Source organism: Arthrobacter sp. AG367, assembly GCF_007828995.1.
Taxonomy (GTDB): Bacteria; Actinomycetota; Actinomycetes; order Actinomycetales; family Micrococcaceae; genus Arthrobacter.
The window spans coordinates 1-57,116 of sequence record NZ_VIVE01000012.1 but is presented as its reverse complement, the minus strand read 5'-3'; the positions used below and the strand labels follow the sequence as shown (position 1 = coordinate 57,116).

54 protein-coding genes and 2 pseudogenes (1 of these 56 running past the window's edge) are annotated in these 57,116 nt (G+C 66.5%); 32 read left to right on the top strand and 24 right to left on the bottom strand.

Annotation, left to right across the window (positions count from 1 at the left end; genetic code table 11):
- From FB478_RS19920 to FB478_RS19910, 3 genes are all read left to right on the top strand, one after another.
- Positions 1-616 carry the 3' portion of an IclR family transcriptional regulator gene (locus FB478_RS19920; RefSeq protein WP_018770351.1) on the top strand. The gene continues 182 nt to the left of window position 1, outside the view, so only the last 616 of its 798 coding nucleotides appear in the window; the start codon falls outside the window, past its left edge; it ends in the stop codon at positions 614-616.
- 156 nt (positions 617-772) lie between these two features.
- Positions 773-2,122, top strand: a complete 1,350-nt coding sequence (locus FB478_RS19915; protein WP_144601409.1) for an MFS transporter — start codon at positions 773-775, stop codon at positions 2,120-2,122.
- A gap of 141 nt (positions 2,123-2,263) precedes the next feature.
- Entirely contained in the window at positions 2,264-2,899 is a 636-nt protein-coding gene (locus tag FB478_RS19910) for a PAS and ANTAR domain-containing protein (RefSeq protein ID WP_056389517.1), read from the top strand.
- A gap of 33 nt (positions 2,900-2,932) precedes the next feature.
- Here FB478_RS19910 and FB478_RS19905 read toward each other — a convergent pair whose 3' ends face one another.
- The gene (locus FB478_RS19905) at positions 2,933-3,337 is read right to left on the bottom strand and encodes a YgjV family protein (protein WP_056389521.1); all 405 of its coding nucleotides are present in this window, start codon (positions 3,335-3,337) and stop codon (positions 2,933-2,935) included.
- Between the two features lie 225 nt (positions 3,338-3,562).
- On the opposite strand from FB478_RS19905, the gene FB478_RS19900 reads away from it, so the two are divergent.
- From FB478_RS19900 to FB478_RS19885, 4 genes are all read left to right on the top strand, one after another.
- A complete protein-coding gene (locus FB478_RS19900) occupies positions 3,563-4,012 on the top strand; it encodes a helix-turn-helix transcriptional regulator (RefSeq protein ID WP_056389522.1) in 450 nt (149 codons plus the stop codon).
- Entirely contained in the window at positions 4,009-4,428 is a 420-nt protein-coding gene (locus FB478_RS19895; RefSeq protein WP_018770356.1) for a VOC family protein, read from the top strand. The genes FB478_RS19900 and FB478_RS19895 overlap by 4 nt, the downstream gene beginning before the upstream one ends.
- A 92-nt stretch (positions 4,429-4,520) precedes the next feature.
- The gene (locus FB478_RS19890) at positions 4,521-6,920 is read left to right on the top strand and encodes an excinuclease ABC subunit UvrA (RefSeq protein WP_395858366.1); all 2,400 of its coding nucleotides are present in this window, start codon (positions 4,521-4,523) and stop codon (positions 6,918-6,920) included.
- Positions 6,921-6,941: 21 nt separating this feature from the next.
- Positions 6,942-7,514, top strand: a complete 573-nt coding sequence (locus FB478_RS19885; RefSeq protein ID WP_056389528.1) for an MOSC domain-containing protein — start codon at positions 6,942-6,944, stop codon at positions 7,512-7,514.
- A gap of 30 nt (positions 7,515-7,544) precedes the next feature.
- On the opposite strand, the gene FB478_RS19880 is transcribed toward FB478_RS19885, so the two are convergent.
- The 8 genes and pseudogenes from FB478_RS19880 to FB478_RS19845 form a co-directional block, all read right to left on the bottom strand.
- Complete coding sequence (locus FB478_RS19880; protein ID WP_056389532.1) at positions 7,545-8,528, bottom strand: cyclase family protein; 984 nt, start codon at positions 8,526-8,528, stop codon at positions 7,545-7,547.
- Positions 8,525-8,779: a hypothetical protein gene (locus tag FB478_RS19875; RefSeq protein WP_018770360.1), complete on the bottom strand. Its 255-nt coding sequence runs from the start codon at positions 8,777-8,779 to the stop codon at positions 8,525-8,527. Before FB478_RS19875 ends, FB478_RS19880 begins: the two co-directional genes overlap by 4 nt.
- A 10-nt stretch (positions 8,780-8,789) precedes the next feature.
- Positions 8,790-10,126: pseudogene (locus FB478_RS19870) on the bottom strand (TRAP transporter large permease subunit).
- Between the two features lie 78 nt (positions 10,127-10,204).
- Positions 10,205-10,984, bottom strand: a complete 780-nt coding sequence (locus tag FB478_RS19865; protein WP_056389539.1) for an NAD(P)-dependent oxidoreductase — start codon at positions 10,982-10,984, stop codon at positions 10,205-10,207.
- 35 nt (positions 10,985-11,019) lie between these two features.
- Positions 11,020-11,649, bottom strand: a complete 630-nt coding sequence (locus FB478_RS19860) for a methyltransferase (protein ID WP_056389544.1) — start codon at positions 11,647-11,649, stop codon at positions 11,020-11,022.
- A 30-nt stretch (positions 11,650-11,679) separates the two neighbouring features.
- Entirely contained in the window at positions 11,680-12,687 is a 1,008-nt protein-coding gene (locus FB478_RS19855) for a tripartite tricarboxylate transporter substrate binding protein (RefSeq protein WP_056389547.1), read from the bottom strand.
- A gap of 61 nt (positions 12,688-12,748) precedes the next feature.
- Positions 12,749-14,251 carry a tripartite tricarboxylate transporter permease gene (locus tag FB478_RS19850; protein ID WP_018770365.1) on the bottom strand — a complete coding sequence of 501 codons (1,503 nt, stop codon included), beginning with the start codon at positions 14,249-14,251 and terminating at the stop codon, positions 12,749-12,751.
- A 2-nt stretch (positions 14,252-14,253) separates the two neighbouring features.
- Positions 14,254-14,757: a tripartite tricarboxylate transporter TctB family protein gene (locus FB478_RS19845; protein ID WP_056389554.1), complete on the bottom strand. Its 504-nt coding sequence runs from the start codon at positions 14,755-14,757 to the stop codon at positions 14,254-14,256.
- A gap of 120 nt (positions 14,758-14,877) precedes the next feature.
- Between FB478_RS19845 and FB478_RS19840 the strand changes: the two genes are divergently transcribed.
- On the top strand, positions 14,878-15,675 hold the full coding sequence (locus FB478_RS19840; protein ID WP_377204593.1) for an IclR family transcriptional regulator: 798 nt from the start codon (positions 14,878-14,880) through the stop codon (positions 15,673-15,675).
- A gap of 157 nt (positions 15,676-15,832) precedes the next feature.
- Here FB478_RS19840 and FB478_RS19835 read toward each other — a convergent pair whose 3' ends face one another.
- The 4 genes from FB478_RS19835 to FB478_RS19820 form a co-directional block, all read right to left on the bottom strand.
- Positions 15,833-17,005, bottom strand: a complete 1,173-nt coding sequence (locus tag FB478_RS19835; protein ID WP_056389561.1) for an MFS transporter — start codon at positions 17,003-17,005, stop codon at positions 15,833-15,835.
- Positions 17,002-17,667, bottom strand: a complete 666-nt coding sequence (locus tag FB478_RS19830; protein WP_056389564.1) for a GntR family transcriptional regulator — start codon at positions 17,665-17,667, stop codon at positions 17,002-17,004. The genes FB478_RS19835 and FB478_RS19830 overlap by 4 nt, the downstream gene beginning before the upstream one ends.
- Positions 17,668-17,807: 140 nt before the next feature.
- On the bottom strand, positions 17,808-19,184 hold the full coding sequence (locus FB478_RS19825) for an MFS transporter (protein WP_056389566.1): 1,377 nt from the start codon (positions 19,182-19,184) through the stop codon (positions 17,808-17,810).
- Between the two features lie 207 nt (positions 19,185-19,391).
- Positions 19,392-20,264 (bottom strand): NAD(P)-dependent oxidoreductase, encoded by an 873-nt coding sequence (locus FB478_RS19820; RefSeq protein WP_056389569.1) that lies wholly within the window; start codon positions 20,262-20,264, stop codon positions 19,392-19,394.
- 204 nt (positions 20,265-20,468) lie between these two features.
- On the opposite strand from FB478_RS19820, the gene FB478_RS19815 reads away from it, so the two are divergent.
- Positions 20,469-21,527, top strand: a complete 1,059-nt coding sequence (locus FB478_RS19815) for a TerC family protein (RefSeq protein WP_056389572.1) — start codon at positions 20,469-20,471, stop codon at positions 21,525-21,527.
- Positions 21,528-21,615: 88 nt separating this feature from the next.
- Here the strand turns inward: FB478_RS19815 and FB478_RS19810 are convergent, their stop codons facing one another.
- Positions 21,616-21,819: a hypothetical protein gene (locus tag FB478_RS19810; protein WP_018770374.1), complete on the bottom strand. Its 204-nt coding sequence runs from the start codon at positions 21,817-21,819 to the stop codon at positions 21,616-21,618.
- 384 nt (positions 21,820-22,203) lie between these two features.
- Between FB478_RS19810 and FB478_RS19805 the strand changes: the two genes are divergently transcribed.
- Together FB478_RS19805 and FB478_RS19800 are read left to right on the top strand one after the other, a co-directional pair.
- A complete protein-coding gene (locus tag FB478_RS19805; RefSeq protein WP_377204594.1) occupies positions 22,204-23,472 on the top strand; it encodes a glycosyltransferase family 87 protein in 1,269 nt (422 codons plus the stop codon).
- Between the two features lie 28 nt (positions 23,473-23,500).
- On the top strand, positions 23,501-24,757 hold the full coding sequence (locus FB478_RS19800; RefSeq protein ID WP_056389578.1) for a glycosyltransferase 87 family protein: 1,257 nt from the start codon (positions 23,501-23,503) through the stop codon (positions 24,755-24,757).
- On the opposite strand, the gene mptB is transcribed toward FB478_RS19800, so the two are convergent.
- Positions 24,754-26,373 carry a polyprenol phosphomannose-dependent alpha 1,6 mannosyltransferase MptB gene (gene mptB / locus FB478_RS19795; protein WP_144601407.1) on the bottom strand — a complete coding sequence of 540 codons (1,620 nt, stop codon included), beginning with the start codon at positions 26,371-26,373 and terminating at the stop codon, positions 24,754-24,756. The two genes, FB478_RS19800 and mptB, sit on opposite strands and share 4 nt — an antisense overlap.
- 337 nt (positions 26,374-26,710) lie before the next feature.
- Between mptB and FB478_RS19790 the strand changes: the two genes are divergently transcribed.
- Positions 26,711-28,210 carry a SulP family inorganic anion transporter gene (locus tag FB478_RS19790; RefSeq protein WP_056389664.1) on the top strand — a complete coding sequence of 500 codons (1,500 nt, stop codon included), beginning with the start codon at positions 26,711-26,713 and terminating at the stop codon, positions 28,208-28,210.
- A gap of 84 nt (positions 28,211-28,294) precedes the next feature.
- On the opposite strand, the gene FB478_RS19785 is transcribed toward FB478_RS19790, so the two are convergent.
- The 5 genes from FB478_RS19785 to FB478_RS19765 form a co-directional block, all read right to left on the bottom strand.
- The gene (locus FB478_RS19785; RefSeq protein ID WP_018770379.1) at positions 28,295-29,416 is read right to left on the bottom strand and encodes an FAD-binding oxidoreductase; all 1,122 of its coding nucleotides are present in this window, start codon (positions 29,414-29,416) and stop codon (positions 28,295-28,297) included.
- Between the two features lie 80 nt (positions 29,417-29,496).
- Positions 29,497-30,540, bottom strand: coding sequence for a Gfo/Idh/MocA family oxidoreductase (locus FB478_RS19780; protein ID WP_056389585.1), 1,044 nt, complete (start codon positions 30,538-30,540; stop codon positions 29,497-29,499).
- A complete protein-coding gene (locus FB478_RS19775; protein WP_018770381.1) occupies positions 30,540-31,322 on the bottom strand; it encodes an amino acid ABC transporter ATP-binding protein in 783 nt (260 codons plus the stop codon). The genes FB478_RS19780 and FB478_RS19775 overlap by 1 nt, the downstream gene beginning before the upstream one ends.
- Entirely contained in the window at positions 31,319-32,107 is a 789-nt protein-coding gene (locus tag FB478_RS19770; RefSeq protein ID WP_018770382.1) for an amino acid ABC transporter permease, read from the bottom strand. Before FB478_RS19770 ends, FB478_RS19775 begins: the two co-directional genes overlap by 4 nt.
- A gap of 109 nt (positions 32,108-32,216) precedes the next feature.
- Entirely contained in the window at positions 32,217-33,074 is an 858-nt protein-coding gene (locus FB478_RS19765) for an ABC transporter substrate-binding protein (RefSeq protein WP_018770383.1), read from the bottom strand.
- 173 nt (positions 33,075-33,247) lie between these two features.
- Between FB478_RS19765 and FB478_RS19760 the strand changes: the two genes are divergently transcribed.
- Positions 33,248-34,354 (top strand): LacI family DNA-binding transcriptional regulator, encoded by a 1,107-nt coding sequence (locus tag FB478_RS19760; protein WP_018770384.1) that lies wholly within the window; start codon positions 33,248-33,250, stop codon positions 34,352-34,354.
- A 136-nt stretch (positions 34,355-34,490) separates the two neighbouring features.
- A pseudogene (locus FB478_RS19750) lies at positions 34,491-34,704 on the top strand (phosphogluconate dehydrogenase C-terminal domain-containing protein); the annotation flags it as partial.
- Positions 34,705-34,780: 76 nt separating this feature from the next.
- Here the strand turns inward: FB478_RS19750 and FB478_RS19745 are convergent.
- On the bottom strand, positions 34,781-35,968 hold the full coding sequence (locus tag FB478_RS19745) for a mandelate racemase/muconate lactonizing enzyme family protein (RefSeq protein ID WP_056389595.1): 1,188 nt from the start codon (positions 35,966-35,968) through the stop codon (positions 34,781-34,783).
- Positions 35,969-35,977: 9 nt separating this feature from the next.
- A complete protein-coding gene (locus FB478_RS19740) occupies positions 35,978-37,021 on the bottom strand; it encodes a LacI family DNA-binding transcriptional regulator (RefSeq protein ID WP_144601406.1) in 1,044 nt (347 codons plus the stop codon).
- Between the two features lie 235 nt (positions 37,022-37,256).
- Between FB478_RS19740 and FB478_RS19735 the strand changes: the two genes are divergently transcribed.
- The 7 genes from FB478_RS19735 to FB478_RS19705 are packed head-to-tail and all read left to right on the top strand — an operon-like array spanning position 37,257 to position 44,518.
- On the top strand, positions 37,257-38,585 hold the full coding sequence (locus tag FB478_RS19735; protein WP_134164832.1) for an extracellular solute-binding protein: 1,329 nt from the start codon (positions 37,257-37,259) through the stop codon (positions 38,583-38,585).
- Positions 38,582-39,517: a carbohydrate ABC transporter permease gene (locus tag FB478_RS19730; protein WP_018770390.1), complete on the top strand. Its 936-nt coding sequence runs from the start codon at positions 38,582-38,584 to the stop codon at positions 39,515-39,517. Before FB478_RS19735 ends, FB478_RS19730 begins: the two co-directional genes overlap by 4 nt.
- Position 39,518: 1 nt before the next feature.
- Positions 39,519-40,424: a carbohydrate ABC transporter permease gene (locus FB478_RS19725; protein WP_056389602.1), complete on the top strand. Its 906-nt coding sequence runs from the start codon at positions 39,519-39,521 to the stop codon at positions 40,422-40,424.
- Between the two features lie 13 nt (positions 40,425-40,437).
- Positions 40,438-41,628: a Gfo/Idh/MocA family protein gene (locus FB478_RS19720; RefSeq protein WP_134164833.1), complete on the top strand. Its 1,191-nt coding sequence runs from the start codon at positions 40,438-40,440 to the stop codon at positions 41,626-41,628.
- A gap of 35 nt (positions 41,629-41,663) precedes the next feature.
- A complete protein-coding gene (locus tag FB478_RS19715) occupies positions 41,664-42,668 on the top strand; it encodes a sugar phosphate isomerase/epimerase (protein WP_144601405.1) in 1,005 nt (334 codons plus the stop codon).
- A 51-nt stretch (positions 42,669-42,719) separates the two neighbouring features.
- Positions 42,720-43,418, top strand: coding sequence for a ThuA domain-containing protein (locus tag FB478_RS19710; RefSeq protein WP_144601404.1), 699 nt, complete (start codon positions 42,720-42,722; stop codon positions 43,416-43,418).
- Complete coding sequence (locus FB478_RS19705) at positions 43,403-44,518, top strand: Gfo/Idh/MocA family protein (protein ID WP_144601403.1); 1,116 nt, start codon at positions 43,403-43,405, stop codon at positions 44,516-44,518. Before FB478_RS19710 ends, FB478_RS19705 begins: the two co-directional genes overlap by 16 nt.
- Before the next feature lie 38 nt (positions 44,519-44,556).
- Here FB478_RS19705 and FB478_RS19700 read toward each other — a convergent pair whose 3' ends face one another.
- Entirely contained in the window at positions 44,557-45,708 is a 1,152-nt protein-coding gene (locus tag FB478_RS19700; RefSeq protein WP_144601402.1) for a diguanylate cyclase, read from the bottom strand.
- Between the two features lie 147 nt (positions 45,709-45,855).
- Between FB478_RS19700 and FB478_RS19695 the strand changes: the two genes are divergently transcribed.
- The 9 genes from FB478_RS19695 to FB478_RS19655 all read left to right on the top strand — a co-directional run bounded on the left by FB478_RS19695 (position 45,856) and on the right by FB478_RS19655 (position 55,141).
- Positions 45,856-46,092, top strand: a complete 237-nt coding sequence (locus tag FB478_RS19695; RefSeq protein WP_056389612.1) for a zinc-ribbon domain-containing protein — start codon at positions 45,856-45,858, stop codon at positions 46,090-46,092.
- Between the two features lie 263 nt (positions 46,093-46,355).
- Positions 46,356-47,537, top strand: coding sequence for a ribosome small subunit-dependent GTPase A (gene rsgA, locus FB478_RS19690; RefSeq protein WP_144601401.1), 1,182 nt, complete (start codon positions 46,356-46,358; stop codon positions 47,535-47,537).
- Positions 47,538-47,581: 44 nt separating this feature from the next.
- The gene (locus tag FB478_RS19685) at positions 47,582-48,292 is read left to right on the top strand and encodes an alpha/beta fold hydrolase (protein WP_056389617.1); all 711 of its coding nucleotides are present in this window, start codon (positions 47,582-47,584) and stop codon (positions 48,290-48,292) included.
- A 47-nt stretch (positions 48,293-48,339) separates the two neighbouring features.
- On the top strand, positions 48,340-49,443 hold the full coding sequence (locus FB478_RS19680) for an agmatine/peptidylarginine deiminase (protein WP_144601400.1): 1,104 nt from the start codon (positions 48,340-48,342) through the stop codon (positions 49,441-49,443).
- Entirely contained in the window at positions 49,440-51,236 is a 1,797-nt protein-coding gene (locus FB478_RS19675) for an amidase (RefSeq protein ID WP_186447847.1), read from the top strand. Before FB478_RS19680 ends, FB478_RS19675 begins: the two co-directional genes overlap by 4 nt.
- Positions 51,237-51,419: 183 nt before the next feature.
- Positions 51,420-52,328, top strand: coding sequence for a pentapeptide repeat-containing protein (locus tag FB478_RS19670; protein WP_144601399.1), 909 nt, complete (start codon positions 51,420-51,422; stop codon positions 52,326-52,328).
- A 59-nt stretch (positions 52,329-52,387) separates the two neighbouring features.
- Positions 52,388-53,638, top strand: a complete 1,251-nt coding sequence (locus FB478_RS19665) for a D-arabinono-1,4-lactone oxidase (RefSeq protein WP_144601422.1) — start codon at positions 52,388-52,390, stop codon at positions 53,636-53,638.
- Positions 53,639-53,660: 22 nt separating this feature from the next.
- The gene (locus FB478_RS19660; RefSeq protein ID WP_018770404.1) at positions 53,661-54,005 is read left to right on the top strand and encodes a hypothetical protein; all 345 of its coding nucleotides are present in this window, start codon (positions 53,661-53,663) and stop codon (positions 54,003-54,005) included.
- Positions 54,006-54,451: 446 nt separating this feature from the next.
- Positions 54,452-55,141, top strand: coding sequence for a Vms1/Ankzf1 family peptidyl-tRNA hydrolase (locus tag FB478_RS19655; RefSeq protein WP_261377473.1), 690 nt, complete (start codon positions 54,452-54,454; stop codon positions 55,139-55,141).
- Positions 55,142-55,260: 119 nt separating this feature from the next.
- Here the strand turns inward: FB478_RS19655 and FB478_RS19650 are convergent, their stop codons facing one another.
- A complete protein-coding gene (locus FB478_RS19650) occupies positions 55,261-55,800 on the bottom strand; it encodes a MarR family winged helix-turn-helix transcriptional regulator (protein ID WP_018770406.1) in 540 nt (179 codons plus the stop codon).
- Positions 55,801-56,074: 274 nt separating this feature from the next.
- On the opposite strand from FB478_RS19650, the gene FB478_RS19645 reads away from it, so the two are divergent.
- The gene (locus FB478_RS19645) at positions 56,075-56,971 is read left to right on the top strand and encodes a hypothetical protein (protein ID WP_186447849.1); all 897 of its coding nucleotides are present in this window, start codon (positions 56,075-56,077) and stop codon (positions 56,969-56,971) included.
- Positions 56,971-57,116: phage holin family protein (locus FB478_RS21435; RefSeq protein ID WP_186447846.1), on the top strand; the 146-nt coding region annotated here is incomplete at its 3' end. The genes FB478_RS19645 and FB478_RS21435, both read left to right, overlap by 1 nt.

Genomic DNA, 57,116 nt, shown 5'->3' with positions numbered 1-57,116 from the left:
GGCCCTGGAGGAGGCGCGCCTGATCAGCAGGCAGGGCTCGGAGTTCACCCTTGGCCGCAAGCTGGTGGAACTGGGTGCCGCCTACCTGGGCCGCATGGACGAAGTCCAGGAGTTTTACCGTTACTGCGAACAGGCCTCCGTCCTTTCCCGCGAGACGGTCCGGATCGCCATGTTGGACGGAACAAACGTCATTTACCTTGCCCGGTACGAGGGCCACCCGGCCGTGCGGCTCACCTCCAATATCGGCGACAAGATGCCCGTATCCCTCTGCGCAGTGGGGAAGGCGCTGATCGCCCGGCTGAATGTGCACGACATCGAGGAGATGTTCCCCGATGACGCAGAACTGCCCGTCCTCACGCCAAAGTCCTTACGGACAGGGGCGGAGCTGAAGGCGCAGCTGCGGGAAATCCGCGAGCAGGGCTTTGCCTTCGAGGACGAAGAATCCACCACCGGCGTGGTCTGCCTGGCCGTTGCCGTTCCCACGCGGGGCGCGCACGGCCCCAGCCTGGGCCTGTCCGTCACGGCCCTCAAAGCCACCTACACGCCGGAACAGGGTTCCCAGATAGTCAAGGAGCTGCAGGAACTGGCCCACTCGCTGGGCAACCCGATGGGCTGAACGCCAAGCGGCGGCCTTCTGCGACATATAACAGCCAGAGACTATTGCCAGTTGTTCAACTTGCTGTATCGTGTTCAGCATAGTGATCGACGCAATGGGCGTTGTCGCTATCCCACCAGGCCAACGGGGGCCTGGAGTGCGTTAGAGGGAGTTCTCGTGACAACTCGTACTAAATCACCGCAGGCCACCGCGGACGGCGCCGTCGTCGATCCGGACCAGCTGCGAAGGGCAACTCTTGCCAGCTCCGTGGGCTCCGCCCTGGAGTACTACGACTTCTACATCTACGGCCTTGCCTCGGCCCTGATCTTCGGCCCGCTCTTCTTCGCACCACTGGGTGAGAGCGGAGCAGTCATCGCCTCCTTCGCCACCTACGGCGTCGGCTTCGCCGCCCGGCCCTTCGGCGGCGTGGTGTTCGGCTACATTGGTGACCGCTTTGGCCGGAAGATGGTGCTGATCCTGACCATCGGCCTGATGGGCCTGTCCAGCTGCGCCATCGGCCTCCTGCCCACCTTTGAACAGGCCGGAATGCTCGGTGCGGTACTCCTGGTGGCCCTGCGTATCCTGCAGGGCCTTGGCGCCGGCGCCGAGCAGGCAGGCGCCACGACCCTTATTTCGGAGGTGGCTCCGCGCCGCCGTCGTGGTTTCTTCGCCTCCCTGCCGTTCGTCGGCATCCAGCTGGGCACCCTCCTGGGCGCCGGGACATTTGCCCTGATGGCGCTGGCGGACAAGGCAGTCCTGCAGGCCTGGCTGTGGCGCGTACCGTTCCTGGCAAGCGTCGTCCTGATTGCGATTGCCGTCTTCATCAGGCTTCGGCTCAAAGAGACGCCGGTCTTCCAGGAACTCGAGAAGCACAAGGCCGTGGCCAAAAACCCTGTGGGCCAGATCTGGAAGCATTCCAAGAAAAACGTGCTCATAGGTATCGGCCTGCGGATGGGGGAAAACGGCAACTCGTCCATCTATTCCGCGCTCCTGGTGTCCTTCATCAGCATGCCTGCAGGTGTCTTCGCCGGCGACAAGTTCATCGGCCCCACGGGCCTGTTGATTGCCGCGGGCTTCGCCGCGGTAATGGTTGTGGCCTTCGGCGCCCTGTCCGACCGTTTCGGCCGGGTTCCCGTCTACCGCTACGGCGCACTCTTCCAGGCCGTTATCGCCTTGCCGGCCTTTTACCTGGTCACACTGGGCAATGTCACCCTGGTGTGGGTGGTCATGGTGATGGGCATCGCCCTCGGCGTGCAGGCCATGCTGGGCCCGCAGTGCGCCCTGCTGCCGGAGCTCTTCGGCTCCCAGCACCGCTTCACCGGCGTGGCCCTCAGCCGCGAACTGTCCGCCGTACTTGCCGGCGGCTTCGCCCCGATGATCGGCGTGGCACTGCTGGCAGTGACCAACCACTCCTGGCTGGTCCCGGCGGTCTACTCGCTGGTCCTGGCGGCAATCTCGTTCGCCACCACGTTCTTCACCCCGGAAACGAATGGCCGCGACCTGGTGCTCGTAGAGGACGCCAGGTAACAACCGCCCCGTCCCGCCCACGCACCCCGGATCCCGCACTCATGCGTGCGGGATCCGCGGGGTGGGGGCCGCTGCTATATTCTGTTGCTTTCACGTCCAGGCCGGGGGTAGCCGGGACACAGCACGTCGAATGGCCCTTCAGTGACTTCCAGCAGCAGTTTTCCAGGACTTGGATCCGTCGATATCCCGAATGATGTCTTTCTCGACTGTCCCACCGGACTGGTCGAGTACTACTTCGCGGACGGCATCTTCCGCTGGTCGGACGGGTTGTACCGGATCTACGGGTATGAGCGCGGCGAGGTTGTCCCCTCCATGGACATGGCCATGGCCCACATCGAGCCGGGAGACCGGCCCCGGGTCCAGGCGTATTGGGACCACGTCTCATCCGCTGGCGGCCCATCATCGATCTACGTTTCCATCCGGGACCGCAAGGACCGTCAACACAAACTGCTCTACTCGGCGGACTACATCCTGGACGGGGACACCCCTGTTGGCGTCTGGGGCGTGGTGGTGGACCTCACCACATCGATTCATACCGACCGGCACCAACTGGCTACCGAGGCGGTCGCCGCCTCAGCCCGCAGCCGGGCAGTCATTGAGCAGGCCAAAGGCATCCTCATGGGGCGCACCGGTGTCACCGCCGACGAGGCCTACGACCTCCTGAGCCAGTTAAGCCAGGATACGAACCGCAAGGTACACGCGATCGCCCAGGAAATCGTGGAACGGGCAACCGGGCGGGCCGGAAATCTGACAAACCAGCCACACCCTTTGCTGTAACCGCCGCCCCCACGCGCGGGCCGCCGTCGAACCCTACAACGCCAGGCGCGGCCCGTCCGCTCCAACCGGGGCGGAACCCCCAACAGGCCTGGAAGCCACAACGGGCATGGAACCGGTCAAGGCCTCAACAACCGCCATCTGGCCGGTGGTGTCGGGGACACCGGGATACTGAACCTGCGCCGGCTCGACGGCAGCAGCTGGGTTTTCGGAACGCATGCGGACCAGCGCAACGGCAGAGATCAGGAACCACGCCACATTGGTAACAACGGACGGCCATGCCCCGTGCAGCGTCCCGTTGATGATGAAGGCAACAGATCCGAACAGGTTGGCCATCTGGAAACCCTTGCCTGCCTTCAGCCAGCCCATGGAAACCGCAAGGTAAGCACTGAGAATCGCAACAGCGCCTGCCCAGCCGGCAATTTCCCACAGCAGTTCCATGGTGTCCTTCCAAAGTGGTGCCTGCGCAGTATCCGGGCAGGGCTGAAGATGGTGATTCAGGGTTTGGTTTCGCCAGCTCTGCGTTGCCTCGAGCCCTGTTCGGGCGAGGACCTCATGCGCTGGCAGCGGCACAATCATACCCCGCTGCCGAGGGTCACTTTGACGCCGAATCCCCCACCGCCCGAAGGGTGGACAAGACCCCTCCCGCGTAGCACGATCAGAGCTGTGACCATCAGTCCCGCTTCCGATCCCTACCTCCGCGAACTCACCCAGTTGAGGCGCGTCAAGGACCGCATGGACCGGGAGTACGCCCAGCCGCTCGACGTCGAATCCCTCGCCAGGGACGTCCATATGTCCGCGGGCCATTTCAGCCGGCGGTTCAAACTCGCCTACGGCGAATCCCCCTACAGCTACCTCATGACCCGCCGCATCGAACGGGCCATGGCGTTGCTCCGGATGGGTGACCTCAGCGTCACCGACGTGTGTTTCGCCGTCGGCTGTTCCTCGCTGGGAACCTTCAGCACCCGCTTCAGCGAACTGGTGGGGATGCCGCCCAGCATCTACAAGCAGGAGGCGCAAAGCGCGACGGCGGGCATCCCCGCCTGCGTGGCGAAGCAGGTCACCAGACCGGTCAGGAATCGAGAAGCGTCCGCCCCCGAGCCGTTACTAGCATGACTGCCATGGACATCAACATTTCCTCAACCTTCCTTCCCGCTACCGATCCGGACGCCTCGCTGGCGTTCTACCGCGACGCCCTGGGCTTCGAAATCCGCAACGACGTGGGCAAGGGCACCATGCGCTGGATCACCGTTGGCCCCGCAGGCCAAAAGGACGTCTCCATCGTCCTGCACCCGCCGGCCGTAGACCCCGGCATCACCGACGACGAGCGCCGCACCATCACGGAGATGATGGCCAAAGGCACCTACGCCACCATCGTCCTGTCCTCCCCGGACGTGGATGCCGCGTTCGCCAAAGTGGAGGCGACCGGGGCGGACGTCGTCCAGGAGCCCATCGACCAGCCGTACGGCATACGCGACTGCGCATTCCGCGACCCCGCCGGAAACACGGTCCGGATCAACCAGCAGGCCTAGGCATATAACCAGTCACGTATATAACGGACGACGCCGACGGGAGGCTGCCAGCGCAGCCTCCCTCCGCGCCGCTCCAGGAGAAGGGGGACATTTTGAGCACGGACATCACCACCGATGAGGGCATGGCCACGAAAGCCGGGACCCATATCGCCGACACCCACGACCTGATCCGCGTCCAGGGGGCGCGGGAGAACAACCTCAAGGACATCAGCCTTGAGCTGCCCAAGCGGCGGCTCACGGCATTCACCGGTGTGTCCGGCTCAGGCAAAAGCTCCCTGGTTTTCGCCACCATCGCCGCCGAATCGCAGCGCATGATCAACGAGACCTATAGCGCGTTCGTACAGGGCTTCATGCCCAACCTGGCCCGCCCCGACGTGGACCGGCTGGAGGGATTGACCACCGCCATCATCGTGGACCAGGAACGGATGGGCGCCAACCCGCGCTCCACCGTGGGCACCGCCACCGACGCCAACGCCATGCTGCGCATCCTGTTCAGCCGTTTGGGCAAACCCTACGTCGGCCCGCCCACCGCGTTCTCCTTCAACGTTCCCACCCGCAAGGCCAGCGGCATCATGAGCACCGAAAAGGGCGGCCGGGTGGAAAAGAACGTGGTCCGCCAGGTCACCTACCTGGGCGGCATGTGCCCCCGCTGTGAGGGCATGGGCAACATCAGCGACATTGACCGGACCGCCCTCTACGACGAGTCGAAGTCCCTCGCCGAAGGCGCGCTCACCGTCCCCGGCTACTCCATGGACGGCTGGTACGGGCGCCTGTTCGAAGGCATGGGCCTGCCCATGGACAAGCCCATCGCCACGTTCACCAAGAAGCAGCTGGAGACGATGCTTTACGCCGAGCCCACCAAGATCAAGGTGGAGGGCGTCAACCTCACGTTCGAGGGCATCATCCCCAAAATCCAAAAGTCCATGCTCTCCAAGGACGTGGAGGCCATGCAGCCGCACGTGAAGAGGTTCGTGGAACGCGCGGTCACGTTCGCCACCTGCCCCGACTGCGGGGGGACGCGGCTCACGCCGGAGGTGCTCAACGCACGGATCAACGGCAAGAACATCGCGGACCTCTGCACCATGCAGATCAGCGACCTGGCGCAGTGGATCCGCGACCTGGACGAGCCCTCCGTCCGTCCCCTGCTCATCGGGCTGCGGGACCTCCTCGATTCCTTCGCCGAAATCGGCCTGGGCTACCTCTCCTTGGACCGCCCGGCCGGCACCCTCTCCGGCGGCGAGGCGCAGCGGACCAAGATGATCCGCCACCTGGGTTCCTCCCTCACCGATGTCACCTACGTCTTCGACGAGCCCAGCATCGGCCTGCACCCGCACGACATCGAGCGGATGAACACCCTCCTGCTGCAGCTTCGGGACAAAGGCAACACCGTCCTGGTGGTGGAGCACAAGCCGGAGATGATCGCCATCGCCGACCACGTCGTCGACCTCGGCCCCAAGGCCGGCACCGGCGGCGGCGAGATTGTCTACGAGGGCGACGTCGACGGGCTGCGTTCCAGCGGCACCATCACCGGGCGCCACCTGGACGACCGGGCCCGGCTGAAGGATTCGTTCCGCGAACGCAGCGGGGCACTCGAAGTCCGCGGGGCCTCGACGAACAACCTGCGCAGCGTGGACGTGGACGTCCCGCTGGGAGTGCTGTGCGTGGTGACGGGCGTGGCCGGGTCCGGGAAGAGCTCGCTGATCCACGGCTCACTGGCCAGGCGCGAGGGCGTGATCGTGATCGACCAGGGCGCCATCAAGGGATCCCGGCGCAGCAACCCGGCCACCTACACCGGGCTGCTGGAGCCCGTCCGCAAGGCGTTCGCCAAGGCCAACGGCGTGAAGCCGGCGCTGTTCAGCTCCAACTCCGAGGGCGCCTGCCCCACCTGTAACGGCGCGGGCGTGATCTTCACCGAGCTGGGCGTCATGGCCACGGTCGAGTCCACCTGCGAGGACTGCGAGGGGCGCCGCTTCCAGCCCGCCGTCCTCGAATACACGCTGGGCGGGCAGAACATTGCCGACGTGCTGGACATGTCCGTGGACGCGGCCCTTGCCTATTTTGCCGGGGGCGAGGCAAAGACCTCGGCCGCCCACAAAGTCCTCGAACGCCTGGCGGACGTCGGCCTGGGCTACATCACCCTCGGCCAGCCGCTGACCACCCTGTCCGGCGGCGAGCGCCAGCGGCTCAAGCTGGCCACGCAGATGGCGGAGACGGGTGACACCTACATCCTGGACGAGCCAACGGTGGGCCTGCACCTGGCCGACGTCGAACAGCTCCTGGGCCTGCTGGACCGGCTGGTGGATTCCGGCAAGTCGGTTATCGTCATCGAGCACCACCAGGCCGTGATGGCGCATGCTGACTGGATCATCGACATCGGTCCGGGCGCAGGGCACGACGGCGGCAGGATCGTCTTCGAGGGCACGCCGGCCGAGCTGGTGGCCGGGCGGGGGACGCTCACCGGGCAGCACCTGGCCACGTACGTGGGTGGCTGAACGCTGGCCTACGCTGGGCCTATGCCCGAAACCTACCGCTATGACGTCGAGATCCTGCACCTGCTGGTGTCGCCCGCGCACGCCTATTTCGGACGCGCCCGGGACGGCGCGGCGGACGTTCCCACCACTGATGCGCAGACGGCAGAGGTGGTGGCCGGCAAGGGCATCGTGGGCGACAGGTTCTTCGGGAAGGCCGCCCACATGGACGCCGCGGTGACCCTGTTCGCCGTCGAATCCCTTGAGGCCATCGCCGCGGAGCTTGGCGCCGGGCCGTTCAATCCCCTGCTGACCCGGCGGAACGTGGTGCTCCGCGGCGCTCAGCTGGCCCCCCTGCTGGGGCAGGACTTTGCGCTGGAGTCCGGCGGCTCGGCTGTTTCGTTCCATGGCGGCCGGCACGCCCAACCGTGCGCGTGGATGAACGGGATGCTGGCACCGGGGGCGCACCCGGCCATGCGGGGCCGCGGCGGCATCCGCTGCCGTGCCCTGTCCAGCGGATTGCTGCACCGGGGCCCGGCCGTGCTGGTCAGCCCGGTGCCGCTGGACCCGGCCCAGGCGGGCCGGGCGAGCCTGCTGCGGCCGTCACGGCTTCCCTAGGAGGGCGTCCGGCGGCTCCCCTTCCTCACGTCACGTGATGGCGGTGGCGTTGGCCGGGGAGCCCGTGCCCCCGGTGATGTTCAGCGGCTTAATGGTGATGAAGGCGTCCCATCTGCCGGTGCTGCGCATATGCCGGGCGAGCGGTCCCAGCTTCCATAGTTCCCCGAGTGGCAGGCCGAGTTTGGCCAGGAGCTGCTGGTGCATCATGCCGTTGTCGTTGGCGGCCGAATGCCGGTAGGGGCTGTCCGGGACCGCGGGCAGGCACTCGAGGGCGAAGTTGTCGGCGGCGAGGACGGCAAAGCGGTTATCCCACGCCCAGGCGGTAAACTCCCGGGACTGCGCCATGCCTGAGGCCTTCCGGCTTTGGCGGATGCGCTGCTTGTCCTCCGCGGACAGACCCAGAAACCATTCGCACCAGCCTGTATGGAGCATGAGGATATCCCCGGGCTGGGTGCTGAGGGACCGGGCCTTCAAGGCGGACTCCACCAGGTCCAGGGTGAGTGGTTCCCCGCCCGCGTGGTCGATGGGCTCCCCTGCTTCGTCCCGGTGACCCTCGAGGTCCACCAGCACGCCCCTGCCGGTAATCGGGTTTTCCGCCCATTCCTGGATGCCGAGGTCCGGGGTGCCCTCGGTGATCCGGTCATCCGGGGTGCCGTTGTAGAAACCGACATCATCGGCCCGGCGGTGCCTGAGCCCGTCAATCTGGGTTGACCCCTGAAGGTAGTACCCGTCCAGGTAGTCGTCCCGGTGCGCCGGGTGCGAGGAGTAGATGGTGTGCCGCGGGGCGCCGCGCTTGAGGGACATCCCGGGATCGAAGGCGTCAGCCGGGTAGTCCAGGCCGAACACCGTTCCGGTGCGGATGCACTGCCGGGCATCCAGCACACCTTGGGGTGTAATGAACGACGGCGTCCCGCGGCTCTGGTGCGGAAAGAGGCCCCAGGAGGTGCCGGCCAGGCGGCCCTCCCTTTGCAGCAGACCTTCAAAATCCGGATATATTCCTTCAGCGGCATTCACCGTGCACCGGCCTTCTGGTGCTGCTCCTGGGGCTGGCGGCGCTTGTAGCTGAGCAGGAACCCGGCAACGGCGCAGACGGATGCAGCGATGCAGATGGGTGTCTTGATGGCGTCATTGAGCAGGGTGAGCCACTGGGCCTGCCCCGCAACCAGGCCAATGGCCTGGCCGAGGACGAACAGGATGCCCCCGCCCAGGAGTGCGGCGAGCGTCAGGACGAAGACGACTTCGATGGCCCTTCGGATGGTGTTCATGGAATGTTTCCTAGATTGGCAGGATGCCGAGGATGATCAGGACGCCGATGCCCAGCAGCGGCAGGGCGTAATGGGTCAGCAGGCGGGCAAAGGTCTTGAGCGGGTCCACGTCAGCGATGCCGCAGGCCACGTACAGCGGGGCGCCGCCGGGCGGGACCGCCGCTTCGCAGGACGAGAACACCAGCACGGCCACGGCCGCGGTGGTGGCCGGAACCCCGGCGGCCACCAGGATGGCCACTCCCACCGTCCCCACGGCGGCCATGGTGGCGGTGGCGGACAGCGGGGCCGCCACCGCGATGACGATCAGGCCGATGAGGATGGCCAGCAGCCACAGCGGCAGGTTCATCCCGTTCAGGAGCGAGGTCATCTGCTTGGGCAGGCCGGTGGCAGCCAGGGCGTTGGCGCCGGCGAAGGCGAACACCACGGTGACGCCCACGATTCCAAAGCGCGGAGCGGATTCCCGGAGCAGCGCCCACCAGCCGCGCCCGTCGCGGGGCAGCGTTTGAATGCCCAGCAGGAGACCGGTGATGATGAGGACCACCGGGATCCAGACGATGACGATGACCGACTTGGTAACGTCCCCGCCCGTCCACTCCGACAGGCTCTTGGCGATGGCGCCGGTGGTGATGACCAGCGGGACGGCCACCACGACGAACAGCAGCAGGGTGGCCCAGCCGCGGCCGAACGCCGAGCGGACGGACAGGCGGTGCGCGGCGTCCAGCGGGGTCATCCCGCTCTTGCGGACCAGCAGCCAAGTGACCACCAGCCGGTGCAGGAAGCACCACAGTCCGCCGAACAGCAGGGGCAGGACCAGTGCGTTGATGTCCAGCAGCGGTCCCACGGTGGCGGAACCGACCAGGACGAACATCGAGGCGCTGAACGGGAATGTGATGCCCATGCCGGCGTTCCCCGCCACCAGCGTGGCTGCTGACGGTTTGTCCAGCCTGGACTTCTCCATCCAGGGAATGGTCACCGAGCCCACCGTGGCGGCGATGGCCGCCTGGTTGTGGACCACGCCGCCGAGGCCTGCGGAGGCACCGTGGAGACCCAGGCCGGCCCGCCCTTGACCCCGCCGATCAGGGAGTTCAGCAGGTCGATCAGCCGGTCCAGCACGCCGGCCTTGTCCAGCAGGTAGCCCATGAAGACGAACGCCATGGTGGCGTACACGATCTCGTCGGTGATGGCAGAGTACAGGGCGTCCCAGCCGATTGCCGCTGCTGCGGCACCGGTGAAGGGAAGGACGGCCAGGAAGCCAAGGATCATGGCTTCGCCCACGCTCCGCTTGAAGGCCGTGGTCCAGAGCAGGATGACGGCAAGGTAGGCGCCGAGTGCCCAAATGCCGATCATGATGCTGCTCCTGACGGCAAGATGCCGGTTGTTGTGGTCACGTGTATTACCCGTTCCTGATTGTGCCTGACTGCGCGGTCAGCGCAAGGCCGGCTCCGAGGTCTGCGCCATACGGGCCAGCGCGGCGGCGGAGGCGTTGGTCATCTCGGCGGGGACACCCAGGTCCGAGAGGTAGCTTGCGGTGTCCTGCATCTCCTTGGAGCGGCGCACGGCGTGCTTGGCGGTGCCCGTCAGGAACCGGTCGATCACGGCCTGCCCGTCGCCGGCCAGCTGACCGGCGATCTGGGCGCGGATCCACTCCTCGAGGCCGGCCGCCCGGCCGGCCGTCACGGCTTCCACCACCACAGATGCCAGGCCCTTCATCAGGACGCTGCGCAGCAGTTTGTGCGCCATCGCCGCCCCCGGGCCGCCGTCGGTGATTTCAACATCAACTCCCAGCGGCCGCAGCAGGTCGGCCACGGCCTGGGCGCCGGGGCCACTCACCATCAGGGGTGTCTTCTCGCCCAACGCCGCGACCGGTCCCAGGATGGCGACATCGGCAAAGGCGGCCTTGCCGGGAAGCTGCCCCAGTTCCTGCATGGTAGCCGGTGAGGACGACGTGAAGTCGGCGTAGACGCTGCCGCTGGCAAGGACCGGAAGGCACTCCTTTGCCACGCTGCGGGCCGCGGCAGCACCGGTCATCACCAGGACGATGTCTGCACCGGTGCATGCTTCGGCGGCTGTTGCTGCCCGGGTTACTCCCTGCGGCGTACTGGGGGCCACCGGATCGAAGCCGGTAACCGTGTGGCCGGCGACGGTCAGGGCCGCGGCGTAGGTGGCTCCGGCCTCGCCGAGGCCGATGACGGTGCACGCTGTCATGGTTTGCTCTGTTCTTTCTTGGCTTTGGTGAAGGTTCAGTTGCGGGCGGCGACGATGGCCTGGCGGCGGCTGGTTTCGTCCGCGAAGACCGCTTCGGCGGCGTCGGCGACGGCGGCAGCCTGTTCCCGGGGGATGACCACCACGCCGTCCGAGTCGCCGACGATGACGTCGCCGGGCAGGACGGGGACGCCGCCGAACGCGAGGGCGGTTCCCAGCCGGAAGGGACCGTCCTTGTAGGGGCCGGCCGGCGAAGTAGCCCTCGCAAAGACGGGCATGCCAATCTCTGCCAGCGCCCCGGCGTCGCGGGCTGCTCCGTCCAGCGCGAATCCCGCGACACCAAGGTTGATGGCGCGCTCCCCGATCAGTTCGCCCAGCAGGGCGCGGGATTCATCGCCGCCCCCTGCCACCACGATGACGTCTCCGGGACGGGCCAGCTGCAGGGCGGCGTGGATGCCCTTGTTGTCTCCGGGGCGGGTCCACACCGTAAACGCCGGGCCGGCGAGCTTTGCGCCCGGCCAGACCGCCTGGATGGCGGAGTCCGCCACCCCAAGCCGGTCCATGGCGTCGCCGATATTGGCCGCGGGAAGCTTGCCGAGCCTTTCCACGATGTCGCTGCTGGGACGTGTGAAGTCAGCGCCGATGGCGTCAATGGCAGGAGTTGTCATGATGGATCTTTCCGTTCCGGGCAGTGGGGGTCAGTCTTTTTTCTGGACCAGCGGGAGGACTTCCTTGAAGTCCTCTTCCTGGCCGGCCCAGAACGTCTTGTAGTCGGCGCCGTTGAGGTAGCTGGTCTGCAGGCCCAGGTCCTTCATCTTCTGCACCACGGTGGGGTCCTCGATGGCCTTCTGGATGGCGGCCTCGAGCTTCTTGGCCACATCCGCGGGCAGGCCGGCCGGGGCCGAGTAGCCGCGGGCGGTTCCCGCCGTCAGGTCATAGCCGGATTCCTTGAAGGTGGGGATCTCCGGCAGGGAGGGTGCGCGTTCCGCGGACATGACGCCCAGCACCCGCGCTTTGCCCTGCTTGGTGAGGTCGTTCACGTCGCTGACGTTCGCCACCAGCACGTCCACGTGCTTTCCGAGGAACGCGGTGGTTCCCTGCGACGCGCCTTCGGAGAAGTGGACCGGGGCGAACTCGGAACCCGTGGCCTGCTGGATCTGGGCCAGGGCAAAGTGCTCGCCGGTCTGAAGCCCGGTGGTGCTGGCGGTCATGGACTTGGGCTTGGCCTTGACCGCTTCCAGGAGGTCCTTCAGCGTCTGGTACGGGCTGTCCGGCTGGACGGCGATGACTGTGGGATCGATGACCTGGCGGCCCAGGGGCTGGAAGCTGTCCCGGGTGTACTTGGCGCCGCGGGACGGGTCCAGGGGCGAGACGACCACGGACGGCGAGCCGGTGGCGCCGATGGTGTAGCCGTCCGGCTTGGCGCTGGTGAGCTGGGTGTAGCCGATCTGGCCGCCGGCGCCGGGCTTGTTGATGACCTCGACGTTGGTTCCGAGTTCCTTCTCGAGAACGGGCTGGATGAGCCGCGCGGCTGTGTCCACGGCACCGCCGGAACCGAACGCGACCACGAGGTCGATGGACTTGCCCTTTTTCGGGAAGTCGCTGGCGGCATTGTTGTTGGTGGCGCCGGCATTGGCGCCGCAGCCGGTGAGGCCGATCAGGGAGGCCGCGGCAAGGGCGGCGGTGAGGCGGAGGCGGGTTTTCATAGGTCTTCTCCTTTGAAGGGGTGCGGGTTCAGGGGTGCGGGTTCAGGGGTGCGGGTGGGGTTTAGGTTTCGGGGTCTTCGGTAAGAGCCTTGGGCTTGCGGAGCTTGAGCAGCGGGCTGATGACAATCAGCAGGCCGATGCCGATCAGGACCGCGGAAATGGGACGGCTGGTGAAGATGCCGAAGTCGCCCTGGGAGATCTCCAGCGACTCACGGAGGGACCGCTCCATCAGGGGACCAAGGACCAGGGTCAGCACCATGGGCGCCAGCGGGATGTCCAGGTGGCGGAGGGCGAGGCCCAGGAGCCCGAAGCCGATCATCACGAAGACATCGAAGACGCTGAAGTTGATGGTGTAGGCGCCGATGACCATGAAGAGCAGGATCAGGGCCGTCAGGATTGTTGACGGGACACGGAGGATGGAGGTCCAGAGCCCCACGAGCGGGACGTTGAGCAGGAGCAGGATCAGGTTGCCGATGAAGAGGCTGGCGATGATGGCCCAGGCGATCTCGGAGTTCTCGGTGAAGAGGGTGGGTCCCGGTGTGAGGCCCTGCTGCAGGAAGGCGCCCATCAGCACGGCGATGGTGGGCGAGGCCGGGATGCCGAGCGTGAACAGCGGAATCAGGGCCGCGTTGGCGTGGGCATTGTTGGCCGTTTCGGGTCCGGCCACGCCTTCGATGGCACCCCTGCCCAGTTCGTGGCGGTGGCGGGAGAACTTCTTTTCCGCCCCGTAGGACAGCAGCGAGGACACAGACCCGGTCATGCCGGGGATGAGCCCCAGGCCGAAGCCGATGCCGGTGCCGCGGGCCATCGCCGGGGCGCTGCGCCGCCACTCCGTTGCGGTGGGCAGCAGCGAGCGCAGGTTGGGGGCGTGCACCGCCGCGGGCTGGTCGCCCTTGCGGTAGGACAGGAGTTCCGAGAGGCCGAAGACTCCGACGATGACGGCCACGAAGCTGACGCCGTCCAGGAGCCGGTCCATGCCGAAGGTGAAGCGTGGAGCACCGGCCACGGGGTCGATGCCCACCATGGAGATCAGCAGGCCCAGGGCGCCGGAGATGACGGCCTTGACCATGGATTTCCCGGCCAGGGCCACCAGGAGCGAGATGCCCACCACCATCAGGGCGAAGAATTCCGGCGGGCCGACCAGCAGGCCCAGTTCTCCCAGCGGCTTGGCTGCCGCCACCAGGCCGAGGGTGGCGATGGTTCCGCCAACGAAGGATCCGACGGCGGCGATGGTCAGCGCGGCGCCGGCCTTGCCCATCTTGGTCATGGCGTAGCCGTCGATGGTGGTGATGGCTGATGCTGCTTCGCCGGGGGTGTTGAGCAGCACGCTGGTGATGGTTCCCCCGTAGGCGGTGCCGTAGAAGATGGCACACAGCATGATGATCGCCCCGGTGGCGTCCATGTTCAGCGTGAGCGGGATCAGCAGGGCGACGCCTGCCACGGGCCCGATGCCGGGCAGCACGCCGATGATGGTGCCCAGGAGGCAGCCGAGGAAGGCGAACAGCAGGTTCTGCCAGGTCATGGCGGCCGCGAAGCCGTTGACCAGTTCGTTGAGGGTATCCACGTCTAGAGTCCGATCGCGTTAAGGAAGGGAAGGGCGGACACCGGCAGCGCGACGTTCAGGCCGTAGTTGAAGGCATAGAACGCTCCGAAGCTTCCGGCCACCGCGATGATCAGCGAGGACTTCCAGGTCCTGCGCCCGCGAAGTTTCAGGTGGTACAGCAGGAACAGGAACATGCTCAGCTGGAAGCCAAGCAGGTCCATGACGGCCGCAAGGATTACCAGGCTGGCAACGACGGCGATCACCAGGCCCCGGTCAACGCCGGCTGCGGTTTCGCTGGGGTTGCGGAGTTCCTGGAACAGCCAGAGGACGGCCATGGCGGCGAGGACTGCGCCCATGGCGAAGGGGAACAGGCCCGGGCCCGGGCCCAGGGAGGTCCAGAGTCCCAGGCCGATCGAGCTGGCCAGGATATAGACGCCGACGGCGGCGAACGCACCGATTCCTACCAGCACGCTGCGGGCCACCCGTACGGGACTTCCGGGTTTCGTCGTGACTGACTCCGTTGTCATGGATTTCCTTTTCACTGCGCGTCATTGCGTTTCACAGAATGAAACTATATTGCGTACTGAGAAATAGTGACACCAGACACATCGGCTGTCAAGCGCAAGAAACTTACATAGAATGAAATGATGGCGATGACTTCCACTTCAGGCAGCCCGACGGAGGACAGCCCCAAGTCCTCGAACATGCGCTCCCTTTCCCGGGCCTTGGAGGTCTTCGCGGAACTGCAGCGGGCGGAACGCCCGCAGCGGCTCAGCGATCTTGCGCGGAACTGCGGCATGAGCCTGCCCACCACACTGAGGATCCTTCGGGTCCTGCAGGATTTCGGGATGGTGAGCCAGACGGACAAGTCCTACCGGATCGGCCCTGCCGTCCTCCCGGCCGCCAGGAGCTACCTGGAGAACGACCCCCTGGTGGTCTCTTCCCGGCCCGTCCTCCAGCAGCTGGCGACGCAGACCGGCCTCACCGCCTCCCTCTACACGCGCCTGGGTTATGAACGGATCCTGGTGGCCCGGGTGGATGGAGAGGCCCCGCTTCGCTATGACCTCCCGCTGGGCAAGCGGCTGCCCCTGACATCCGGTGCGGCCGGAAAGATCCTGCTGGCAACGGCCTCCGTGGAGGAACTGCAGGAGGCCGTGGAGGCCGCCATCGGAGCGGGCCATGAAGGCAAGGCCTTCACGCTCGGGGAGCTGCAGTCGCGGCTGCCCGCGGCGGCTGCCGACTACGCGTATTCAGCCGACGAGCGCGCTTCAGGAGTGTTGTCGGTGGCTGTAGCCCTGCCCAGGAGGTCAGGACAGCCAACGGAATCAATTTCGCTGACCAGCCCCGTGGAGGCCGCCTCCGAGGACACGCTGAAGGTGGGCGTTCCGGAGCTGAAGCGGGCGGCAGCCAGGTTGGCGGAACTGCTTGAGGGCTCCGTCTACTGACGGCACCCGGGGAAACGGCCGGCAGGGAAAGCACACGACGGCGTCACGCACGGCGCGCTTTCGGCCCACCTGAGGTGGCCGTGGCCCCGGAAACGCGGGGTCCCGCCGTCGTCCATTCCTCCGAAGCATGCCCGGCGTGACGCGAGGGCATCCGCAGTCAGTCGAGCTGCACGCCCCGGAGCAGCAGGAGCGTCCCGCCCACCACAACCGCCGAGGCAAGGAAGACTCCACCCGCCCCCAGCCCGGCCGCCACGCCGCCGATGGCGCTCGGAAGGACCACCTGCCCCACCCGGTTGCCGGCGAGCCTCAGCGCCAGCGCCCTGCCCCGCTGCCCGGCCGGCGCCTGGGCCGACAGCCAGGACATGGTCAGCGGCTGGCCGATGCCGAGCCCCAGCCCGAGCAATGCCATGACGGCAAACAGCAGCCACAGGGGCATGGGGATTGCCAGCGCAGCCAGCGCAAGCGTGGACAGGGCCAGGCTCACCACCAGCAACCTCATGCGGCCGATCCGCCGGGACACCCGGCCCAGCATGAGACGGGAGACCATGGAGAACACGGCGCGTACCGTCAACATGGCACCCACTGTTGCCACTGTGAGTCCGCGGTCGGCGCCGAGCGCGGGCAGGTAAACCACGGTCAGGTCCACCACGGCGAGGACGGTGGCGCTGGTGGCCAGCGCCCGGGCCACGCCGGGAGCCCTCAGCAGTGAGACGCCACTGGCGCTGCTGCCAGCGGACGCTCCCTTCTTCCTGCCGCCGCTGACGTGCGTCGATACGGCGAACGTGGCAGCGAACAGCACCAGGCTCAAGACCACCGAGAGCAGGAAGATCGCCTGGGTGTCGGGCCGGACCGAGGCGCCGCCCACCAGCGCAATCGCCAGCGGTCCGAGGGCCTGCCCCAGGGAGGCGGCGAACGTCAGGTAGCCGAACGCGGAGTCCATCCGGGACGAGGCAGCATTATTGGCCACCACGGCCTGCTGCCCCACCACGCAGGCCATTTGACCGGCACCAAGCAGCGCGGTTCCCGCCACCAGCGCCACGATCGACGAGCCCCACAGCAGCAGGAAGGCAGAGCAGGAAAGGACGACGGCGGCCCCGATCGCCATGAGCCGCCGCTCACCCAGGCGGTCCACCAGGGTGCCCGTGGGGACGGCAAGCAGCAGCGGAAACACCGCATAACTGGCAGCCAGCAGGCCCAGGGCGAAGTCCGGAACGTCCAGCTCCAATGCGCGGTAGGTGGCCGCCGGCCGGACCAGGAAGGTGACGGCCTGGATCAGCGCCGAGTGGACCAGGAGGGCAGTGGCCGAGCGGCGGCCCAGCTCGCCGATCATGAGCCGGGGACGCTGGTGCCGGACATGGCCTGGACGGCGGCGTCGCGGGCGCCCATGACATGGTCGAACGCCACCTTGGCTGCCTTCTCCGGGTCGCCGCCGGCCAGGGCAGCCACCAGGGTGCGGTGCTGGGCCAGGGCCTGGTCGCGCCGTTCCTGGGTGCTGTTGGTGAAGTGCCGGTACCGTTCCATGTGGCTTGAAATCTGGTTGTGGAAGCGGCGGGCCCAGGAGTTCCCGGCAATGCCCGCGATCTTTGCGTGCAGTGCCATGCCCTGCTGCATCGCGTCATCGGCGAACGCCACCATGGCCGCGTTGCGTTCAAGAATGCCTTCGAGGGCCTCGATGTCAGCCGGCGTTGCCTTCATGCAGGCATTGCGCGCCATGAGGGACTCCATGGCTGCGCGGACCTCGTAGAGTTCCGAAATGGCTGCCTCGTCCAGCGCGGGCACCAGCACGCCTCCGGTGGGCTGCTGTTCCAGCAGGCTCTCCGAAATGAGCCGCCGGATGGCCTCCCGGAGCGGTGTGCGGCTCACCTGCAGGGCCGAGGCCATTGCCGGCTCGTAGATGCGCTCCCCCGGCTTGAGCTCAAGGCTCAGGATCCGCCGTTTCAGCTCGGCGTAGACAACGTGTGCCCCGGTGTTCCGGGCAGGTGATTCGGCCATGATTTACCTCCTCGGCCATCATACTTGTATACATCTATACAAGTAGTCCCGAGTCACGGAAACACCAGGGAGGGGGCAGCATCCACTGCCCCTCCCCCTGTCCCGGTGGCGCGCCCCTGGCCGGACGCACTGCGGCTGGACTACTTGCCGGCGGTACCGGCAGGTGCCACCTTCTGCACCTCGAGGTCCTCGAGTGACTTGCCCTTGGTGTCCGGGGACATCAGGGTGGCCACTGCGGAGATGAGGCAGATGCCCAGCGTGGCCAGTCCGATGGTGAACGGAACGTTGGTGGAGCCCGGAGGGGCAATCGCCGTGAAGATGCTGGGGAAGAACGATGCAATCATGAGCCCGATGTTCTGCGAAACGGCGAACCCGGTCACGCGGATCCGCATGGGGAACTGCTCCTGGAAGAACGTGGCGAAGGTGGCATTCCACATCTGGAAGAAGATGCCCTGCACGATCACAACGCAGACGAAGACCAGCGGCAGGCTCCCCTGTTCAATGGCCCACAGGTATCCGCCCACCAGGAGGCCGCCCGCCACCCCGCCGGCAGCCATGAGCGTCCGCCGGCCAATCCTGTCGGACAGCGCGCCGAACAGCGGGATGGTCATGACGGCGGCAATGTTGGCCACGAGTGTCACCCACAGGAACTCACTGCTGGAGAAGCCGTTGCCGTAGCCCTTTTGGGTGGCAAAGGATACGCCGAAGATCAGGGTGGCCATGCCGATCACGTTGGTGAAGGTCATCGCTATGCAGCGGACCAGGACGCCCGGCCGCGTTCGCAGGAGTTCGACGAGCGGGAAGCGCTTGGTTTCGGGCTTGCCGGACTGTGCTGCGTAGGCGGGCGGTTCCTGGACCCGGCGGCGGATGAAGTAGCCGGCCAGGATCACGACGGCGCTGAGCAGGAAGGGGATGCGCCAGCCCCAGGTGCCGAACTGGTCGGCGGGGAGGACTGCCGCGAGCGGGAGCAGGACGGCGGTGGCCAGGATCGAGCCCACCTGGGTGCCCTGGAGGCTGAAGCTGGCAAAGAATCCGCGCCGTGCATCGGGAGAGTGTTCAACGATCATCGCGCTGGCGCCGCCGAGCTCGCCGGCCACCGCAAAGCCCTGGATCAGGCGAAGGAGCACCAGGAGGGCGGGCGCCAGGAGGCCCACCTGCCCATAGGTGGGCAGGAGCCCGACGGCGAAGGTGGCAAAGCCCATGAGCAGCATCGCGAAGACGAGCACCTTCTTGCGGCCGTGCCGGTCACCGTACGCCCCCAGGACAACCGCGCCTACCGGACGGGAGACATAGCCCACGGCATACGTTGCCAGGGAGGCGATAATGCCGACTGTGGGGTTTTCCGAGGGAAAGAAGATGGTGGGGAAGATCAGGGTCGCGGCCAGCGAGTACAGCGCGAAGTCGTAGTACTCCAGGGCGCTTCCAATCCAGCCGCTCATCGCCGCTTTCCTGGGGTCCCGCGAACCGGTGCCGGCACCCTGGCTGGGGAGGGCCACGCGGGTTGGGGTGGTGCTCATGTGCTTATGTCCTTCGTCTTCATTGGCAAGGAACCGGAACCGCTGGAATTCAGCCGATGTTCGTGGTGGTGTCTGCGCCGCCGCAGTCCGTCATGGACTGGAGCGGCAGCTCTTTGAATCGATTCATACAATATAGGAGGTGATGCCGGTTACGTCAATGGGCAAGCGCTATCCCGAACGGTCCGCGCCAGGATGAGCGGGGTCCTGCTACCGGCTGGCGTAGTAGGCCGCTGCCATATCCTGCCTGCCGCGGCCCTGGCCGGCCACCCGGTCCAGCCGGGCTGTGGAGGCAACGGCGCCGTCAAGGGTCAGGCCATGCTCGACGGCGGCATCCACAATGAGGTGGGCATCCTTGCGCGCGGTGTCCACGGCGAAGGAGGCAGGCTCCAGCTGGTCGTTGAGGATGAGGTCCATCTTCAGGCGGAGATAGGGCAGGTCAAGCGGGCCGCCGTCGAGCACGTCGAGGAACTGCTGCGGATCGACGCCCAGCGCCTGGGCAAGGGCAACCACTTCGCCGGCGGCGTTGGACGCCGCGATGACCCAGCTGTTGACCACCAGCTTGAGGCGGGCCGCGGAACCCTTGGACGGGTCGTCGCCTGTCCAGATGGTGCGGGCGCCAATGGCATCGAGGACCGGCCCCACGCGTTGGCGCACTGCTTCGGGAGCGGCGGCGAGGACCAGAAGCTGGCCGGCTTCTGCGGGGGCGCGCGTTCCGGAAACGGGCGCCTCCACCAGGTCCAGGCCAAGTTCGCCGGCCAGTGCGGCCAAAGCGGCCGCGTCCTGCACCCCAACCGTTGTGGACTGGACCCACGTTGTGCCCCGCCGGACGCCGGGTGCGGCACTCCGGATGACCTGCTCCACCGCGGCAACGTCGTGGAGCATGGTCAGGACCACGTCGGCTGCCTCGACAGCTTCGGCGGGGGCAGCGGCATGCCGGGCACCGTCCGCGGCCAGCCGTTCCGCTTTGGCCGCGTCCCGGTTCCACACCGAGACCTCATGGCCGGCGCGCAGGAGGTTGCGCGCCATGGCCGCCCCCATGATTCCCGTCCCCAGCACAGCCACCTTGGGTTTCGTATCCATCGAATCCGCCTTCCGGTCCAGGTTTGGTGTTCTCCATACCTACCCAACGTCTCCAGGATTCTGTAAATTATTCATACGGAGGGGAGTATCCCCACTTCACAGTCCATCGTCAGTACGGAGGCCCCTGAGCCTTCCGGTGGGCGGGCCGCATGACGGCCGGGAGAGACCTCCAGTTGGTTGTCACTGACTGGAAGCAGGTGCCCCATGAACGTTCCCCTCTGGATGTGGTTCGCCGTCATCGGATTCATCCTCCTCATGCTTGTCGTCGACCTCGTGGCCCACCGCCACGCCCATGTCATCAGCGTCCGCGAGGCCGCAGCCTGGTCCGGGATCTGGGTGCTGTTCGGCGTTGCATTCGGCGCACTGGTGTGGTTCCTGTACGGCGCGGAGTTCGGCCAGCAGTACTTCGCCGGATACCTCATCGAGAAGTCGCTCGCCGTGGACAACGTCTTTGTCTGGGCGATCATCTTTACGTTCTTCGCCGTTCCCCGCGAGTACCAGCACCGCGTGCTCTTCTTCGGTGTCCTGGGGGCGCTGGTGTTTCGCGGCCTGTTCATCGCCGCGGGATCGGCGATCATCGCCAGCGCCGGGTGGGTCCTCTACCTGTTCGCGGCATTCCTGCTCTTCACCGGCTACCGGATGCTCAGGCAGCGTGACGAGCACATCGACCCCGGGAAGTCGCGGGCATTGAAGCTGTTCCGCCGGCACGTGCCCATGACGGACGCCTTCCATGGCCAGCGCTTCCTCATCCGGAAGGGCGGTGCACTGCTCGCCACTCCCCTGCTGGCGGTCCTGGTGCTGGTTGAAGTCACGGACATCATCTTCGCCGTCGACTCCATCCCGGCCATCTTCGCGGTCACGGACGAGGTCTTCCTGGTGTTCACGGCCAACGCGTTCGCGATCCTCGGCCTGCGCGCCATGTACTTCCTGCTGGCGGACCTCATCCACCGCTTCGTATACCTGAAGACGGGCCTGGCCCTGGTGCTGATCTGGGTGGGCATCAAGATGGCGCTCAAGATCGACGTCTACTACATTCCGACGCCGGTCTCCCTCGCCGTCATCACCGCCATTTTGGGCATTTCCGTCGGCGCGAGCCTCATCGCCACCCGGCGCACGGGCCGGCAGGAACCGCACCTTCCCGCGGACCCGCCCTTCCGGAACGCCACCCCGGAGGAGCTCGACGCCCTGGAGCCGCTGTGGCGCAGCCGGCGGGCACGCTCCCGCGGGAAGGTGCCGCCGGCGGCCGAAGAGTCCGTCAGGTAAAAAATCCGAGCGTCAGCAGAAAAGGACAGCCCGGCAAGGCACCAGGCGTTGGCGTCAAGATCCTGTGGCGCCAACGCCAGGCCAGGACCTACCAGGCCTGGTGTTCGCGGGTAAGGCCGAAGGGAACCGCGTCGCTGAGGGCAACGGTGAACTTGTTCGCGCCGTGCCGGGTAACGAGGATGCCGTGGCTCTTGCCGTCCAGGGCGTGGGCCTTGGCGGCAGCGACGGCGGCGTCGAGCTCGCGGTCCATGCTCTGGCGGTCGGACACGGTGAGGGTCAGCGGGAAGTTCATGGGTCTAGCCTTTGTGTGTTGGGGGTAGGGGGTGATATCCAACACCTGCGCTCCCCAAGGCTGCAGGCGAAGTTTGGGAACCTTTGTGCCCAGCTCATAATGCCCGAGGGATGGATCACCAGCAACTTGAAAAATCAAGTAATAAGTCGCCGCAGGTCAAGGCGTGACGGCTCGAGCCTGCCTCAGCAATTACGGGCGCTAAAGCACCGTGAATTAGAGTTGGACAGGAGTGGAAGCTGTTTCCGAACGGCTCCGCTGCCCCTGACCCAGCCCTGCGGCAGAACCAAGCCACCAGCACGACACCACACGTGTGCCACGACCTGACAAGGATCCGCCATTTCCACCGACGCTCTCTTCGGCAATCTCACCAGGATCCGCAACGTCATCCTCCCCACCCCGGTGCGGAGCCGGTTGAACACCGGGGGCGGCCTGCTGGCGGGATTCATCGTGGTGCACCTTGTCTTCCTGGTCTTCGCCGCTTCCCTCTCCCTTCGCGGCGAGGCGTTCAGCGACACCTTCATCTACCGTGACTGGGCCATGGCGGGATTCAACGACGCGAACCTCCGGGGCGGCCCCAGCCCGTGGGTGTACCCCATCCTGGCGCTCATCCCCATGGCCATCGCAGGCCTGGCGGGACCGGGACCGTTCTTCTTCCTCTGGGTCCTCATGACCACGCTCCTGAACGCGTGGGCCCTGCTCAAGCTCACCGGGCGGGGCCGCAACACCCGCGCCATCCCCGCCGGCTGGTGGTGGCTGGCCTTCACCTTCCTGATGGGCTGGCTGGGCTTCGCCCGTGTGGACGGCCTCACCGCCCCGCTGGTCCTTGTGGCCCTGGCCTACGGCGTCCAGCGCCCGTTCGTCGCCTCGGTCCTGCTGGCCGTCGGCACCTGGGTGAAGGTCTGGCCGGCGGCCATCATGCTGGCCCTTTTCGCCGTCGTAAAGAACCGCCTGCTGGTGGTGCTGGCAGGAATCGCGACGACGGCGGGCGTGGTGGCGCTGGCGGCAGCCCTGGGCAGCGTCCCCAAGCTCCTGAACTTCCTCACCCAGCAGGGCGACCGCGGCATGCAGCTCGAGGCCACCTTCACCACCCCCTGGCTTTGGCTCTCCGTCCTGAACGTCGGCGGCTCGCGCATGTACATGAACACGGACATCAACTCCATGCAGGTGGACGGCCCGGGCACCGCCACCATGTCCGTGCTGATGCAGCCCCTCCTGGTGCTGGCGGCACTCCTGGTGGCCGGGTTGACCTTCTGGGCGCTCCACAACGGAAAGCAGCACAAGGTGGCCGGCGGCGTGGACCGCACCGAGCTGCTCCTGGCCGGGGCCCTGACCCTGGCCACCGCGTTCGTGGTTTTCAACAAGGTGGGTTCGCCGCAGTTCATGGTGTGGCTCGGCCCCGCCGTCGCGGTGGGCCTGGCGCACAGCTGGCGTGAATGGCGGGTTCCGGCGGCAATGCTGATCGCCATCGCCGTGGCAACCTACTTCATCTACCCGCTCTTCTACGACGCCCTGAGCCACAACAACCCCTGGATGGCCCTGGTACTGACAATCCGCAACGTCCTGCTGGTGGTCCTGTTCCTGTGGAGCGTCCGGCGCCTCTACACGCTGGGCAAGAAGACCGCAGCCCCCGCCCCCGCGCTCAAGGAGACCTGACATTTCCACGAGGTTCTTTGACCGCCTGGTGACCGTCCGCACCAGACTGCTCCCGGCAAAAGTGGTGGACTGGTTCGCCCGCCCATCCAGCGTCTGGTGGGGCTTCGCCGTCGTCCATCTGTACTTCCTGGGCTGGATGGCATCCTTTTTCCTGAACGGCGATACGTTCAGCGACACCGAGCAGTACCGGCAGTGGGCCCTGGACGGCTACAACCCGGCGGACCTGACCGGGAAGATCAGCCCCTGGGTCTACCCGGTGCTGGCTCAGATCCCCATCTTCCTGGCCAACATCGCCGGGCCAGGCCTCTACCTGCTGGTGTGGTTCCTGATCATCACGGCGCTCAACGCCGTCGGCCTGGTCTACCTCACCCGTGGCCCGCGGAAGGTCACGGGCATTGCCCCCGCCTGGTGGTGGTTGTTCTTCACGGTGTTCATGGGCTACCTGAGCTTCGCCAGGGTGGAGGGCATCACGGCGCCGATCGTGCTGATCGCCCTGCTCTATGCCGCTGAACGGCCCGTCGTGGCCGGCGTCCTGCTCAGCATCGCCACCTGGATCAAGGTCTGGCCCGCAGCCGTCCTGGTCCCGATCGTCATCGCCAGCCACAAGCGGATCCAGGTGGTCCTCGCCGGCGCCGCCGTCACCGCGGTGGTGGGCCTGGGCACGTGGCTGACCGGCGGGCTGCCGCACATCATGGACTTCCTCCTGAACCAGGGCGAGCGCGGAATGCAGCTTGAGGCCACCTTCTCCACGCCCTGGGTGTGGCTGAGCGTTTTCCACATCGCCGGTTCACGGATGGCCGACAACACCGCCATCAATTCCACCGAGGTCTACGGCCCCGGTGCCGGCACCGCCGCATTCCTGATGCAGCCGCTGCTGGTCCTTGCGGCCGTCACCGCGGCCATCCTTCTGGTCCGCGCCCTGCGGCGCGGCGCCGAACGCGAGGAACTGTTCCTCGAAGGCGCGCTCATGATGGTTACCGCCTTCATCGTGTTCAACAAGGTGGGCTCGCCGCAGTTCATCATCTGGCTGGCACCGGTGATCATCGCCGGCCTGGCGCATGACTGGGAGCGCTGGAAGGTCCCGGCCGCCCTGCTGATGGGCATTGCCATGACAACGTTCGTGATCTACCCGCTGTTCTACACCCCGCTCATCCATGCGCACCCCGTCATGGCAGCCATCCTGACCACCCGCAACGTGCTCCTGGTGGTCCTGCTGTGGTGGTCGGTGAAGCGCACCGCGGAGTTGGGCCGGAAAACGTCAGCCCAGGTGCCGGCCGGAGCCTAGCTGCCCCCGGACGACCGGTCGACGGCGGCACGGGCCTCAGCCTGGCGCGCGGCCCGGCGCTCCGCCACCCACCGCCAGGCCCGCCGGGCAACGTCCAGCGGCTTGCCCTCGATGAGCAGCTTGCGGGTATGGACGTCCAGGACCAGCAGGTAGAAGGTGAAGGCCAGGGCCGTAAAGAAGGCCAGGGACGAGGCGTCGATGGGCAGTTCCACGAAGGACCAGACCGAAAGCTGGTCCTGGGCGCCGAATACCACAAAGAACGTCACGCCCACGTACAGCGAGCGGATCTGCCAGTCGTCCCGGATTCCCGTGACCGCCAGGAACGGCAGGAACCACAGGATGTACCAGGGCTGGATGATGGGTGAGAGCATCACGACGGCGGTGAACGCCAGGGCCATCCGCCGCACCGCCCGCGAGTAGTCGCCGCGGAACATCAGCAGCAGGACCAGGGCGATCGCCGCCCACTTCATGGCGGTCCGCAGCCAGGTGGCCAGCGTTCCGCCGGGCAGTCCCAGGGCGTTGGCCAGCATCTCCACCTGCTGGCCCAGGAAGCCCGACGGCGAGTAGCCCGTGTAGCCGGGGGTGGGGTCCATGATGGCCCACGTCCAGCCGATGCCGAGGTTGTAGGGGATGCCGCTCAGGGCCAGCACGCCGAAGCTGATGCCCGCCGTGGCACCCCACATCAGGAATTTGCGCGGCCAGGACGCAGCGGGCCCCGCCCACATCACACCGATGAACGGCAGCAGCAGGACGGTGATGGGCTTGATGCCGATGGAGGCGGTGACCAGGAGGACGCCCAGGAGGTAGCGGCGGGTGGCGGCCAGGTAAACGCCGGCGACGGCGAGCCCCACCATCAGGGCGTCATTGTGGGCACTGGCGACGAAGCTGATGAGGAACAACGGGTTGGCCACGGAGATCCAGAGCGCGCGGGCACCGTTGATCCCGTGCAGTTCGGCGAGCCTGGGCACGTAGATGACGCAGAGCAGCACGCCGACGCCGGCCAGGAGGCGGAACAGCAGGACGGACGCGTCAGGCTGGGCTCCTGTCAGTCCCACCACCGCGCGCGCCAGCCACAGGAAGTACGGTCCGTACGGGGTCCGGTTTTCCGCCCAGGCGGGGTCGGCCCCCAGGGAGAACCAGTTGTTGAGGGTGGAAATGCCCACCTCATACGGGTTCTGGCCTTCCTGGACCAGGCGGCCCTGCCCCGTATAGGCGTAGACGTCCCTGGAGAAGACCGGAACGCAGAACAAGAGCGGCAGGGACCAGGCGGATATGGCCACCACCACGGACCGCAGGGAGGATTGTCCCCAGTCCCCCAGCCTCTGGCCCAGGCGAAGCCAGGAGCGCATCAGGAGCATGGCACCGGCCGTCAGCAGCACGGTGGATACCGCCACGCCCCAGCCTTCGGTACGGAGTGCGATCACCACCGGTTGCCGGATCATGGGCGACCCGTTGGCGATCCAGCCCGTTCCGATGGAACCGACGAACATCATGAGGGCGCCGACAAAGCCTTCGAGGGTTGCCAGGTAGGCACGGCCTTTGGCGGGCACGGAAACCCCGGCCGGTGTGCCCGGCCGGCTCTCCGACATCCTGAGGTGTGACCCGCCTGCCGTCATGTTTGTGTGGTCCCCTGACTTGTTACGGCACTGCTCGCCCCAGCTTCAAATGGCCGCCCTGCAACCCGGCCATTTTATCAGCCGAGCTTACTTCCGCCCGGGGCCGGGCCGGGCGGAAGCGCCACAGTTTGGCAACGGCTGCGGAACTGCGTATCGCGGTTGGCTGCCCCTCCATAAACCCTGGCGGGTAGTGTTGCCTATGCAGCCGAAAGCCACCGGCGCATTCCCTTCCCACCCCATTGTCTTCCATGGCCGGGCTGGACCCGTGCGCACCGTGGCGCGCAGAAACGTTGCACACCCGCTCTCCCAGGAGAGCCATGTCCCCTGGAGCCGCTCCTTGGCCGTCACCGCCCGCCCCCGCCCCGTCCGGCAACCGACCACTGTCCTGACCGCCGTGCGCTCCCCGCGGCAGCTCTCCCGCGAGGTCCTGGCCGGCATGGTCACCACCCTGGCCCTGGTCCCTGAGGTCATATCCTTCTCGATCGTGGCAGGGGTGGATCCCATGGTGAGCCTGGTCGCCTCCATCGTGCTGGCCCTGGCGATGTCGGTCCTTGGCGGCCGGCCCGGCGTCGTTACCGCCGCAGCCGGTTCCGTCGCCCTGGTGATCGCCCCGCTCGTGCACCAGCACGGTGTCCAGTACGTCCTGCCCGCCGTGCTGCTCGCCGGCGTGATCCAGGTGGTCTTTGGCCTGGCCGGCCTTGCCCGGCTGATGCGCTTCATCCCCAGATCGGTGATGATCGGATTCGTCAACGCCCTGGGCGTGCTGATCTTCATGGCGCAGGTGCCCCATGTCCTCAATGTCCCCTGGCCCGCCTACGTCCTGTTCGCCCTGACGTTCGCGATCATTTTCGTCCTTCCGCGCTTCACCAAGGTGGTTCCGTCGCCGCTGGTTGCCATCGTGGCCGTCACGGCAATCGTCATCATCGCCGGCGTGGCCGTTCCGAGCGTCGCGGACGAAGGTCCCCTTACGGGCAAGCTGCCGGGGATCACCCCGTTCCTTTTCCCGCTTGACCTTGCCACCTTCCAGCTGGTCCTGCCCACGGCACTGAGCGTGGCGTTCGTCGGCCTCATGGAAACCCTCCTCACAGCGAAACTCGTCGATGACATCACCGGCACCCCGTCCCATAAGGGACGCGAGTCCTGGGGGCTGGGCGTATCGAACATCCTCGCCGGTTTCTACGGCGGCATTGCCGGCTGCGCCATGATCGGGCAGACCGTCCTCAATGTGAAGACCGGCCAGGCCCGCACCCGCATTTCGACGTTCGTGGCCGGACTGTTCCTGCTGGCCCTGGTGACCGGGCTCAGCTCGATCATGGGGCAGATCCCCATGGTGGCCCTCGCCGCGGTCATGATGGTGGTTGCCGTCACCACGGTGGACTGGCACAGCGTCAAACCGTCCACCCTGAAGCGGATGCCCATACCGGAGACACTGGTCATGGCTGTTACTGTCGCCGTCGTGGTGCTGACGGGGAACCTGGCCTACGGCGTCCTCGTCGGCGTCATCCTGGCCATGGTCCTGTTCGCCCGCCGGGTGGCGCATGTGATCACTGTTGAGAGGACCCTGGCCGGCGACGGGGAGAGTGTCCGCTACCAGGTGGTGGGCCCGCTGTTTTTCGGGAGCAGCAACGACCTGGTGGAACACTTCGCCTACGCGGACGATCCGGGCCTGGTGTCCATCGACCTCAGCCGTGCACAGATCTGGGACGCCTCGACGGTGGCCGCCCTCGACTCCATTGAAACGAAATACGCGGACCACGGGGCCACGGTGAGGATCGAAGGCCTCGATGAGCGCAGCACCGGATTCCACCGCCGGCTCACCGGTCATTTGGGCGCCTGACACGCCGGACGGCATCCAGCCCGGACGGCACGGGCAAAAGGGCGGAGCCGCAATCCGCGCGGCCCCGCCCCTTTGCAGCCCGGCTTAGGAGAAGCGTCCCGGCCGGAAGGTGGCCAGCATGGGGTGCTTCCTGCCGGTCAGGATTTCCCCGGCCAGGAGCTCACCGGCAATGAGTCCCAGCGTGGCGCCGGAGTGCGTGAAGGCAACGAAGCATCCGGGCACCTGGCCCAGTTCGCCCAGGACGGGTTCGCCGTCCCCGGGAATGGGCTTATAGCCCATCTTCCAGGAGGCGGGCTTGAGTTCCGGATTGCCGGCAACAAGCTTCGATGCCTCATCGGCCAGTTCCTGGACCACCTCATCGGGGATGCTGAAGGAGCCGTCCGCGTGCTCGGTAATGTGTTCCTCGTACCAGTCGTGGTCCAGGGCAAACGTCCCGCCCGGGTTGGGCCGCAAGGCTGCGCGCGGGGTGTTCATCACCGCGGCCACGTCGTGCTGCACCTGCTTGGTCACCACCAGCATGGACACGGGAGAGCCGTTGGGGATGTGCACTCCCAGGGGTTGGACGACGGCGGGCGTCGCCGCGCCGCAGGCCACCAGCACGGCGTCGGCCGGGTATGTCCCGCCCGACGCTGTCTCCACGCCGGAGGTGCGGCCGCCTTCCACCATGACGGAGGCTTTTCCCGCGTTCAGGACCAGTTCGCCGCCGCGGGCGTGGAACTCCTCCATGAGGAAGTCGATCAGGTCCGGCAGGCTCACCCAGCCCTCGCCGGGATTGAAGATGGCATTCTCCGGCACGGCGTCCGCATCGATGCCGGGGGTGGTGGCTGCGATACCGCTGGGGGCGAGAAGCCGGGAGTCGTAGCCGATGGACTTTTCGTAGGCGTGCCGGGCCGCGGTGGCCTCGCCCTGCCCCGCGGCGTTCCACATCAGGCCGCCGCCAAACTGCAGCCAGTCGCGGCTGGGGTCCGAGGCGAAGAGGGTGCGGTAGCGGTCCACGCCGGCCACCCGCAGCTGGTGGTACGGGGTGGACCGTTCGCCGGCGGAGTTGAGCCAGGACAGCGAGCGGCCGCTGGCTTCGCTGGCGAGGCCGCGCTCGGTCAGCAGGATCACCGACGCTCCTTCGCGGAGCAGGTGGACCGCGGTGGAGACCCCGAGGATGCCGCCGCCGATGACGGCAACGCGCTTGGTGGCTGGAAGAGAGGACATCGTGTCCCTTTCTGTGAAATTCGTGGTTGCGGAAGACGCTGACGACGCGTCAGGGAAAGCAGGGGAAATTGGGTGTGGCGTCAGGCCAGGGCGTGGATGCCCTCGATCACCTTCAGCACCTCAAGCGGTTCGGCGGGATCCACCGGCAGCGGCCCGTTCCCGTGCAGGGCGGCGGCCAGCTGGACGTAGAACTGCGGGTAGGCGCCGCGTTCGGCGGGGACGGCCGCCGTTGCCCCGTCCACGCCCAGGAGCCCCCAACGCTCCTGGGGTTCCACACCATAGGCGGGGTCCGACGGCGGCGTCCCGGCAGCGAGGGCAGGTTCCTGTCCGTCCAGGCCCCACTTGGTGTAGCCGGCGCGGGAACCGAGGATGTGGAACCGCGGCCCGGCCTGGGCGGCCATGCCGTTCATCCAGAGCCGCGTGCGGACGCCGGAGGCGTGCAGCAACGACACGAACGCTTCCGTATCCGCTGCGTCCGGATGCGGACCGCGGTTGGCCGTCTCGCCGTAGCTCCGTTCCACCGGGCCGAAAAGGTGGATGGCCTGGTCGATCAGGTGCGCGCCGAGGTCGTGCAGGATGCCGCCGCCCTCGGACAGGGACACGGTGTCCCGCCAGTTTCCGAAGCCTTCGGGCCGCCACCATTCGAACCGCGATTCGAAGCTGGTGACCCCGCCAAGGTCTCCGGACGCCAGCACCTTCTGCAGGGTGAGGAAGTCTGCATCCCACCGGCGGTTCTGGAACACCGTTAGCTGCACCCCGCCGTCGGCCGCCCTGCTGATCAGCTCCCCGCCCAAGGCGGACGTGGGGACGAAAGGCTTGTCCACCACCACATGCAGGCCGTGGGCGATGGCTGTCGCGGCCAGCCCGTAGTGCGTGTGCGGCGGGGTGCCCAGGATGACCAGGTCCAGGTCCGCGGCCAGGGCGAACAGCTCCTCCGGGGTGCCGGCAATCCGTGCCTGCGGATACAGGCGTGCCGCCTCCGCCGCACGTTCCGGCTGGGCCGTGACGATGACGTCCAGCGAGAAGTCCGGGTTGGCCGCCACCAGGGGCGCGTGGAAGACCTTGCCGGAGATTCCAAAGCCGACGACGGCGGTCCGGATGGGTGCCGCTGCAACCGCACCCATCAGAGCACCTCGGAAAGGAAGCGCTGGAGGCGTTCGCTGCGGGGATTGTCGAAGAGTTGGGCGGGTGTCCCGGCTTCCACTACTTCGCCTTCGTCCATGAAGACCACCTGGTCTGCCACTTTCCGGGCGAAGCCCATTTCGTGGGTGACGACGAGCATGGTCATGCCCCGGCGGCCCAGGCCGGCCATGAGGTTCAGGACGCCTTTGACCAGTTCGGGGTCCAGGGCGCTGGTGGCCTCGTCGAAGAGCATCACTTCGGGTTCCATGGCCAGGGCGCGTGCGATGGCGACGCGTTGCTGCTGGCCGCCGGAGAGGTCACGGGGGCGGTGGTCGGCGCGTTCAGCGAGGCCAACCTCGGCGAGCCGTTGGCGGGCGCGTTCCATGGCCTGGGCCTTGGGCATGCCTTTGACGCTCCAGAGGGCCAGGGCCACGTTTTCCTCGGCGGTGTGGTCCGGGAAGAGGTTGAAATGCTGGAACACCATGCCGATGCGGGTGCGGAGTGTGTCCGGGTTGACGGTCAGGGTGCTGTCGCCTGCGAGCAGGACGTTCCCGCTCTTGGGTTCGTGCAGCCGGTTGACGCCGCGCAGCAGTGTGGATTTTCCGGACCCTGAGGGGCCAATGATGCAGGTGGTGGTGCCCGGCGCCACGGTGAGGCTGACGTTGCGCAGTACCTCGATGTCGCCGTAGGCCATGGTGAGGTTGCGCAGTTCCAGGCTTGAGCCGCGGAACGACTGTTCCTCCGAGGTGGCCGCATTCATGGTGGTGGGGGTTGGGGTGTTCATGTGTTGCTCCCGGCTGTGAGCGGCGAGGCCGCGTCGAGTTCCTTGACTTCCTTCAGGCCGCTGGTGGGTGGTGCGGCGCGGCGGCGGCCGGTGCGGAACTTGTTGTCGAAGTGGTTCACCAGGTGCGTCAGCGGGACGGTAATCACCAGGTAGAGGAGTCCGGCGGCCACCAGGGGTGAAAGGTTCCCGGACAGCACGGCGGCGTCCTGGCCTACGCGGAAGAGTTCGCGTTCGGTGACCAGCAGGCCCAGGAAGTACACCAGGGAGGAGTCCTTGACGATGGCGATGAACTGGTTCACCAGGGCCGGGAGGACCCGGCGGACGCCCTGGGGTACCACCACCAGGGCCATGGATTTGGCGTAGCTCATGCCCAGGGCACGGCAGGCCTCGCCCTGGCCCTTGTCCACGCTGAGGATCCCGGCGCGGAAGATCTCCCCGATGTAGGCGCTGGCGATCAGGCTCAGCGCGATGATGCCCAGCGGGTAGGGTGACGGGCCGAAGATCGACTGGCTCAGGCGGGCAAAGCCCTGGCCGATCAGCAGGATGGTGAGGATGGCGGGCAGGCCACGGAAAAGGTCCGTGTAGATCCTGGCCGGGACCCGCAGCCACTTGGATGGTGAGATGCCCATGACGGCCACCACCATTCCCAGCACCGTGCCAAGGACGGTGGCGGCAATGGAAATGATCAGCGTGTTCAGCAGGCCGACCGCCAGGAGTTGGGGCAGGACCTCGGCCATAGCGCCGAAGTCGAAGAAGGTACGGATGATGGTGTTGAGCCAGTCCATGATTGCTCTCAGACGTAGATGAAGGGGAGGTGCCGGGCAGGCCGCTTACGGCGGCCCGCCCGGCCAGGTGGCCCTAAGGCCTGACAGCCAGGCAAATAATGCTTGGGGGCTACTTGCTTGGCGAGGGTGATGCGGTCTGCTCGGCCTTGGGCAGGTACTGCTCGGGCATCGGTGAGCCCGGGAACCACTTCTGGTAGAGCTTCTTCCAGGTGCCGTCCTCCATGGCTGCGGCCAGGCCCTTGTTCAGGGCTTCCTTGAAGGCCGTCTTGCCCTTGGCCACTGCGAACCCGGCCGGGGCGTCGAAGGACGGGATGTCCGCGGCGCTGACCAGGCCGTGCTGCTCCTCGTAAGCCTTGGCGGCCTCGTAATCCAGGAAATGCGCGTCCACCGTTCCACTGTTCACGGCGGCGATCGCGGTGTTGTTGTCAGGGAAGCGGACCAGGCTGGCCGAGGTGAAGTTCTTCACCGCATAGGCTTCCTGCAGGGTTCCCTGGACCACGCCCAGGCGTTTGCCGGCCAGCCCGTCCGCGCTGGTGATGCCGGAGGTCTTGGTGGTGATGACCGTGAGGTAGCCGGCCAGGTAACCGTCCGAGAAGTCCACGGTTTCCTTGCGCTTGTCGGTGATGCCGATGGCTGCGACGCCGGCGTCGAACTGTCCGTTTGCCACTGCGGCAAGGAGCCCCGAGAAGTCCTGCCCGGTGAAGACCACGTTGTCCACACCGGCCCGGTGGGCCACGTCCTTGAAGAGTTCCACGTCGAAGCCGGTGAAGTTTCCGGAGGCATCGGCGAAGGTGTACGGCTTTGAGTCACCCAGGCTTGCCACCCGGATGGTGCCTGGCTGGATCAGCCCGTAGGGATTGTTCTCTGTGGTGGAGGCGGCGGAGGTGGAGCTGCAGCCGGAGAGCGCCAGGACCGCGGCCAGGGCTGCCGCGGCAAATCCGGCAGGTCGGAGATTCTTTTTCTTCACAGCGTTGTCCAATCGTTGGTGGGAAGGCGGTGCTGTCAGGGCCGCCGAAGAAAGTCGTCGATGCTCTTGTTGAGTCCGGTCTCACAGCTTAGGATTGAGACCGGACTCACATCGATTGATAGAAATGTAGCCGATGTCACATGGGGCGTCAACAACCCCGTCGAAAGGTGAAGATGAACGGTGATGGAGCACGACGGCGGGACGTAACCGTTGCCGACGTCGCAAAAGCTGCGCAGGTCTCCAAGGCACAGGCCGCCCGTGCACTGGGCAATTACGGCGCGGTCAGCGACGACGTCCGCGAGCGCGTCCTCGCCGCTGCCGAGGCGCTTTCCTACCGTCCCAACGAGCTGGCCCGCAGCATGAACACCGGAAAATCGCACACCATCGGCGTGGTGGTGGGTGACATCGAAAACCCGCATTTCGGCCTTGCTACCCGGGGCATCACGGACACTGCCAAGAAGGCCGGGTACAACGTCATCCTGGTCAACACCGACGAGGACCGGGCGGCGGAAGTGGACGCGGTGCGGGTGTTGCTGGACAAGCGGGTGGACGGCCTCATCGTCGCCCCGGCATCATCAGTGGACACCGAACACCTGCAGGAGGTGCACCGGTCCGGACGCCCCCTGGTGTTCATCGACCGCACCGCCGGCGACCTCAAGGTGGAGACCATGGCCGTGGACATGGCGCGGATTTCCAGGGAAGCTACGCAGTATTTGCTCGAGGCAGGGCACCGGCGTATCGCCTTCATCTCCACACTGCGGACGGACACCCCCTACACGCCGGGCATGACCCTGGAGTCCTCCCAGATTGCGGACCGCATCGAGGGGATGCGGGACGCTTTCCTTGCGGCGGGGCTGCCCTTCCCGGAAGACCTGGTCAGGTTGAATGCCGGCGATGCCGACTCGATCCGCAGCATCACCCGCGAAGTGCTCCGGGGCCCGGACCAAGCCACGGCAGTGGTCGCTTCGGACGGCCTGATTGCCCTCAGCGTGGTGGAAGCGATCCAGGAATTGGGCCTGTCCATTCCGGCCGATGTGTCATTCCTGATGTACGACGACTTCGCATGGACCAGGCTCACCACGCCGCCCCTGACGGTCATCGCCCAGCCGGTCTACAACATGGGCGTGGCGGCAGCCAAGGCACTGATCCGCCAGATGGAGGGGCTGCCGCCCGCCGCTCCGGCGCAGTTCACGGCCACCCTGGTGCGCCGCGGTTCAGTGGGCCCGCGCCGGACGGGCGACGATCCACAGCGGGAAAAGCTGGCGGCCTCGCTCAACTGATACGCGGGAACCTACTGCGAGGCGTCGAAACCGGCCAGCAGGCGCCGGGACGCGGTCTGCATATGCGATCGCATGGTGGCCGTGACGGCGGCAGATTCTACGGACACCTCCCAAGCGTAACAACCTGAAGTCCGGCGCCTCCCGTGACTCTGCCGAGGCCGTCATCCGCACCATCTACGCTCCCGTCATCGACGTGCACTGGGTCACCGTCAAGCAGCTCGCCATCCTGGAGCCAACCCTGGTACGGCAAGGACAGCATCATCAAGGACGACTGGAAGAAGATCTTCGACGACTCCGAACTCGACGGCGTTATCGCCAAGCTGCTCAAGTTCGAGGCGGTCAAGCGCTAGGCACCCACCCGCAGCGGCGGCCTCCGTCCGGTTATTAGGCCGGGCGGACGCCGCCGCTTTTTCGTTGTCCGACGCGTCAGCGGACGCCTGCGCCTGCGAGGTTGAAGTAGGACCGGGCGTCCGGCGGCCGGATATCGGCCACCACGTCGCTGAAGATCCGCATGGGATGCGGCGTGAAAGGATGCTCCGCGATCGCGTCATAGTCGAGGTCGATGCCCAGCCCAGCGCCTTCGGGGATCATGACATCGCCGTCTGCCGTCAGCTGAAGGCGCTCACTGGAGATGTCGCTGCGCCACGGCACGTCCGTGGCCATGATCTCCAGGTACCGGAAATTCGGCAGTGTGGCCCCGAGCTGCAGGGTTGCCGCAGTGCTGAGTGGCCCGCTGGGGTTGTGCGGTGCGAACGGCACATAATGGGCTGCCGCCAGAGTGGAAATGAACGACAGTTCCAGCAGCCCGCCGGCGTGCGTGACGTCCGGCTGGATGTAATCCACGGCGTTGCGGGCCAGGGCGGGAATGAAGGTGTTCCGGCCCATCCATCTCTCCCCCGCGGCAATGGGAACAGGGGACTTGCTGCGCACCTCCACGAGGGCGTCGATCCCGTCCGGCGGGCACGGTTCCTCGAAAAACACCGGCTGGAACCGTTCAAGTTCGCGGGCCACCCGGATGGCTGTGGGGACATCAAAGCGGCCATGGCCTTCTATGAACAGTTCAACGTCGTCGCCCACTGCCGCCCGCACTGCCTCAACAGGTTCAAGCATGCGCCCCAGGTCCCGCGGTTCCAGGAAAAGGTCCGCGGCCTCGAAAGGGTCCCACTTTAGGCCGCGGAAGCCTTGGCCGACCGTCCGTACAGCGGCCTCGGCGAAAGCCTCCGGAGTGATGGCCCCGGAAAACCAGCCGTTGGCGTAGGCGCGGACCCGGTCGCGGACCTGTCCCCCCAGCATCCGGTGGACCGGGACGCCCAATGCCCGCGCCGAAACATCCCACATCGCCATCTCAAGGGCGCTCAGGGCTGTCATGGATACCGGACCGCCGCGCCAGTAGGCGTCGCGGTTGAGCTCATAAATGGTCTGGGTAATCCGCGTGGGGTCCTTGCCCCTGACGGCTTCGGCAAGGACAGCCACCGCCCCGAGGACAGCATGTTCCTGCCCTTCGAGGGTCGCCTCGGCGATGCCGGTGAGCCCCTCGTCAGTTGTAAGCCGGACGAAGATGAGGTTCGTCCGGTAGAAGTCCACGACCACGGTGTCGAGATGGGTGATTTTCATGGTTGTCTTTCAGTCCGCGGGAGGGGCGGTGGATTCCCGCACGATTACCTGGGTTGCCAGTTCCACTCGGTGGGAATCGAGGACTTCGCCTTGCAGCTGCCGCAGCAGCGACCTTAGGGCCGCCCGCCCCATCTCCTCCAGGGGCTGGGCCACGGAACTCAGCGATGGAACGGACTGCTCACCCTGGTTGGTGCCGTCGAAGCCGATGAGGCTGATGTCCTCGGGAACCCTGATTCCGTGGCGCCGCGCTTCGCTGAGGACGCCCAGGGCAATGGTGTCGCTTCCGGCGAAGATCGCCGTGGGGCGCGGGTCAAGCTTCAGCAGCTCTTTGAATCCATTGACCCCACTCTCCGTCCGGAACCGGCCGCCGGAAACAACGTACTGGGGGTCCACCTTGATCCCTTGTGCCATCAGGGCTGCCATGTATCCGTGCAGCCGCGCCTGGTTGCATTCAGCGCCCTCTATGCCGCCGATGTAGGCAATGCGGCGGTGTCCCAGTCCCAGCAGGTGCTCGGTGGCAGCTTTGCCGCCGGCCCAGTTGGTGGCCCCAACGCTGACGACGTCGGCGGAGGGCGGGTTAAGCGGGTCGATGACGACGACGGGGATGTGGCGGCGCCTGAACGCGTGCAGTTGCGCCTCGCTGAAGGCCGAGGTCACCACGATCATCCCGGCCCTGCCCTCTTCGAGCATCCGCTGCGCCCGGCGCTCGGGGGTGTGGCGGGCGGGGGTGGACTGGCCGGTCACGCTGACCAGGATTTCGACGTCGGCGGCGGCAGCGAACTGCAGGATGCCGTTGAGGACCTGGATGGTGTATGCGGAGTCGAGCACGTCGATCACTACTTCCACCACGGTCCCGCTTTCGGCGGCCGCCCGGCGCTGGACAGGCGACTGGTAGCCCGCCTGCTCCAGTGCGGCAAGGATCCGGGCCCTGGTTTCGGGGGCCACGTCCTCACGCCCGTTCACCACTTTGGACACCGTAGGCGCCGAAACCCCTGCCTGCCTGGCCACGGTAGCGAGCGTGGGTTTGGTCCGCTCCTGCAATTTGCTCGTCATCGGTTCGCAATCTTTCGAAAGTGGGGAAACGCTTTCATTGTGCAGAGTGGGGCCTTCTCCGGTCAAGAGCACCGGGACCTAGAGTGCAGACAGAAAAGATCCTCTACGATCCCTTGACGCGGCTGATAATTAGGGCTTTAGTTTACAGCGTGACTTATATCACCGTTCGAAATGTTTCGAACGAACGGCGGAGCTGACGCCCCGTACCTCGACGCAAATTCACAATGGAGAAGCAATGAAGCAACCCCAGTCCTCCCGGCGGTCTTTCCTCGCCCTCGCTGCCCTCACTCCCTTTGCCGTTGCCGCAACCACAGCCTGCGGGACGTCCGGCCCCGGCGCCTCCAGCGGCGGCGGGGGCGCCAGCATGTGGTATCTGTCCGGCGAGCCGAACCAGACCACCATGCAGAAAGCCGTGGATGCTTTTAACTCGGCAAACTCCGCCGACAAGATCACTGTTACGTATTTCCAGAACGACGCGTACAAGACCAAAATCAAGACCGCCATCGGCGCCAACCAGGCACCCACGATCATCTACGGCTGGGGCGGCGGTGGCCTGAAGACCTACGCCGAGGCCAACCAGGTTGAGGACCTCACCAGCTGGTTCGACCAGAATCCGGACCTGAAGAAGAAGTTCTTCCCGTCCGTGTTCGGTGCAGCCACCGTCAACGGCAAGATCTACGCCCTGCCCAACCAGTACGTCGCCCCGATCGTGCTGTTCTACAACAAGGAACTGTTCCAGAAGGCAGGCGTCCAGCCGCCCAAGACCTGGGACGACATCATGTCCTTGGTCAAGACCTTCAACGGCATGGGCATAGCCCCGTTCTCCCTGGGCGGCCAGTCGCGCTGGACCTCCATGATGTGGCTTGAATACCTCCTGGACCGCATCGGCGGGCCGGACGTCTTCAAGGCGATCTTCGAGGGCAAGCCCAATTCCTGGATGGACCCGGCCGTGATCGAGACCGGCACCAAGATCCAGGAGCTGGTCTCTGCTGACGGCTTCATCAAGGGCTTCTCCTCCATCACTGCCGACTCGCAGGCAGACCAGGCCCTCCTGTTCTCCGGCAAGGCAGCCATGATGCTGCACGGTTCCTGGACCTATGGCGCCATGAAGAAGGCCGGCCAGAACTTCGTGCAGGACGGAAAACTGGGCTTCGTCCCGTTCCCCACGGTTGCCGGCGGCAAGGGCGACCCGAAGAACGGCGTCGGAAACCCCGCGGCGTACATGTCAATCTCTTCCAAGGCCAGCGACAAGGAAAAGGAATCCGCCAAGAAGTTCTTCAAGGACGGGATCCTGACCGATACCGTGGTCGACGCCTACATCAACTCCGGCTCCGTGCCGATTGTCAACGGCATCGAAGACAAGCTGAACACCTCCCCGGACAAGGAGTTCCTGAACTTCGTCTACGACATGGCCAAGAACGCACCCAACTTCCAGCAGTCCTGGGACCAGGCGCTGAGCCCCACCGCAGCTGAGGCCCTGCTGAACAACATCGACCAGCTGTTCCTGAAGTCGATCACGCCGCAGCAGTTCGCCGAGAACATGAACGGCACCCTAGGGAAATGAGCAACGCCGTCTCCACTGCCCCGCGGGCCGCCACGAGGGCGAAAGATTCCAAGCAGACCGAACAGCGCAGGGCCGCCCTGGCGTGGCTGACTCTGCCCGCACTGTTCTTCTTCCTGGTGTTCGCAGTCATCCCGCTGGCCGGGGTGCTCATCCTCAGCTTCAGCAGCTGGGACGGAATCGGTGCCATCGGGGCAGCTGGACTGGACAACTGGTTCTCTGTGCTGGCGGATCCGGGACTGTACAACGCCCTGGGCCTGACCTTCCTGATCATGATCGTTTCGTGGCTGGTCCAGACTCCCATCAGCCTGCTCCTGGGGGTCTTCACGGCGGGAAGCCAGCGCTACCGGGCTGCCCTTGCCGTCCTGTACTTCCTGCCCCTCCTGCTGTCCTCAGCCGCCGTCGCCATCGCCTTCAAGGCCCTTTTGGACCCGAATTTCGGCCTGGCAACCGGCCTGGGGCTGCCCTTCCTGGCGCAGGACTGGCTGGGGGTACCCCAACTGGCCGTAGGCCTGGTCATCTTCGTCATCGCCTGGCAGTTCGTCCCGTTCCACACCCTCATCTACCAGGGCGGGGTGCGGCAGATCCCGAAGTCCCTTTACGAGGCAGCGCAGATCGACGGTGCCGGAACCATCAAGCAGTTCTTCCACATCACCCTGCCACAGCTGAAATACACCATCATCACGTCCTCCACGCTGATGGTGGTGGGTTCGCTGACCTACTTCGACCTGATCTTCGTCCTCACGGGCGGCGGACCGGGAAACTCCACGCGGATCCTGGCCCTGGACATGTACCTGCGGGGCTTCCGGGCCAACCTCATGGGCCCGGCCAGCGTCATCGCCGTCATTCTCGTCATCATCGGCCTTGCACTGGCCTTGTTCCTCCAGCGTCTTGGCGGCAAGGACAAACAAGGCAGCCAATTGGAAGGTTTGTAGGGTGAGTACCGTCCTGAAAAGCAATGCGCAGGAGGCCCGGACCGGAACCACGGCCGGTTCCGCCGCACCCAAGCAGGGACTCGGCCAACGGCTGAGGCGGCTCAACATCCCCGGCGGCCTCGGTGGGTGGATCTGGCTGGCCATTATCATCCTGCCGATCTACTACGTGGTGATCACCAGCCTGAAGACGCAGGCGGGATACTTCGGCCAGAATCCCCTGGCCGTCCCCACCTCGCCCACGCTGGAGAACTACCAACTGGTCCTTGAGAAAGACTTCGCCACATATTTCATGAACAGCGTCATCGTCACGCTCGGTTCCGTAATTCCCACGGTGCTGATCTCGTTCATGGCCTCGTTCGCGATCGTCCGGGGCAGCGGGAGGTTCCTCAAGCTGGTCAACGGCATGTTCCTCATGGGGTTGGCCATCCCGCTTCAGGCGACGATCATCCCGATCTACCTGATGATCATCCGGCTCAACCTGTACGACAGCCTGCTGGCACTGATGCTGCCGTCCATTGCCTTTGCCATCCCCCTCACAGTGCTGATCCTGTCCAACTTCATCCGCGACGTCCCGAACGAATTGTTCGAGTCCATGCGGCTGGACGGCTGCAGCGAGTGGCAGACCATGTGGCGGCTCGCCCTGCCCCTGACCCGCCCGGCTATTGTGACCGTTGCCATCTACAACGGCCTGCATGTCTGGAACGGGTTCCTGCTCCCGCTGGTCCTCACCCAGAGCCCCAGCCTGCGGGTCCTGCCCCTGGGCCTGTGGAGCTTCCAGGGTGAATTCAGCGTCAATATCCCGGCCGTGCTCGCCTCGGTGATGCTCAGCACGCTGCCCATCCTGGTGCTCTACGTCATCGGCCGCCGCCAACTGCTGGCAGGCCTGACGGCCGGCTTCAGCAAGTAGAAAGGACACGTCCATGACCACCGCCAAACCCCTGCGGGTCGGCATGGTGGGCTATGCCTTCATGGGTGCCGCCCACTCCCACGCCTGGCGCACCGCGCCACGGTTCTTCGACCTGCCGCTGCAGCCACAGCTCACCGCGGTCGCCGGCAGGAATGCCGACGGCGTCCGAGCGGCCGCTGACAAGCTGGGCTGGGAGTCGGTGGAGACCGACTGGCGGCGCCTGATCGAGCGCGACGACATCGACCTCATCGACATCTGCACGCCCGGCAACACCCACGCAGAGATTGCCATCGCAGCCCTCGAGGCCGGAAAGCACGTGCTGTGCGAAAAGCCGCTGGCCAACTCCGTGGAGGAAGCCGAGCGGATGACACTGGCAGCGGAGACCGCCGCAAAGCATGGCGTCTTCTCCATGTGCGGCTTCAGCTACCGCCGCACCCCGGCACTGGCACTGGCCAAGCGGTTCGTGGAGCAAGGACGGATTGGCGACATCCGGCACGTCCGGGCCCAGTACCTGCAGGACTGGCTCTCCGACGCCAACGCCCCCATGACCTGGCGGCTGGACAAGGACAAGTCCGGTTCCGGCTCCCTGGGCGACATCGGCGCACACAGCATCGACGCCGCCCAGTGGGTCACGGGGCAGAACATCAGCGGGGTGTCGGCAATGCTGGAAACGTTTGTCCGGGAACGTCCGCTGGCAGGCGACCTGGTGGGCCTTGGGGGCCACGGCGACCTCAGCAGTGACACCCCCCGCGGGACCGTCACCGTTGATGATGCGGCCATCTTCAGCGCAAAGTTCGACGGCGGCGCCTCCGCGGGCGCGATCGGCGTCTTTGAGGCAACGCGCTACGCCCTGGGCCGGAAAAATGCCATGCGGCTGGAGGTCAACGGCACCAAGGGTTCCCTCGCCTTTGATTTCGAGGACATGAACGTCCTGTCCTTCTACGATTCGGCCGAATCGCCGGACGCCGGCTTCCGCCGGATTTTCGTCACCGAGCCCGAGCACCCGTACGTGGGGCATTGGTGGCCCACGGGCCACGGCCTGGGGTACGAGCACGGTTTCACCCACCAGGTGGTGGACCTTGTCACGGCCATCGGCGAGGGCCGCCAACCGGAACCGTCGTTCGCCGACGCCTTGCAGGTACAGCGGGTCCTCGCCGCAGTGGAGTCCAGCGCCGCGAATTCCAGCCAGTGGCAAAAAGTCTGAGCGACCTACAGCTTCAAGAAACCAAGGAACACCCAATGACACGACCAATCACGCTGTTCACCGGCCAGTGGGCCGACCTGCCCTTCGAGGAAGTGGCCCGGCTTGCCGGCGAGTGGGGCTTTGACGGGCTGGAAATCGCCTGCTGGGGCGACCACCTGGACCCCCGCCGGGCTGCGGAGGACGACAACTACCTCCAGGGCCGGCTGGACATCCTCGAGAAGAACAACCTCAAGGTCTTCGCCATCGCCAACCACCTCACGGGCCAGGCCGTCTGCGATGACCCTATCGATGAGCGCCACCAGGGCATCCTGTCCGCGGAAGTCTGGGGCAATGGCGAGCCTGAAGGGGTGCGCCGGCGGGCGGCGGAGGCCATGAAGGACACCGCGCGGGCGGCCGCACGGCTTGGCGTCAAGACCGTGACGGGGTTCACCGGTTCGTCCATCTGGAAGGCCGTCGCCATGTTCCCGCCGGCCTCGCAGGCAATGATCGACGCCGGTTACCAGGACTTCGCGGACCGGTGGAACCCCATCCTGGACGTCTTCGACGAGGCAGGTGTCCGGTTCGCACTCGAGGTCCACCCGTCTGAAATCGCCTACGACTACTGGACGGCGAAACGGACCCTTGAGGCTATTGGCCACAGGGCGAACTTTGGCCTGAACTTCGACCCCTCCCACTTCATCTGGCAGGACCTGGATCCCGTGATGTTCCTGCAGGACTTCGCGGACAAGATCTTCCATGTGCATGTAAAGGAATCCGTCCGGCAGCTGGATGGCCGCAACGGCCGCCTGGGTTCGCACCTCGCCTGGGCGGATCCCCGGCGGGGCTGGGACTTCGTCACGGGAGGACACGGTGACGTGCAGTGGAACCGGATCTTCCGGACCCTGAACGCCATTGGCTACGACGGCCCCACCAGCATCGAATGGGAGGATGCCGGAATGGACCGCCTCATCGGCGCCCCGCAGGCCCTTGCCATGGTCCAGGAACTGGCCCGCATCGCCCCGCCCGCAGCCGCTTTCGACGCCGCCTTCGCCAGCCGCTGACCCCCTGCTCTTTCCGGCCCGCAAGGCCGGTAGCCAAACAAAGGAAATTCAATGACAGAACGAAAGAATGCACTGGTGGTCCGCGGCGGCTGGGACGGCCACCAGCCCTACGAGGCCACCGAGCTCTTCATTCCCTATCTCAAAGACAACGGCTATGACGTCCGGGTGGAGGAATCCCCCAAGGTCTACGCCGACGCCGCCTGCATGGCCGGTGTGGACCTGATCATGCAGTGCATGACCATGTCCACCATCGAAAAGGACGAGTTCGCCGGACTGCGGGCCGCCGTGGAGAACGGCACCGGCCTGGCCGGCTGGCACGGTGGAATTGCCGATTCCTACCGGAACACCTCCGACTACCTGCACCTGATCGGCGGCCAGTTCGCCTGCCACCCTGGAAAGCACCCGGATGAGTGCATCGGCGAGCAGTCGGACAACTACGTGCCCTATACCGTCAACATGCTGCCCGCGGCCGCCGAACACCCCATCACCCGGGGCATCCAGGACTTCGACCTGGTCACCGAGCAGTACTGGGTCCTCTCCGACGACTACATCGATGTCCTGGCCACCACCACCCAGAAGGTCCGTGAATGGGACCCGTGGAACCGTGAAGTGACCTCCCCCGCCATCTGGACCCGCCAGTGGGGCAAGGGCCGCATCTTCGTCGCCACCCCCGGCCATCGGGTCGAAATCCTCCAGGACACCAATGTCCGCACCATCATCGAAAGGGGCCTGCTGTGGGCAAGCCGTTGAAAGTCGGAATCATTGGCTGCGGAGCCATCATCGCGCAGTACCTGGCGAACTTCCGCAAACTCAGCCAGATCGACCTGGTGGCCGTGGCGGACCTGGACCCCGCACGTGCCCAGGCCGTGGCGGATGGCTACGAAGGTGTCCGCGCCATTTCCGTGGAGGAACTCCTCGCCGCGGACGACGTCGAACTTGTCCTGAACCTGACCATCCCCGCCGCCCACGCCGAGGTGGCACTGAAGGCCATCGCCGCCGGAAAGAGCGTCTACGGCGAGAAGCCCCTTGCTGCCACGACTGAGGAGGCGCGCCAGGTGCTGGACGCGGCACGCGAGGCCGGCGTCGCCGTCGGCTGCGCTCCTGACACCGTACTGGGCACCGGCATCCAGACCGCCCGCAAGGCGATCGACGACGGGCTGGTCGGCGCCCCCATCTCGGCGTCGGCAACCATGGTGACCCCAGGCCACGAGCGCTGGCACCCGAACCCGGACTTCTACTACCAGCCCGGCGGCGGCCCGCTGCTGGACATGGGCCCCTACTACGTCACCGCCCTGGTGACCCTGCTGGGTCCGGTCGTCTCCGTGATGGGCGCGGCCAGCCACACCCGGAATGAGCGCACCATCGGCTCGGGGCCGCGCCAGGGCGAGAAAGTGCCGGTCGCCATCGACTCCCACGTGACCGGCGTCCTGGTCCATGCCTCCGGTGCGCTGTCCACCCTCTTCATGAGCTTCGATGCCGTGAAGTCGAAGTCGCCCAACATCGAGATCCATGGCGAGCGCGGTTCCCTGGTGGTGCCGGATCCGAACCACTTTGACGGCGACGTCCAGCTGTTCTCCCTCGGCGCCGAGGACTGGGAGACCCTTCCCGCCTCCGCAGGGTACGTCGACGCCGGACGCGGGTTCGGCATCGCGGACCTTGCCGCCACCCCGCAAGGCAAGGAGCCCAGGGCGGGTGGCGCACTTGCCTTCCACGTCCTGGAAGTCATGGAATCCGTCCTCAAAGCCGCACGCAGCGGCATGACGGTCGGCATCCGGAGCACGGTGGAGCGTCCGGAAAGCGTGGCCCTCACCGTCCTGGCCGAACAGGCGGACGCGCTCCAGTCCCAGTAGCCGGCTGTCCGGAACCGTGCCGCTTTGTGGCAGTAAAGCTACCGCAGCCCGTCGCTGCGGGCGGCGCGGTTCCGGCCCAGCGATTTGGCCCGGTACAGGGCAGCATCCGCTGCGGCGATAAGTTGGTCAACATCGGAGGTCACGCCGTCGTAGGTGGAAATGCCGTAACTCGCGGTGGGCATCTCCATGCCGCCCGGCGTGTCCGCGCCGGCCATGCGCCTGCTGATCTCCTCGGCAATCGTCTCGGCCCGTTCGGCGCTTGCTCCGGGAACCAGGATGACGAACTCTTCCCCGCCGTACCTCCCCGTCAGATCTGTGGAGCGCACGGTGGTAGCGCAGGCGTCGGCGAAGGCCTGCAGCGCCAGGTCGCCGGCGGCATGCCCATAGGTGTCGTTGACAGTCTTGAAGTGGTCAAGGTCGGCAAGGATCAGGGCTCCCGAGCCGCCGGTGATGGTGCGGTCGGCCAACTGCTCGGTGGCCAGGTCCAGGAAGGCCTTGCGGTTCAGGAGCCCGGTGAGGTCGTCGCGGCTGGCCACCACGCGCAGGGCACGCGTCTGCTGTTCGGTGCTCAAGGCCGCCATGCTGAAGGACACCACCACCAGCAGGACCATGGTCACCAGGGTGGTGATGGCGGACCCAAAAACGGTGACGAAGACAGGCCCGTTCTGGCCCTCCAGCAGGAACGCCAGCCACCGGAAGAAGTAGAAGACACTGAGCCCTCCGGCCGCCACAGCCATGGGGATCCGGACCCGCGAATACCCGGGCTCAAGGCGCCAGAGCTCACGGGACGCCAATCCGACGGTCAGGCTCATGGCGGCGAGGAACACCGTGCCGCCGGACCAGGTGTTGGTGGCGGGTTGGTCCAGCAGGGAGGCCACCAGGGTGACCAAGGGAATGCCGGTAAAGGCCCACCTGGGAGGCCGTACGGTCCGCAGGGAGCGCGCCCCGGCCCACACTGCAACGCCGCCGTGCACCAGCAGGGTGTTTCCCAGGGGGTTGGCCCACACCTGATGCACTGTGCCGTCAAACAGGAAGCAGCCTGATCCGGCCAGGAAGAACAGCAGGGCACCGCACCACCAGGCGCTGTATGGCGAACGCGTCAGCCGGTAGGCGGAAAAGTAGAAGAGAACCACCAGGACCAGGGCCATGAGGCCGAAAGCGATGCGCAGGGTCGCCGTGTCCAGAACCATGTGCCAGAAGTCCCCCCAGAAGGCCCGATGTTGCCCAGCACAGTATGGCATCCACGCACACCGTACAGAAGCGTCCGTACCCCTGAAGGACAGCCGTCAAACTCGCCTAGGGTGGCAGGTACCACCCAGGCAATGAAAGGCCCGCCCATGCTCCTCCTTTTCGGCTTCAAGACCGTCCACAAGGCCCTCCCGGGCCGGACGGCAACCTGCCAGCACTGCGGCGCCTTCGTCCACCATGCCCTGGACGAACAGGCCACCAAGTTCACACTGTTCTTCATCCCTGTCCTCACGGTGTCCCGGAAATACCTGATCACCTGCACCAACTGCGGCTACGCTTCGTCCATCAGCGGACGGCAGAAGCGGGCGCAGGAACTTCGGTGGTAGCACGCGGCAATCCCCTGCGGAAGATGCCAACCTCTAGCCTCCGGCGTTGGCGGCCGCTAAAGTGGGAGACGGTCCCGCCCCGCCGCTTCCGGCAGGAGGACGGGAAACCGCACAAGGGAATGGAGGTGGTTTTGATGACTGCAGTTGCCGCGCGCCCTGGGCGCCCCGCATCCATCACACCCACCATCCCTCCCGGCTGCCTTCGCGGTTCCTGACGCTGCGCGTCCACCCGCACTGCACCGGGGACAGCCCAAGGAACCACCGTGCATACTTCTTCAGGCAACCCCCTGGACACCACCAACACCACAGAAACAGACAGCGCTGCTGGCACTCGTCCGCTGCCCGGCCCCTCCGCATACGGCTACACGCCCGCCGTTGCCGGCTATTTCGATCAGCATCCCTGTCCGCCGGCAACTGAACGGGGCCGGGTGGTCCGCGTGGACCGCACCCTGCTGCTCGTCGCGGTCCATGACGGTCTCCTCCACCTGCCCTACCCGCTCTCGGGCGAGCCGGCCGTCACCGGAGACTGGGTCTGGATCGGCCCCAACCGGGGCGGCGACCGGCAAATCCTGGCCGTCCTCCCCCGCCGCTCGGAACTCAGCCGCAAACGTGCCTTCGAGGATTCGTCCGCCGCGCAGGTCCTGGCCGCGAACATGGACACCGTGGGCGTGGTGGTGCCCGTGGACCGGCCCCTCACACACAACCGGTTGGAACGCACCCTCGTCGCCGCATGGGATTCCGGCGCCACCCCCCTGGTGATCATCACCAAGGCGGACCTGGCCGAGGTGGCGGACGACGTCGTCGGAAAAGTTATCCTTCAGGCGGCGGGCGTGGAGGTGGTCACCACATCCGCCGAAAACGGCGACGGCATCGACGAACTGATGGCACGGATTCCGCCGGGCGGAACCATCGTGCTGCTGGGACCGTCCGGTGCCGGCAAATCCACCTTGATCAATGCCCTGGTGGGCCGCGACGTCCAGCAGACCGCCGAAGTGCGGTCCGGAGACTTCAAGGGCAAGCACACCACCACCGTCCGCGAGCTGGTCCCGCTGTCCAACGGGACGGTGCTGATGGACACTCCCGGCGTGCGCGGATTTGGCCTGTTCGATGCCGGGGACGGCCTGGACGGGATGTTCGGCGACGTCGAGGAACTGGCTGCCGGCTGCCGGTTCGCTGACTGCTCACACGGGAGCGAGCCTGGCTGCGCCGTCCGCGAAGCAATCGACACCGGCGTCCTGGCCGCGCGCCGCTGGAACTCGTATCTGAAGATGCAGCGGGAACTGGCGGCGCTGGCGCGCCGCTCCGATGTCGCCGCCCAGCGCGCCTACCACCGGGAGTGGCACCAGAAGGTGGTTTTGGCGGGGAAGTCGCAACGCTGGGCTGAGCGCGAGGCCTCCGAACGCGGAAGCCGGAACGGAGACAAGGACCGGAAGCGCAAGCGGTAGGAGAACGCCTATTCCGTGTCATGGGTGGGGAGTAGGGTTCGGTCATGGACATCATCCTGGTACCCGGTTTCTGGTTGGACGCCTCGTCATGGGAGGGGGTAACACCTGCCCTGGAAGCAGCCGGGCACCGCCCCCATCCCCTCACGCTTCCCGGCAAGGACTCGGTGGATGCCAGCCGCGCAGGCATCAGCCTGCAGGACCATATCAATGCGGTGGTGGAGGTCCTGGACGGGCTGCCGGGCAGGGTGGTCCTGGTGGGCCACTCCGGCGGCGGGGCAATCATTCACGGGGTAGTGGATGCGCGGCCGGACAGGGTGGAACGCGCCATCTACGTGGACAGCGGGCCGCTGGCTGACGGCAGCGTCATCAACGACCAGTTGCCTGCCCACGGGGACGATGTCCCGCTGCCGCCCTGGCAGAGTTTTGACGACGCCGAACTGGTGGACCTCAACGACCGGCTGCGCCAGTCATTCCGCGCCCGCGCCGTTCCCGAACCCCGCGGCGTGGCGTACGGCAGGCAGCGCCTGCATGACGGGCGCCGCTACGACGTTCCCGCCACCGTCATCTCGTGCGGGTTCCCCTCGGCCATGCTCCGGGAGTGGATCGCGGCAAACCATCCCTTCGTGGCGGAGCTGGCCAAGGTGCGGGACGTGGAATTCATCGACCTGCCCACCGGGCACTGGCCGCAGTTCACCAAACCGGACCAACTGGCCCAGGCCATCCTGTCGGCGGTGGACCGGACAGGCAGGGACTGAAACGAAATACTCTTGCGCGCTGCCAGTACGGTCCCCATAATAAATGAATGGCATTCATTTATTCCACCGCAGTCCGGGACAGCGCCGCCCCTGACCACGTATCCACCGGCACCGCAGGCCACATGCCCGCAGAGTGGGAGACCCACCAGCGCACATGGATGGCGTTTCCACCACCCAACGACACCTTCGGCCCCATCGGCAGCCCCACCCTTGACCGGGCCCGGGCCGCCTGGACCACGGTGGCCCAGACCATCGCCCGGCACGAGCCCGTGACGGTGGTGGCTGACCCCAGGGACGCCACGGCCGCACGGGAATGGCTCGGCAGCGGCATCGACGTCGTGGAGGTCCCGCTCGATGACGCCTGGCTGCGGGACAGCGGCCCCACGTTCGTGCACCAGCCCAACGGCGCACTGGCAGCCGTCGACTGGATCTTCAATGGATGGGGGGCTCAGGAGTGGGCGGCGTGGGCCAAGGACCAGGACGTTGCCCGGACTGTTGCAATAGGCACCGGAGTTCCCGTCTGGCCGAGCCCCTTGGTGAATGAGGGCGGCGGGTTCCATGTGGACGGCGAAGGGACCGTCCTGCTCACCGAAACGGTCCAATTGGATCCCCGCCGCAATCCCGGCGCCACCAAGGAATCGGTTGAAGCAGAAGTCCACGCCGCCCTGGGCACCACCAAAGCCATCTGGCTTCCACGCGGACTGACCCGGGATTACGACGAATTCGGCACACGGGGACACGTGGACATCGTGGCAGCCTTCGCCGGCGCCGGCACCATCCTGCTGCACCGCCAGGACGATCCCGCCCACCCCGACCATGCCGTCTACCTGCAGCTGAAGGCCGTCCTCGCGGGCCAGCTGGATGCCAAGGGCCGGCCGCTGCGCATTATCGACGTCCCGGCACCCACGGTGTTGCGCGATGCTGATGGCTGGGTGGATTGGTCCTACATCAACCACTACGTCGGCAACGACGTGGTGGTGCTGTGCAGCTTTGACGATCCCAACGACACCATCGCCGCGGGGATCCTGGAACGCGCGTATCCGGGCAGGACCGTGGAACTGGTGGATGCCAGGGACATCTTCGCTTTCGGCGGCGGCATCCACTGCATCACGCAGCAGCAGCCGGCTGCCAAGGATGGAGGCACACTGTGAAGCTCGCCGAAACGCAGGTTCCGCTGCCGGTGGGGCAGACGTTCGACGTCGTGGAGGCCGGCATCGCACAGCTGCGCGCCGCCCTCGACTCCGGCCAGGTCACCAGCGCGGAACTGGTCCGTCTCTACCTTGACCGCATCGAGAAGTATGACTCGCACGGCATACGCCTCAACGCCCTCGTCGTGATGAACCCGGATGCAGTTGCCGAAGCACAGGCGTCAGACCGGCGCCGCGCTGCCGGCTTCACCCTGGGACCCCTCGACGGTATCCCCTACACGGCTAAGGACAGCTACCAGGTAAAGGGGCTTACCGTAGCCGCGGGCTCACCGGCCTTCAAGGACCTGGTGGCACAGCGGGATGCCTTCACCATCGAACGGCTGCGGGCAGGCGGGGCGGTCCTGATCGGGCTCACCAACATGCCGCCCATGGCCAACGGAGGTATGCAGCGCGGCGTATATGGCCGGGCAGAGAGCCCCTACAACGCGGAATACCTCACCGCCGCCTTCGCCTCCGGATCATCCAACGGCTCCGGTACCGCCACGGCCGCCAGCTTCGCGGCATTCGGCCTCGCCGAGGAAACCTGGTCCTCGGGGCGGGCACCGGCGTCGAACAATGCCCTGTGCGCCTACACACCCTCGCGCGGCATCATCTCCGTACGTGGCAACTGGCCCCTGGTACCCACCATGGACGTGGTGGTGCCGCACACCCGCACCATGGCGGACCTGCTGGAGGTCCTGGATGTGGTGGTGGCGGATGACGCCGAGGCCCGCGGGGATTTCTGGCGCGTCCAGCCGTGGATCCCGCTGCCCAAGGCATCCGCCGTCCGCCCGCCGTCGTACGTTGGCCTCGCGGTCCGGGACGCTTCGGCGGCCGCGGGCGTGCTTGCGGGACAAAGGCTTGGCATCCCCCGGATGTACATCAATGCCGATCCCGCCGCCGGTACGGCCGAAGCACCTGGCATCGGCGGTCCCACGGGGCAACGGATCGAGACGCGCGGGTCCATCCTGGACCTCTGGAACGCGGCGCGGCGTGCTCTGGAAGCCGCGGGCGCGGAAGTGGTGGAAGTGGACTTCCCCGTGGTGTCCAACTATGAGGGCGACCGGCCCGGTTCGCCCACCATCGCCACCCGCGGACTGGTGTCGCCGGAGTATCTGCGGCGGGAGATCGTGGACCTGTCGGCCTGGGCGTGGCATGACTTCCTCGACGCCAACGGCGACCCGCGGCTGAACCGCCTTGCCGACGTCGACGGTTCCGCGATCTTCCCCGCCCCCCAGGGCGCGCTGCCGGACCGCTACGACGGGTTCGACGACGACATCGCCGACTATCCTTCCTGGATCCGCGACAACGGGGTTCCCGTCCTGGCCGACATTCCGCACCTGCCCGAAGGCCTGGCGGGACTTGAGGAAACCCGCCGGGTGGACCTGGAGGAATGGATGGACCGGCTGGGACTGGATGCCGTGGTGTTCCCGGCGGCGGCCGACGTGGCACCTGCCGACGCGGATACCAATGAACGCTCGGCGGACATCGCCTGGCGCAATGGCGTCTGGGTGGCCAATGGAAACCTGGTACCCCGCCACCTCGGCATCCCCACTGTCACGGTTCCGATGGGCATCGCTGCGGATATCGCGATGCCCGTTGGCCTCACCATCGCCGGCCGCGCCTACAGTGACACCCACGTGCTGCGGCTGGCCGCGGCCTTCGAAGCCACCGGGAGCCGCCGCGTTCCACCGCCGCGCACCACGCCCACAGGAAAAGCCTCAGGAAAGGGCACGGTAAACACGAACAGCGACTGACCATTCCCGCCCGATACGGATATTCTGGACGCAGTGATTCTCCTTCATTGCCTTTGATGTCCAGCCGTCCGCAGTTCCCGTCCTCCCCGGCAGGAACGGTGATTCCGCGTGCCACGGAGGGGAACCCCACCATGGGTTCCCCTCCGTCCCGCGCCCCTAACGGAACCACCCTCGGGAGCAATCATGAAACCCAACAACCCTCCTTCCGCCGCCACCCCCACCGGCCCGGCCGCCCTCCGGCCTGACTGTTCGCAGTGCTTTGCCCTGTGCTGCACGGCTTTCGGGTTCACCCGCTCGGCCGACTTCGCCATCGACAAACCGCCCGCCACGCCATGCCCCAACCTGGCGCCGGACTTCTCCTGCACCATCCATGACCGGCTCCGGCCCCGCGGGTTTGCGGGCTGCACGGTTTTCGACTGCTTCGGCGCAGGCCAGGCAGTCAGCCAGCGGCTGTTCAGGGGCATCAGCTGGCGGGAAGACCCGGAATCGGCGCCGGACATGTTCGCCGCCTTTAAAGTCCTGCGCCAATTGCACGAAATGCTGTGGCTCCTGGCCCAGGCAGGGGCGAAAGCCTACGGCCCGGACACCGCGGAGGATGTCCGCCGCTTGCAGGCGAAGGTCAGGGCAGTTGCAGCGGGCGCCCTTGAGGAGGTCCTCGCAGCCGACATCGCATCCCTGCACCTCCAGGTGGGCGGCGCACTCCGCGAGGTCAGTGAGGAGGTCCGCGCGGGCTACTTCGGCGCCGGCCCCTCCGGCGACGATCCGCGCCTGGTCCGCCTGGCGCCGGGCGCCGACCTCGCGGGAGCAAACCTGCGCGGCCTGCCGCTGTGCGCTGCGGACCTTCGCGGTGCCTGCCTGATCGCCGCGGACCTCCGGGGCGCCGACCTGACGGCAGCGGACCTCCTTGGTGCCGACCTGCGGGATGCAAAGCTCGACGACGCCGACCTCACCGGGGCGCTCTTCCTCACCCAGGCGCAAATCACCGCGGCCCACGGCAGCGCTTCCACCCTCCTCCCCGCCGGGCTTGAGCAGCCCGGGCACTGGCATGCTGCCACTCCTGCGGCCCCCGCCCGTCCCGTGGAAGCGCCTTGACAGCGAAGATTGTTAGCGCTGACAGTTGGAGGAAACCGATGTCAAACGAAAGCCACCCGATGAAGAACTGGGCAGGAAACCTCGAATACTCCTCCGCGGACGTGCGGCGGCCGGAATCCGTAGCGGAGCTGGCGGACATCGTGGCGGACTCGCCGCGGGTCAAGGCCCTGGGCTCCCGGCACTCCTTTAACCGGGTGGGCGACACTGACGGCGTCCACATCCTCCTCGATGCCCTGCCGCAGCAGGTGGAACTGGATGCCGGGCGGGGAACCGTGCGGGTCAGCGGCGGGGTGAGCTACGGGGCACTGTGCCGGACCTTGGAGGAGTCCGGGGTTGCCATCCACAACCTGGCCTCGCTGCCGCACATTTCGGTAGCCGGTGCGGTCCAGACCGGCACGCACGGCTCCGGGGTGGACAACCCGTCCCTCGCCGGCGCCGTGGAATCCATCGACCTGGTGCGGGCCTCGGGCGAGCAGGTGACACTTACCCGGGCGGACGGCGATGAGTTCCTTGCCAGCGCGGTGGGCATCGGCGCCCTGGGCATCGTCACCGGACTGGAACTGGCGGTACGTCCCAGCTTCACAGTGCGCCAGCGTGTTCTGGAGGACCTTCCCTGGGACAACGCCCTGTCGGATTTCACCGCCATCGTCTCCAGCGCCTACAGCGTGAGCCTGTTTACGGACTACGCCGGCGACCGGATCAACCAGGTCTGGCTCAAAGCACTCGACGGGGAGCAACCACCCGCCAACCTGTTTGGTGCCACCGCCGCCCTCCGTCCCCGGCACCCGCTGCCGGACATGTCCGCCGAGAATTGCACTGCACAGCTGGACGAACCCGGGCCTTGGCTGGACCGGCTGCCGCACTTCCGGCACGAGTTCACTCCCAGCAACGGGGACGAACTGCAAAGCGAATTCATCCTTCCCCTGGAGCACGCCCCCGCCGCCCTCCAGGCAGTCCGCGGGCTGGCCGGCCAACTTGCACCCCTGCTCTTCGTCTCGGAGATCCGCACCGGAGCCGCCGACGAGTTCTGGCTCAGCCCTTTCTACCGTCAGCAGAGCGTTGCCCTGCACTTCACCTGGAAACCGCTGCAGCCGGAGGTGGAAGCCTTCCTCCCACTCCTGGAAGACGCCCTCCGGCCCTTCGGGGCGCGCCCGCACTGGGGCAAACTGTTCACCGCGGACGCCCATGACTGGGAAAAGCTGTACCCGCGCTTCGCCGACTTCCGTTCCTTTGCCGCCGGGCACGACCCGGAGGGCAAGTTCCGGAACGGACTCCTGGACAGCATCCTCGGCGTCCCGGCCCGCCGGTAGGCACCGCCGGTACGCTTGAGGCATGACCTTCCGCGCCGCCGTCGTTACTGCCGCCTCCCTGTCCACCGCCCTGTTGCTGCTGACCGGATGTGGCGGGGTGGAGGAGGCTGCGGGCAATGCCGCCAGCGATGCCGCATCCAAAGTTGCCTCCGCCGCCGCACAGGAAGTCAACCGGCAAATCTGCGCGGTGGTGCAGGACGGCCTGGTCAGCGTGGAGGACCGACAGGCGCTGGCCGGGCTCGTCTCGGCGGCACGCACGGCAGGGGTACCGGCGGAAATTACGACGCCGTTGGGCCAGATCGCCGAAGCCGGAGACCAGGTGCCGGCAGACTCAGTCCGGGCCTTGAAGGACGCCTGCCAGGCCTGACGGACGGGCTGACTGTCGGGGGGGCCGGAAGACCCTTCAGCCGCCTCTTCCCCGGTGCTAGCGTGAAGTGACGAACCAATAAGCCTGCGACACTCGTCACGCGCGAAGGAGATCGTACGGCAGAACGCGGCAATACCCATCCGCGGTTCCAGCCTGAAGGCATACGCGGACCTGTACCGCCTGCCCGGCCCCTGGTGCACAGCCTACGTGGATGCCGGAACCGGAACAGTGGACAGCCTGGAAGCCGGCGACGTCCGGGCCGGAAACACCCGCGCCCAGCTCGAGGCCCAGGGAGCGACGTCCGCTGACATCGACGCCATGGAACAGGCCCTTACGCCGGCTACGGGGATGCCGTTCCCCGTGTCCAGGTTCGTGCTGGTCCACGGCGGGAAAGCCGAACTCAACGAGGTGCTCCCGGGGCGGGTGCCCCTGCCAGCGTCCGGGAGGTGGAGGGCGAGTCCGAACACATTCACAAATTCCATGGCGGCGGCTGGTCGGAGCTGCGGTTCCAGCACCACACCGAGGACGTGTGGCGCCGGAACGCCGACGAAGTGGCGGGCGAAATAGACAGGGTGGCCAGTGCGGGCGGCGCCCGGCTGATTGTTCTCGCCGGCGATATCCGCGCCCGCGGGCTGGTCAGGGAAAACCTCTCCGAGGCCGGCAGGGCACTGTTGTCGGAGGTCGATTCCCACACGCACACTGCCGGGGCGGACAGCGCCAACCTGGAGGACCAGGTCAGCCAGCGGGTGGCGGAGGTCTGGGCTGAAGAACAGCAGGCGGTCATGGACAGGCTGGCAGTCCAGGAGGGCCAGGCAAATCCGGAAGCGGCCCACGGGGCGGGAGCTGTAGTCCACGCGCTCCAGCAGGGACAGGTTGAGGTCCTGATCCTTGATGACGCCGCCCTGTCCCGGCGGACCATGCTGGCCTTGGATGCCGAACCGTGGATCGCCACGGCCAAAGAGGAAGCCCTGGCGGCAGGAATACTTGGCGAAGTTCCGGCCCCTGCCGCCCTGTTGCGGGCAGCTGCCCTGACTGACGCCCGCGTTCTCCTGGTCCCTGGACCTGTCCTGCCGGAGGGCGTGGATGTGGCGGCACTGCTCCGCTGGTCCCCGGGCCCGGGCGTCCCGTCGTCGTAATCAGCCTATGCAGCCCACCTGGTGCAAGGGGGACTGCTGGTGGAGGAACGGGAAGCCGAAGGTTGGACAAAAACAGTGGCCGGTCCGAAAGGTCCGGCCACTGCTTTTTAGACTTCCCGTCAATTCTGGCGGGGCTGGTCCCATCCCCGCAGGCCGCCTGCACGCCCGGCCTGCGGCCGGTGACCGTGCGCGGCCCGGTGTTCGGGAGGGGCAAACGGAACCACGCCGGTGTCGTGGCTGAGCGGTGCGGCGCGGACAAACTTTGTCAGCTCCTCGCGGAGTGCCTTCCATGCGATGTCCGGATCGTCAGGATAGGCCTTGACCTCTGCCTCCCGCGCCGCTTCAACGGCGGCAACACCGGCATCGGTGAGTTCCACTTTCAGCTGCCTTCGGTCTGTGGCATGGCGCATCCTGGTGATGAGTCCTGTGGATTCAAGCCGGGTCAGGACACGGCCCAACGTCTGGCTTTGGACCCTGATCGCGTCGGCAAGCTGTTCCTGGTTCAGTGGGCCCCCCATCAGGCCTTCCAATGCAATAACAGCGGCACGGGTGAGGCCAAGGGGGGCCAGTGCATCGTCCTGCCGCCGCTGGATCAGCCGTGCCGCCAGAGTGATCAGGCGGTAGCTGCTCCGGGCGTCCGGATCGAGATTGCTGGTCATCGGCCGCAGCCTTCCTGTAGGTGGCGAAAGTGCTGGTCACCATGCGTCGCTACACCCCTACAATAAGCATGCTTAGCAACACATTCGCAAGTAGGCTTACTAACCGCCCACCTTCACGCCCTTGCATAGGCGCAGCCATTGGAAGCCGAACACCATTACCCCTTGCAATCGAAATGGGAAGTGTGCTTAGTATCTAATTAGTAACCTTGCTTACTAAGTTGCCAGCACTGCTGGTTCTTGTTCGCCAGCTAACCCTTTCTGAAAGAGAGCGATGATGACAGAGAACCAATGGCCCCAGACTCCACATACCCCCGCCGCCCCCGGTGTTGCCGATCCGTACGGCGCAACGGAAACAGCGCCCCAGCATGACTCTTACACGGGGGTTTCAACCGATTCCTCCAAGTCGCAGGCAGCCAAGGAAGAGGCTTCCAACGTTGCTGGTGAAGCCGCATCAGCCGCCCAGAATGTAGCGGAGACCGCCAAGGGCGAGGCCGCGAATGTGGCCCACGAGGCCAAGCTCAATGCCCAGGACCTGCTCCACCAGGCCAAGTCGGGCCTGACCACCCAGGCCGGCACGCAGCAGCAGAAGGCCGCCGAGGGCATCCGCAACATTTCCAGCCAGCTGCACAGCATGGCCAGCGCCCCGGACCAGCAGGGCATGGCCAACGACCTTGTCCGGCAGGCAGCCGAGCGGACCTCCTCCATCGCGTCCTGGCTGGAGAACCGGGAACCCGGCGACCTCCTGACCGAGGTCCAGCGGTACGCCCGCAACAATCCCGGCACGTTCCTGCTCCTCGCCGCCGGTGCCGGTGTCCTTGCCGGACGCCTCACCCGCGGCCTCACCGCAGGCGCCCCCGACTCGCAGGGGCAGGTCCAGGCTTCGGGCCAGCACCGCGCGGCGCAGACACCCCCGGCAGTGCAGTCACCGGTAGCGCCGCTGCGGCAGGAGACCGTGTACGCCGCCGGTAACGATGACCTCTTCAATGAGCCCACCGTCACAGGCGCAACCCCGGTATCCACCAGCACGCTTCCCTCGGGTACCGCGGAGGAAACCCCGCTCCGGTTCGACGACGACCCCTACCGGGCCGAAAACGGCGTGTACACCGGTGACGAGGCGTTCGGCACCGAGGGAACCTCCGGGACTGGCCGCCGCGGCACGGGTGGCCTGTAATGAGTAGCCAGATTCCGGAAATGCCGCCGAGTGCGGCGCATGTGAAAGCTGACAACGCGTCCCTGGGCGAGCTGCTGGGCGACGTAACCCGGGACCTGTCCACCCTGATGCGCCAGGAAGTAGAACTGGCCAAGGCCGAACTCAA

Coding starts and splice junctions, on each gene's coding strand:
- FB478_RS19905 (WP_056389521.1), bottom strand. CDS start 3,337: ATGGAACTGCTGTGGGAAATTGCCGGCTGGGCAGGCGCTGTTGCGATT.
- FB478_RS19780 (WP_056389585.1), bottom strand. CDS start 30,540: ATGGGTGCGGTTGCAGCGGCACCCATCCGGACCGCCGTCGTCGGCTTT.
- FB478_RS19855 (WP_056389547.1), bottom strand. CDS start 12,687: ATGAAAACCCGCCTCCGCCTCACCGCCGCCCTTGCCGCGGCCTCCCTG.
- FB478_RS19810 (WP_018770374.1), bottom strand. CDS start 21,819: ATGAACTTCCCGCTGACCCTCACCGTGTCCGACCGCCAGAGCATGGAC.
- FB478_RS19760 (WP_018770384.1), top strand. CDS start 33,248: ATGAACGGTGATGGAGCACGACGGCGGGACGTAACCGTTGCCGACGTC.
- FB478_RS19695 (WP_056389612.1), top strand. CDS start 45,856: ATGCTCCTCCTTTTCGGCTTCAAGACCGTCCACAAGGCCCTCCCGGGC.
- FB478_RS19775 (WP_018770381.1), bottom strand. CDS start 31,322: ATGAACACCCCAACCCCCACCACCATGAATGCGGCCACCTCGGAGGAA.
- FB478_RS19825 (WP_056389566.1), bottom strand. CDS start 19,184: ATGAGCACCACCCCAACCCGCGTGGCCCTCCCCAGCCAGGGTGCCGGC.
- FB478_RS19710 (WP_144601404.1), top strand. CDS start 42,720: ATGACAGAACGAAAGAATGCACTGGTGGTCCGCGGCGGCTGGGACGGC.
- FB478_RS19660 (WP_018770404.1), top strand. CDS start 53,661: ATGACCTTCCGCGCCGCCGTCGTTACTGCCGCCTCCCTGTCCACCGCC.
- FB478_RS19650 (WP_018770406.1), bottom strand. CDS start 55,800: ATGACCAGCAATCTCGATCCGGACGCCCGGAGCAGCTACCGCCTGATC.
- FB478_RS19720 (WP_134164833.1), top strand. CDS start 40,438: ATGACCACCGCCAAACCCCTGCGGGTCGGCATGGTGGGCTATGCCTTC.
- FB478_RS19885 (WP_056389528.1), top strand. CDS start 6,942: ATGCCCGAAACCTACCGCTATGACGTCGAGATCCTGCACCTGCTGGTG.
- FB478_RS19785 (WP_018770379.1), bottom strand. CDS start 29,416: ATGTCCTCTCTTCCAGCCACCAAGCGCGTTGCCGTCATCGGCGGCGGC.
- FB478_RS19770 (WP_018770382.1), bottom strand. CDS start 32,107: ATGGACTGGCTCAACACCATCATCCGTACCTTCTTCGACTTCGGCGCT.
- FB478_RS19680 (WP_144601400.1), top strand. CDS start 48,340: ATGGCATTCATTTATTCCACCGCAGTCCGGGACAGCGCCGCCCCTGAC.
- FB478_RS19865 (WP_056389539.1), bottom strand. CDS start 10,984: ATGACAGCGTGCACCGTCATCGGCCTCGGCGAGGCCGGAGCCACCTAC.
- FB478_RS19830 (WP_056389564.1), bottom strand. CDS start 17,667: ATGGCCGAATCACCTGCCCGGAACACCGGGGCACACGTTGTCTACGCC.
- FB478_RS19815 (WP_056389572.1), top strand. CDS start 20,469: ATGAACGTTCCCCTCTGGATGTGGTTCGCCGTCATCGGATTCATCCTC.
- mptB (WP_144601407.1), bottom strand. CDS start 26,373: ATGACGGCAGGCGGGTCACACCTCAGGATGTCGGAGAGCCGGCCGGGC.
- FB478_RS19735 (WP_134164832.1), top strand. CDS start 37,257: ATGAAGCAACCCCAGTCCTCCCGGCGGTCTTTCCTCGCCCTCGCTGCC.
- FB478_RS19835 (WP_056389561.1), bottom strand. CDS start 17,005: ATGATCGGCGAGCTGGGCCGCCGCTCGGCCACTGCCCTCCTGGTCCAC.
- FB478_RS19895 (WP_018770356.1), top strand. CDS start 4,009: ATGACTGCCATGGACATCAACATTTCCTCAACCTTCCTTCCCGCTACC.
- FB478_RS19740 (WP_144601406.1), bottom strand. CDS start 37,021: ATGACGAGCAAATTGCAGGAGCGGACCAAACCCACGCTCGCTACCGTG.
- FB478_RS19715 (WP_144601405.1), top strand. CDS start 41,664: ATGACACGACCAATCACGCTGTTCACCGGCCAGTGGGCCGACCTGCCC.
- FB478_RS19685 (WP_056389617.1), top strand. CDS start 47,582: ATGGACATCATCCTGGTACCCGGTTTCTGGTTGGACGCCTCGTCATGG.
- FB478_RS19820 (WP_056389569.1), bottom strand. CDS start 20,264: ATGGATACGAAACCCAAGGTGGCTGTGCTGGGGACGGGAATCATGGGG.
- FB478_RS19730 (WP_018770390.1), top strand. CDS start 38,582: ATGAGCAACGCCGTCTCCACTGCCCCGCGGGCCGCCACGAGGGCGAAA.
- FB478_RS19670 (WP_144601399.1), top strand. CDS start 51,420: ATGAAACCCAACAACCCTCCTTCCGCCGCCACCCCCACCGGCCCGGCC.
- FB478_RS19745 (WP_056389595.1), bottom strand. CDS start 35,968: ATGAAAATCACCCATCTCGACACCGTGGTCGTGGACTTCTACCGGACG.
- FB478_RS19700 (WP_144601402.1), bottom strand. CDS start 45,708: ATGGTTCTGGACACGGCGACCCTGCGCATCGCTTTCGGCCTCATGGCC.
- FB478_RS19665 (WP_144601422.1), top strand. CDS start 52,388: ATGAAGAACTGGGCAGGAAACCTCGAATACTCCTCCGCGGACGTGCGG.
- FB478_RS19645 (WP_186447849.1), top strand. CDS start 56,075: ATGACAGAGAACCAATGGCCCCAGACTCCACATACCCCCGCCGCCCCC.
- FB478_RS19845 (WP_056389554.1), bottom strand. CDS start 14,757: ATGACAACGGAGTCAGTCACGACGAAACCCGGAAGTCCCGTACGGGTG.
- FB478_RS19875 (WP_018770360.1), bottom strand. CDS start 8,779: ATGAACACCATCCGAAGGGCCATCGAAGTCGTCTTCGTCCTGACGCTC.
- FB478_RS19860 (WP_056389544.1), bottom strand. CDS start 11,649: ATGACAACTCCTGCCATTGACGCCATCGGCGCTGACTTCACACGTCCC.
- FB478_RS19840 (WP_377204593.1), top strand. CDS start 14,878: ATGGCGATGACTTCCACTTCAGGCAGCCCGACGGAGGACAGCCCCAAG.